This window comes from Collinsella sp. AM31-2AC, assembly GCF_003469285.1.
GTDB classification, from domain to species: Bacteria; Actinomycetota; Coriobacteriia; order Coriobacteriales; family Coriobacteriaceae; genus Collinsella; species Collinsella aerofaciens_AT.
The window spans coordinates 1-57,671 of sequence record NZ_QSJB01000014.1 but is presented as its reverse complement, the minus strand read 5'-3'; the positions used below and the strand labels follow the sequence as shown (position 1 = coordinate 57,671).

General features: G+C 59.9%; 45 protein-coding genes (1 of these 45 running past the window's edge). 30 read left to right on the top strand and 15 right to left on the bottom strand.

Annotated elements, in window-relative coordinates; all coding sequences use genetic code 11:
• From dnaE to DW796_RS07775, 9 genes are all read left to right on the top strand, one after another.
• A protein-coding gene (gene dnaE / locus DW796_RS07815) for a DNA polymerase III subunit alpha (protein WP_117637344.1) crosses the window boundary here: on the top strand, positions 1-2,570 show its 3' portion. The gene continues 1,234 nt to the left of window position 1, outside the view; 2,570 of the gene's 3,804 nt are visible here — the last part of the coding sequence; its start codon lies beyond the left edge, outside the window; it ends in the stop codon at positions 2,568-2,570.
• 28 nt (positions 2,571-2,598) lie between these two features.
• Positions 2,599-6,063, top strand: a complete 3,465-nt coding sequence (locus DW796_RS07810; RefSeq protein WP_118094766.1) for an SNF2-related protein — start codon at positions 2,599-2,601, stop codon at positions 6,061-6,063.
• Between the two features lie 150 nt (positions 6,064-6,213).
• Complete coding sequence (locus DW796_RS07805; RefSeq protein WP_089572163.1) at positions 6,214-6,576, top strand: desulfoferrodoxin family protein; 363 nt, start codon at positions 6,214-6,216, stop codon at positions 6,574-6,576.
• A 117-nt stretch (positions 6,577-6,693) separates the two neighbouring features.
• Positions 6,694-8,679: a hypothetical protein gene (locus DW796_RS07800; protein WP_117583972.1), complete on the top strand. Its 1,986-nt coding sequence runs from the start codon at positions 6,694-6,696 to the stop codon at positions 8,677-8,679.
• 295 nt (positions 8,680-8,974) lie between these two features.
• The gene (gene ruvC / locus DW796_RS07795) at positions 8,975-9,496 is read left to right on the top strand and encodes a crossover junction endodeoxyribonuclease RuvC (RefSeq protein ID WP_035137351.1); all 522 of its coding nucleotides are present in this window, start codon (positions 8,975-8,977) and stop codon (positions 9,494-9,496) included.
• Complete coding sequence (gene ruvA / locus DW796_RS07790; RefSeq protein WP_117806235.1) at positions 9,496-10,116, top strand: Holliday junction branch migration protein RuvA; 621 nt, start codon at positions 9,496-9,498, stop codon at positions 10,114-10,116. The genes ruvC and ruvA overlap by 1 nt, the downstream gene beginning before the upstream one ends.
• Positions 10,116-11,183: a Holliday junction branch migration DNA helicase RuvB gene (gene ruvB / locus DW796_RS07785; RefSeq protein WP_022095140.1), complete on the top strand. Its 1,068-nt coding sequence runs from the start codon at positions 10,116-10,118 to the stop codon at positions 11,181-11,183. Before ruvA ends, ruvB begins: the two co-directional genes overlap by 1 nt.
• Before the next feature lie 144 nt (positions 11,184-11,327).
• Positions 11,328-12,995: a formate--tetrahydrofolate ligase gene (locus tag DW796_RS07780; RefSeq protein WP_118094765.1), complete on the top strand. Its 1,668-nt coding sequence runs from the start codon at positions 11,328-11,330 to the stop codon at positions 12,993-12,995.
• Positions 12,996-13,174: 179 nt separating this feature from the next.
• Positions 13,175-14,092, top strand: a complete 918-nt coding sequence (locus DW796_RS07775) for a hypothetical protein (RefSeq protein WP_118094764.1) — start codon at positions 13,175-13,177, stop codon at positions 14,090-14,092.
• A gap of 12 nt (positions 14,093-14,104) precedes the next feature.
• On the opposite strand, the gene DW796_RS07770 is transcribed toward DW796_RS07775, so the two are convergent.
• Positions 14,105-15,286 carry a cation diffusion facilitator family transporter gene (locus DW796_RS07770; RefSeq protein WP_118094763.1) on the bottom strand — a complete coding sequence of 394 codons (1,182 nt, stop codon included), beginning with the start codon at positions 15,284-15,286 and terminating at the stop codon, positions 14,105-14,107.
• A gap of 218 nt (positions 15,287-15,504) precedes the next feature.
• Here DW796_RS07770 and DW796_RS07765 point away from each other — a divergent pair, with 218 nt between their 5' ends.
• The 3 genes from DW796_RS07765 (at position 15,505) to DW796_RS10810 (ending at position 17,427) form a co-directional block, all read left to right on the top strand.
• The gene (locus DW796_RS07765; protein ID WP_118094762.1) at positions 15,505-16,842 is read left to right on the top strand and encodes a hypothetical protein; all 1,338 of its coding nucleotides are present in this window, start codon (positions 15,505-15,507) and stop codon (positions 16,840-16,842) included.
• 116 nt (positions 16,843-16,958) lie between these two features.
• Positions 16,959-17,330 carry a DUF1499 domain-containing protein gene (locus DW796_RS10380; RefSeq protein WP_147338930.1) on the top strand — a complete coding sequence of 124 codons (372 nt, stop codon included), beginning with the start codon at positions 16,959-16,961 and terminating at the stop codon, positions 17,328-17,330.
• Positions 17,257-17,427 (top strand): SHOCT domain-containing protein, encoded by a 171-nt coding sequence (locus DW796_RS10810; protein ID WP_089572150.1) that lies wholly within the window; start codon positions 17,257-17,259, stop codon positions 17,425-17,427. The genes DW796_RS10380 and DW796_RS10810 overlap by 74 nt, the downstream gene beginning before the upstream one ends.
• A 509-nt stretch (positions 17,428-17,936) precedes the next feature.
• Here DW796_RS10810 and DW796_RS07755 read toward each other — a convergent pair.
• The 3 genes from DW796_RS07755 to DW796_RS07745 form a co-directional block, all read right to left on the bottom strand.
• Positions 17,937-18,158 (bottom strand): hypothetical protein, encoded by a 222-nt coding sequence (locus DW796_RS07755; protein ID WP_117758753.1) that lies wholly within the window; start codon positions 18,156-18,158, stop codon positions 17,937-17,939.
• Positions 18,159-18,190: 32 nt separating this feature from the next.
• Positions 18,191-18,979 carry an ADP-ribosylglycohydrolase family protein gene (locus DW796_RS07750; protein ID WP_118094761.1) on the bottom strand — a complete coding sequence of 263 codons (789 nt, stop codon included), beginning with the start codon at positions 18,977-18,979 and terminating at the stop codon, positions 18,191-18,193.
• 63 nt (positions 18,980-19,042) lie between these two features.
• Positions 19,043-20,092, bottom strand: a complete 1,050-nt coding sequence (locus DW796_RS07745; protein ID WP_117758755.1) for a YhcG family protein — start codon at positions 20,090-20,092, stop codon at positions 19,043-19,045.
• Positions 20,093-20,260: 168 nt separating this feature from the next.
• On the opposite strand from DW796_RS07745, the gene DW796_RS07740 reads away from it, so the two are divergent.
• A complete protein-coding gene (locus tag DW796_RS07740) occupies positions 20,261-20,530 on the top strand; it encodes a hypothetical protein (protein WP_117817513.1) in 270 nt (89 codons plus the stop codon).
• A gap of 92 nt (positions 20,531-20,622) precedes the next feature.
• On the opposite strand, the gene DW796_RS07735 is transcribed toward DW796_RS07740, so the two are convergent.
• From DW796_RS07735 to DW796_RS07725, 3 genes are all read right to left on the bottom strand, one after another.
• Complete coding sequence (locus DW796_RS07735; protein ID WP_118094760.1) at positions 20,623-23,103, bottom strand: phosphatidylinositol-specific phospholipase C; 2,481 nt, start codon at positions 23,101-23,103, stop codon at positions 20,623-20,625.
• A gap of 307 nt (positions 23,104-23,410) precedes the next feature.
• Complete coding sequence (locus DW796_RS07730) at positions 23,411-24,004, bottom strand: hypothetical protein (RefSeq protein WP_118094759.1); 594 nt, start codon at positions 24,002-24,004, stop codon at positions 23,411-23,413.
• 240 nt (positions 24,005-24,244) lie between these two features.
• Positions 24,245-24,844: a hypothetical protein gene (locus DW796_RS07725; protein ID WP_147351026.1), complete on the bottom strand. Its 600-nt coding sequence runs from the start codon at positions 24,842-24,844 to the stop codon at positions 24,245-24,247.
• A gap of 376 nt (positions 24,845-25,220) precedes the next feature.
• Here DW796_RS07725 and DW796_RS07720 point away from each other — a divergent pair, with 376 nt between their 5' ends.
• From DW796_RS07720 to DW796_RS07690, 7 genes are all read left to right on the top strand, one after another.
• Positions 25,221-25,853 carry a cyclodeaminase/cyclohydrolase family protein gene (locus tag DW796_RS07720; protein WP_118094757.1) on the top strand — a complete coding sequence of 211 codons (633 nt, stop codon included), beginning with the start codon at positions 25,221-25,223 and terminating at the stop codon, positions 25,851-25,853.
• A gap of 2 nt (positions 25,854-25,855) precedes the next feature.
• Positions 25,856-26,710: a bifunctional 5,10-methylenetetrahydrofolate dehydrogenase/5,10-methenyltetrahydrofolate cyclohydrolase gene (locus DW796_RS07715; protein WP_118094756.1), complete on the top strand. Its 855-nt coding sequence runs from the start codon at positions 25,856-25,858 to the stop codon at positions 26,708-26,710.
• A 354-nt stretch (positions 26,711-27,064) separates the two neighbouring features.
• Positions 27,065-28,588, top strand: a complete 1,524-nt coding sequence (locus DW796_RS07710; protein ID WP_118094755.1) for a C69 family dipeptidase — start codon at positions 27,065-27,067, stop codon at positions 28,586-28,588.
• Positions 28,589-28,687: 99 nt separating this feature from the next.
• The gene (locus DW796_RS07705) at positions 28,688-29,104 is read left to right on the top strand and encodes a hypothetical protein (protein WP_117773042.1); all 417 of its coding nucleotides are present in this window, start codon (positions 28,688-28,690) and stop codon (positions 29,102-29,104) included.
• Between the two features lie 8 nt (positions 29,105-29,112).
• Positions 29,113-30,876, top strand: a complete 1,764-nt coding sequence (locus tag DW796_RS07700) for an AarF/ABC1/UbiB kinase family protein (RefSeq protein WP_117773040.1) — start codon at positions 29,113-29,115, stop codon at positions 30,874-30,876.
• A 431-nt stretch (positions 30,877-31,307) separates the two neighbouring features.
• Positions 31,308-35,087 carry a DUF4430 domain-containing protein gene (locus DW796_RS07695; protein WP_158567712.1) on the top strand — a complete coding sequence of 1,260 codons (3,780 nt, stop codon included), beginning with the start codon at positions 31,308-31,310 and terminating at the stop codon, positions 35,085-35,087.
• A gap of 9 nt (positions 35,088-35,096) precedes the next feature.
• Positions 35,097-36,005 carry a DUF4430 domain-containing protein gene (locus DW796_RS07690; protein ID WP_233539706.1) on the top strand — a complete coding sequence of 303 codons (909 nt, stop codon included), beginning with the start codon at positions 35,097-35,099 and terminating at the stop codon, positions 36,003-36,005.
• 159 nt (positions 36,006-36,164) lie between these two features.
• Here the strand turns inward: DW796_RS07690 and DW796_RS07685 are convergent, their stop codons facing one another.
• From DW796_RS07685 to DW796_RS07675, 3 genes are all read right to left on the bottom strand, one after another.
• Positions 36,165-36,572, bottom strand: coding sequence for a GtrA family protein (locus tag DW796_RS07685; RefSeq protein ID WP_055250894.1), 408 nt, complete (start codon positions 36,570-36,572; stop codon positions 36,165-36,167).
• 218 nt (positions 36,573-36,790) lie between these two features.
• A complete protein-coding gene (locus tag DW796_RS07680; RefSeq protein ID WP_117776772.1) occupies positions 36,791-37,186 on the bottom strand; it encodes a GtrA family protein in 396 nt (131 codons plus the stop codon).
• A gap of 78 nt (positions 37,187-37,264) precedes the next feature.
• The gene (locus DW796_RS07675) at positions 37,265-39,181 is read right to left on the bottom strand and encodes a fructose-1,6-bisphosphatase (protein WP_118094753.1); all 1,917 of its coding nucleotides are present in this window, start codon (positions 39,179-39,181) and stop codon (positions 37,265-37,267) included.
• Between the two features lie 320 nt (positions 39,182-39,501).
• Between DW796_RS07675 and DW796_RS07670 the strand changes: the two genes are divergently transcribed.
• Entirely contained in the window at positions 39,502-40,392 is an 891-nt protein-coding gene (locus tag DW796_RS07670) for a DegV family protein (RefSeq protein WP_118094752.1), read from the top strand.
• A gap of 82 nt (positions 40,393-40,474) precedes the next feature.
• Here the strand turns inward: DW796_RS07670 and DW796_RS07665 are convergent, their stop codons facing one another.
• Positions 40,475-41,566, bottom strand: coding sequence for a hypothetical protein (locus tag DW796_RS07665; RefSeq protein WP_118094751.1), 1,092 nt, complete (start codon positions 41,564-41,566; stop codon positions 40,475-40,477).
• A gap of 191 nt (positions 41,567-41,757) precedes the next feature.
• On the opposite strand from DW796_RS07665, the gene DW796_RS10440 reads away from it, so the two are divergent.
• On the top strand, positions 41,758-41,928 hold the full coding sequence (locus DW796_RS10440; protein ID WP_158551274.1) for a hypothetical protein: 171 nt from the start codon (positions 41,758-41,760) through the stop codon (positions 41,926-41,928).
• Between the two features lie 24 nt (positions 41,929-41,952).
• Here DW796_RS10440 and DW796_RS07660 read toward each other — a convergent pair whose 3' ends face one another.
• Positions 41,953-43,056, bottom strand: a complete 1,104-nt coding sequence (locus tag DW796_RS07660) for an RsmB/NOP family class I SAM-dependent RNA methyltransferase (protein WP_118094750.1) — start codon at positions 43,054-43,056, stop codon at positions 41,953-41,955.
• Between the two features lie 36 nt (positions 43,057-43,092).
• Positions 43,093-45,243 carry a methionine--tRNA ligase gene (locus DW796_RS07655; RefSeq protein ID WP_118094749.1) on the bottom strand — a complete coding sequence of 717 codons (2,151 nt, stop codon included), beginning with the start codon at positions 45,241-45,243 and terminating at the stop codon, positions 43,093-43,095.
• 132 nt (positions 45,244-45,375) lie between these two features.
• Between DW796_RS07655 and DW796_RS07650 the strand changes: the two genes are divergently transcribed.
• From DW796_RS07650 to queA, 3 genes are all read left to right on the top strand, one after another.
• Positions 45,376-45,942 (top strand): DUF3267 domain-containing protein, encoded by a 567-nt coding sequence (locus DW796_RS07650; RefSeq protein ID WP_118094748.1) that lies wholly within the window; start codon positions 45,376-45,378, stop codon positions 45,940-45,942.
• Between the two features lie 10 nt (positions 45,943-45,952).
• Positions 45,953-46,528, top strand: coding sequence for an epoxyqueuosine reductase QueH (locus DW796_RS07645; protein WP_118094747.1), 576 nt, complete (start codon positions 45,953-45,955; stop codon positions 46,526-46,528).
• Between the two features lie 70 nt (positions 46,529-46,598).
• Positions 46,599-47,810, top strand: coding sequence for a tRNA preQ1(34) S-adenosylmethionine ribosyltransferase-isomerase QueA (gene queA / locus DW796_RS07640; RefSeq protein WP_118094746.1), 1,212 nt, complete (start codon positions 46,599-46,601; stop codon positions 47,808-47,810).
• A gap of 331 nt (positions 47,811-48,141) precedes the next feature.
• Here the strand turns inward: queA and DW796_RS07635 are convergent, their stop codons facing one another.
• On the bottom strand, positions 48,142-49,905 hold the full coding sequence (locus tag DW796_RS07635; protein ID WP_118094745.1) for a hypothetical protein: 1,764 nt from the start codon (positions 49,903-49,905) through the stop codon (positions 48,142-48,144).
• A 294-nt stretch (positions 49,906-50,199) separates the two neighbouring features.
• Here DW796_RS07635 and DW796_RS07630 point away from each other — a divergent pair, with 294 nt between their 5' ends.
• The 5 genes from DW796_RS07630 to DW796_RS07610 all read left to right on the top strand — a co-directional run bounded on the left by DW796_RS07630 (position 50,200) and on the right by DW796_RS07610 (position 54,271).
• Positions 50,200-51,000: an SDR family NAD(P)-dependent oxidoreductase gene (locus DW796_RS07630; RefSeq protein WP_117839732.1), complete on the top strand. Its 801-nt coding sequence runs from the start codon at positions 50,200-50,202 to the stop codon at positions 50,998-51,000.
• 436 nt (positions 51,001-51,436) lie between these two features.
• Positions 51,437-52,576 carry a tRNA guanosine(34) transglycosylase Tgt gene (tgt, locus tag DW796_RS07625; RefSeq protein ID WP_022093813.1) on the top strand — a complete coding sequence of 380 codons (1,140 nt, stop codon included), beginning with the start codon at positions 51,437-51,439 and terminating at the stop codon, positions 52,574-52,576.
• Between the two features lie 213 nt (positions 52,577-52,789).
• On the top strand, positions 52,790-53,548 hold the full coding sequence (locus DW796_RS07620) for a TIGR00730 family Rossman fold protein (protein WP_117770181.1): 759 nt from the start codon (positions 52,790-52,792) through the stop codon (positions 53,546-53,548).
• Between the two features lie 112 nt (positions 53,549-53,660).
• Positions 53,661-53,960: a type II toxin-antitoxin system RelB/DinJ family antitoxin gene (locus DW796_RS07615; protein WP_118094744.1), complete on the top strand. Its 300-nt coding sequence runs from the start codon at positions 53,661-53,663 to the stop codon at positions 53,958-53,960.
• 2 nt (positions 53,961-53,962) lie between these two features.
• The gene (locus DW796_RS07610; RefSeq protein ID WP_055250871.1) at positions 53,963-54,271 is read left to right on the top strand and encodes a type II toxin-antitoxin system YafQ family toxin; all 309 of its coding nucleotides are present in this window, start codon (positions 53,963-53,965) and stop codon (positions 54,269-54,271) included.
• Between the two features lie 64 nt (positions 54,272-54,335).
• Here the strand turns inward: DW796_RS07610 and DW796_RS07605 are convergent, their stop codons facing one another.
• Positions 54,336-57,320: a DEAD/DEAH box helicase family protein gene (locus DW796_RS07605; RefSeq protein WP_158567711.1), complete on the bottom strand. Its 2,985-nt coding sequence runs from the start codon at positions 57,318-57,320 to the stop codon at positions 54,336-54,338.
• Between the last annotated feature and the right edge of the window lie 351 nt (positions 57,321-57,671).

Here is a 57,671-nt window from a genome sequence, read left to right as displayed (position 1 = left end):
AGTACGTGCAATGGGCCAAGGACAACGGCATCGGCGTCGGCCCCGGTCGTGGCTCGGCCGCCGGCGCTATCGTCGCCTACGCCATGAACATCACCGCGTTCGACCCGCTCGAGAACGGCCTGATGTTCGAGAGGTTCCTGTCCCCGCAGCGTACCGAGATGCCCGATATCGATATGGACTTCGACGATGAGCGGCGCCTCGAGGTCGTGGAGCACGTTCGCCAGCTCTACGGCCCCGAGAAGGTCACCCACGTCATCACCTACTCGACCATTAAGGCCAAGCAGGCCATCAACGACGCCGCTCGCGTCCTGGACTACCCGGTCTACATGGGCCAGCGTCTGTCCAAGATGGTCTCGAGCGACCCCAAGGTCAAGCTCAAGCAGGTGCTCGAAAAGCAACCCGGCAAAGAGGACCTGTTTAACCCCGATTTTGCCGAGGCATATAAAAAGGACGACGACGCCCGCCGCATCATCGACACGGCGCTCTCAATCGAGGGCCTCACCCGTGGCGAGGGCGTGCACGCGTGCGCCGTTCTGATCTGCCGCGACCCCGTCAACGAGCACGTGCCCACCAAGCTCGACACCAAGGGCGGCGTCGAGATTACCCAGTACGAGGGCCATACCGTTGCCGACATGGGCCTGCTCAAGATGGACTTCTTGGGCCTGCGCACGCTGACTGTTATCTCCAAGGCAAAGGCAAACATCAAGAAGAACTTCGGCATCGACATCAAAGAGGAAGAGATTCCCTTTGACGACCCCGAGATCTTTAAGCTCATGGGTTCCGGCCACACCGCCGGCGTCTTTCAGGTCGAGTCCGCCGGCATGACGGCCACGATCAAGAACATGAAGCCCACCGAGTACAAGCACGTCGTGGCATTGATCGCCCTGTACCGCCCGGGCCCGCTGGGCGCCGGCATGGTCTCGTCCTACATCAACCGTATGAACGGCAAGGAACCGGCGGTTTCCTACGACGACCGCCTGGACGACATCCTGGGCGAAACCTACGGCACCATGGTCTACCAGGAGCAGGTTATGCTCATCTCCGTCGAGATGTGCGGCTTCTCCAAGGGCGAATCGGACTCGCGTATCCGTAAACCCGTGGCTAAGAAAAAGATCAAGCTGCTCACGTCGACGGTGCTGCACTGGGAGGATGGCTCGGACGAGACCACCTACGACCACTGGATGAACGGCGCTATCAAGAACAACTACACGCGCGAGGTCGCCCAGAAGATTTGGGACGATGTTCTCGAGTTCGCATCTTACGCCTTTAACAAGTCGCACTCCGCCGGCTACGCCATCCTGGTTATGCAGACGGCGTGGCTCAAGGCGCACTATCCGCACGAGTACATGGCGGCCGTTCTGACGTCCTACACGGGCAAGACCGACAAGATCGTTCATTACGTCTCGGCGTGCCGTCACGACGGCATCCCCGTGCTTTCGCCAGATGTCAATGAGTCCGGTACCGAGTTCACGGCTACCAAGGAGGGCGTGCGCTTTGGTCTGGCCGGCATCCGCGGCGTGGGCACCGGCGTGGCGCAGGCGATTATCGCCGAGCGCGAGGCGGGCGGTCCGTTTAAGACGCTGCACGATTTTGTCGAGCGCGTGGACTCGAGCCAGGCCAACCGCCGCGTGATCGAATCGCTCATCAAGGCAGGCGCCTTCGACTCCACGGGGTATCCGCGTCGCCAGATGATGCACTTTGTGGACAAGAACAACCCCGAGAACATCATCGATGCCGCGGTAAAGCGCCAGAAGGATCGCGCGAGCGGCCAGACGTCGTTCTTCGATATGTTTGGCGACGTTGAGGGCTCGGGCTTTGAGGTGAGCGTGCCCGATCCGGATGGCCAGGAATGGGACCGTCACCTTAAGTTGAGTCAGGAGAAGGAGGTTCTGGGCATCTATGTCTCGGACCACCCGCTGCGCCCGTTTGAGTATGCACTAGCCAAGGCGCGTGACTTCTCGTTCTCGCAGATCGACACCGGCTACGAAGTTCAGAATCCTACGGGCGGCACCATCAACCAGGAAATTCCCGAGGGCAAGGCGCTGTGGTGGGCCGGCATGGTCTCGAGCGTGTCCAAGCGCGTGACCAAAAACGGTGACCCCATGGGCATCGTGCAGCTCGAGGACATGGAAGGCGAGGCCACCGTCGTCGTGTTCCCCAAGACCTACAAGGAGGCCGAGGGGTACCTGTACGGCGAGGTCGATCCCGAGACCGGCGCGCAGCTGTCCGATGCCTTTGTGCGCATTAAGGGCAAGCTCGAGCGCTCGGACCGCGGCGACCAGATCATCGCGCAGGAGATCGTGCCGCTCGAGCTCAACGAGGAGAACAACAAGCCCAAGGTGTTTGAGGTCATGGTGCCCAACAGCCGCTTTAGCCAGGGCAATATGGCGCGCCTGGCCACGGTGCTCACCGCTAACCCGGGCGGCGACCGCGTGGAGATCTTTATCGAGCAGGTGGACGGGCGCGTGCTGCGTGCCGAGGTACCTGCCAAGGTCAACGCGCGTTCGATTCCGCTGCTGGCCGAGGCCAAGGCCATTGTGGGTAACCAGGGCCGCGTGACGGTGATCTAAGCTACCCCGGGTGAGATTGGAGGAAGTGATGGCGCAGGGGACGTTTGTGCAGGCGCTTCGCAAAGAGGCGGCGTTGAGCGGCACCTTTATGAAGGGCCGCTCGCTCATGCTCAACGGCGCCGTGCTGTCGATTGAGGACAGCGGCTCGCGCTTCTCCAAAAACGTGACGGTTGAGGGCTCGGTGCGCGGCTCGCGCGGCGACCTGTACAAGACGCACGTGGCGCTCGATATGGACGAGCACGAGGTTATCGACTACGACTGCGACTGCCCCGCCGCATACCGCTATCCCGGTATGTGCAAGCACGCCATCGCCACAGCGCTGGCGTACCTGGACACCAGCGGCATTGAGCCTGTTGAGGGGCTGCGCACGCCGGTTCGCACGTTTACGGCGCAGCCGAAACAGCCCGCACGCGCCGCGTCCGCCGCGCCGGCCGTCAACCCCAACTTTCCCTTCCCGGCGCCCGTCCCCACGAGCCCGAGCCTTGTGGCGGCGCTTTCCGATCTTTCGGACGCGCGCATGGATGAGCTGGCGAGCATGCGCCGCAAACTTGCCGGTGCCGTTGATCCCGACGCCCCCAAAGCGGCGTTGGAGCCCTCGTTGGTGCCGTACTACAATCCGCTGTTCGCTGACCGCTTTAGCTGGGCGCTCGAGTTCCGCATTCGCTGTGGATCGGTCTCCTACGTGGTCAAGGACATCGACGGCATGGCCGATGCCTACGTGCGCGGCGGCACGTTCTCCTATGGCAAGAAGCTCACGTTTGTCCATTCACCTGAGGCCTTTGACGAAACATCGACAAAGCTGCTCAACCTTGTTGTGACGACAGTTGCCTATCTCGATGACATCACAAGCTCGCGTTCGGCGTCGTACGACTTTGCCCGCAGCGGTTTTGTTGCCGAGCGTCAGTTGCCGCTGTCCGAGCATAGCATCGTATATGTGCTGGACCTGCTGCGCGGCCAGACCATCTCCTTTGAGCCCGCCTGGTCGCGGGGGACGACGACGCGTCGCACCTACGACGTGGCGGTTGAGCTGTCTCCGCAAGGGGAGGACGAGGCGTCCGCTAAGCGCCCACCACTTCTTGCCGCCAAAATCGCGCCGGCGGCTGGTGGTAGCTATGACCTGCGCCTGCCCGCCGATATGTACTGCTTTGCGTCGGGCGATGCCGCCTACTTGGTTGACACGCGCCGCGCGCGCCGTACCGACGCTGCATTTGCTCAGCATGCCGCACCTTTTTTGTCGCGCTTGCTGCCGTGCCGCACGCCCGCCCATATTGCCGCCGAGCAGGTGGGTGAGTTCTGCCGTATGGCGCTGCCCATTTTGCGCGACTATACCGACCTCACCGCGCCCGCCGCGCTCGATACTGTGGCACCCGAGGCGAGCTTTGCCATGGCAATCGGCGTCGACGATGGTCTTGTGACCTGCAAAATTACGGTTACCTACGGCGATTGGTCGGCTGATCTCTTTAGTCTTGGTGCTCCGGGCAGTCCTTTCGAAGAGCAACGCCCCGGCGTTCCGCCCCGCGATACGCTGGCGGAGTTTCGCGTTATGGACACGGCTGCCATGTACTTCGATTTCTACGAGGGCGGCCTGGCGTTTGAGGAGCGCGATGACGAGAGCCTGTTCCACTTGCTGACCGAGGGCCTGTCTGCCCTGTCCGAGCTGGGCGAGGTCATGCTCAGCGACCGTCTGCGCCAGATTTCGGTCCGCCCTGCGCCCAAGCTCTCGGTGCGCGCGACCGTCAAGAGTAACCTGCTCGATGTCGAACTGGGCGCGAGCGGCCTTTCGGCGGCAGATCTTGCCATCTATCTGGACTCGTACAAGCGCCACCAGACGTTCGCGCGCCTGACGTCCGGCGACATCGTGCGCCTGGATGAGGGAGCGCGTGCCGCGTTTGGTCTTGCCGAGGACCTAGGCGTCGATGCCGTCGACCTGCTCGACGGCGTGTCGCTTCCCGCGTCGAGTACCCTTTTTGTCGATAGCATGCTCGCACGCACGCCGGCGCTCGAGGCCGATCGCGACGCTGCGTTCCGCCGCACCGTCGAGCGCCTGGACACGCTCGGCAAGATGGACTTTACGGTGCCGGCATCGCTCAAGGCAACGATGCGCGGCTACCAGGTCGACGGATACCAGTGGCTCGGCTCGCTCGAACACCTGGGCCTTGGCGGCATCTTGGCCGACGACATGGGCCTGGGCAAAACGCTCCAGATGATTGCGCATATTCTGGCGCGCGTGGAGGCGGGGGACACCAAGCCCACGCTCGTGGTATGCCCGGCCTCACTCGTGTACAACTGGACTGCCGAGCTGGAGCGCTTTGCCCCGTCGCTCGATGTGTGCGCCATTGTGGGCGCCGAGGCTCAACGCCGCGTGCAGATCGCCGGCGTGGCCGGGCATAGCGTGGTCGTGACGTCGTATGACCTTATGCGGCGCGATATCGACGAGTACGTCGAGCAGGATTTTGCCCGCGTGGTGCTCGATGAGGCACAGTACATTAAAAATCCGCTCACGCAGGTGGCGCGCGCCGCCAAGCGCCTGCCTGCCGGCGTGCGCTTTGCCCTGACGGGCACGCCCATCGAAAACCGCCTGTCCGAGCTCTGGAGCATCTTCGACTTTTTGATGCCGGGCCTTTTGGGGACACGCGAGTCGTTTGCCAAGCGCTTTGAGAGCCCCGTCGAGCATGCCGAGGGCGATAGCGCCGCTCGCCTGCAGGCGCTCGTGTCGCCGTTTGTGCTGCGCCGTGTTAAGGAAGACGTGGTGGCCGACCTGCCCGAGAAGATCGAAGACACCGTCATGGCACAGCTTACCGGCGAGCAACGCAAGCTCTACCTGGCCAACCAGGACCGCATCGCCCAGCAGGTGCAGCACCGCGAGGCTGGGGAGTTTAAGAAAGACAAGCTCAAGGTGCTCGCCGAGCTCACCAAGCTGCGCCAGATCTGCTGCGACCCGCGTCTACACTACGAGGATTACAAGGCGGGGAGCGCCAAGCTCGATACGTGTATGGAGCTCGTGCACGGCGCACTCGACGGCGGGCATCGCATCCTGTTGTTCAGCCAGTTTACGGGTATGCTCGATATCATCGGTAAGCGCTTGGCCAAGGAGGACATCGCCTTCCTTAAGCTCACGGGCGCTTCGTCTAAGGAGAGCCGCGCCAAGATGGTCGCGCAGTTCCAAGCGGGCGAGGTTCCGGTCTTTTTGATTTCGCTCAAGGCGGGCGGCGTGGGCCTTAACCTGACGGCGGCCGACGTGGTCATCCACTACGACCCGTGGTGGAACGTGGCAGCGCAGGACCAGGCGACCGACCGCGCGCACCGTATTGGCCAGCAACATACCGTGACCGTGTACAAGCTCATCGCCAAGGACACGATCGAGGAGCGCATTATGCAGATGCAGGAGTCCAAGCGCGACCTGGTCAACAGCGTGCTCGGCGGCGACGGCATCTCGTCGGCGCTGTTTACCCGCGAAGATGTTCTGGCGCTGCTGGGCGGCGACGGGCGCTAACCCGCTCGGGTGGGGCCGCCAGGGCGGATAGCGCACGCTGCCCCATCGTCCCCGCCCGTTATGTGTTCGTTTGCAATGCCGTGGATGGTTTGTCTGCCTTTGGGCATAAGAACCATCAAGAACATTGGCACGTCAGCAAAGGAGAACATCATGGCGAAATTCTTTAAGGACCCCGACGGTAAGCTCATTGCCGCCCTTGGCAACGACGTTGCAACCCCTGCCGGTTGCACGGAACTGACCGCAAACACTGAGGACGCGGCGCACGAGAAGCACGTGCCTGTTGTCGAGACCGAGCGCGACGGTCACGTGATTCGCGCACGCGTTGGCTCGGTCGAGCACCCCAGCCTGCCCGAGCACTATATCGAGTGGATCGCCCTTGAGGCCGAGGGCCGCTTAGAGGTCCATTACCTTGAGCCCGGCATGAAGCCCGCGACGTTTTTTGCCGGCGGTTCCAAGACCGGTACCGTCTATGCCTACTGCAACCTGCACGGGCTGTGGTCCGCGACGTTCTAGGAGCGCGCCCCCGCTCGGGGTATCATAGCTAGCATATGCACATGCGAGCGCCGACTGCATCATGCGGCCGGCGCTTTTACTACGATTTCGATGGTTTACGACGGAAAGGGCTGAGCCATGAAGCTCGCGCTTGCACAGATCGATATGCGCCTGGGTGATATTGAGGGCATTTGCGGCCGCATCGAGGACCAGGCTCGTCTGGCCCACGAGCGCGGGGCGCGCGTGCTGTGCGTTCCGGCTCCGCTCTTTATGGGCGCCATGCCCGGTGGCCTGGTGGGCGCTGCCGACTTTGAGCACGACATGCTTGCCGGCTTGACTGGTGTCGCCGAGCGCATCCAGGAGCTTGACATGATCTGCATCGTGCCCGCGGCGGTTTCGTTTGAGGGTCAGCCGCTGCTCGACTACATGATGCTCAAGGACGGTCATGTGGTGCCGGCGCGTTCGAGCATTGCCCTGCAGCGTGGCGAGAACAACGACACGCGTTGGGCGCCGCCGGTGTTCGACGTGGACGGCGTGCGCATCGCCGTGATTTTTGACTTGGACCGCGAACTCGAGATGTTGCCGACCGGTGTTGACCTCATTGCGTATTTCCAATTCAATGCGTTTGACATGACCGACCGCGAGACTGCCGCCATTGCCGCCGTTCGCAGCGGCGCCTACCGCAAGATCGCATCCAAGCGCAGCGTGTGGTTTGCCTGTATGGCGCCGGTCGGTGCCTATGACGAGTCGGTGTATACCGGCGGTTCGTTTGTGCTCGACGACTGCGGTCGCGTGGTGGCCCAAGCGCCGTGTTTTGAGGAGAGCCTGCTGGTTCAGGAGATTCAGCGCGGCGTGATGCTCGATGCCCTGGAAGATCACGAACTGCCCGAGTTCCGTTCCGAGGAGTGGCTGTGGCAGGCGCTGGTGCTCGCCGTGCGCGACAACGCCCGGGCCCACGGTGCGTCGCGCGCCGTGGTGGCACTCGAGGGCGACTTGCCGTCGTCCCTGCTGGCGGCGCTGGCCGTCGACGCTCTGGGCCCACGTAATGTGATTGGCCTGGTGCTGGGGCGCAACCGCATCTTTACGCCGGCGCAGGAGGAGGCCGAGGCTGCTCGCTGTGCCGCCGTTCGCGCCATTGCCGAGCGCCTGCATATTCGCACGGTTGAGCGCGATGCGCCGGATGCCGCGCGCGTGCTCGACCGCGATGTGTCGGCGGGCGACGCCGAGCGCCTGCGCTCTCGCACGCTGGGCCTCATGCTGGAGGATACGGCGCTCGAGCTGGGTGCGATGGCGTTGAGTCCGCTGTCCAAAACCGAGTACGCGCTGGCGGCGCCGGCGCTTTGCGGCGGCTACCAGGGCGATTACGCGCCCTTTGGCGATGTGTACCTGTCGACGCTTGAGTTTGTGGCGCGTGTGCGCAACCGCGCGTCTGCCGTGGTGCCCCAAGAGCTCGTGACGCTCAACGCGGTAGAGGATTGCATGGATCGCGTGCTGTCGCAGGCGCTCGCGACGCTCGCCGGCCCGGTTGATATGCTCGATCGCGCGGCGCAGCTGCTTGGCGGGCTTGAGCCGGGCGAGGTCGATGGTGCGCTCGAGTCGCACGTGGACCGCAACCGTCCCTTTGACGACATCCCGATGGCCGCTGCCAAGCCTGAGGCCTGCTCGCTGCTGCTGATGCTCGTTCGACAGGGTGAGGCTGCCCGCCGCATGTTGCCGACGGCGCCGATCGTTTCGTCCCGTTCGTTTGCCGAGCGCTCCTGGCCGTACATGCTCGCGTGGTCCGACCTGGGGCTTAACGGCAAGGAGCGTATGACGGTCGATTCGCTGGCGCGCGCCGAGGTGCGCCGTTTTGCTGACGAGGATACGAGTGAGCGCGTGCGAAACGAGATGATGGGCGTGCTGGGCGAGCTACTGGGTATTTCGCCCGAACAAATGGAGGAGTTGCGCTCTGAAGACGGTCAGCGTCGTTTACACGAGGGAATGAAAAAGTTCGAGGGCGAGGTTCAGGACGCCATCGATAAGATGATGGGCGGCCAGGGTGGCCCGCAGGGTGGGCCCCAGGGTGGCCCGATGCCGCATCCGCCGGTTGATCCCCGACAGTTCCCATTCTTCTCGCAGAACTAAACTGGGGATGGGGCCAAGGTTACGCGGTTTTGCCAAACCGCGTAACGAGTCGACGCTGCGCGAGCCCCTGTCGGGCAATCTGCCGCTCAAACCGTCGCTTGCGTACAGAAGTACGCGGCGCTCCTCTTTCGCGACACCTTGCCACGGCAGGGACTCGCTCGCTGACTTATGCTCAACCTATGGTTCAACCTTGCTTGTTAGATATAGTCGCTGTTGTGTTATTCTAGAACAGACGTTCGTGAATGATGCGCGGGGCCTTGCCTTGCGCTTGGTAAAAGACGAGGGGGAGGTTGGCTTGGTTATTTTGGGCATCGACCCCGGTTTGGCTCATACGGGTTGGGGGATTATCGAGGAGCGGCGTGGCGAGGTTCGCTGCCGTGCCTATGGCTGCATCGAGACCAGCGCAGGCAGTCCGCTCGCGGTGCGCCTGTCGCATATCGCCCGCGACCTCAAGGGTGTCGTGGAGCGTTATCGACCCGATACCGCTGCCATCGAGAGCATCTACTTTGGCGCTAATGTCCGCTCGGCAATCCCCACGGCACATGCCCGCGGTGCCGCGCTCGTGGCGCTTTCGGAGTGCGCGCTCGAGATCGGCGAGTACACGCCTATGCAGATCAAGCAGGCTGTGGTGGGTACCGGTGCCGCAGATAAGCGGCAGGTCGCCTACATGGTGCGCACGCTCACGCAGCTCGATCACGACCCGCATCCCGACCATGCCGCCGATGCCCTGGCCTGCGCCATCTGCCACGTTAACCTCAGCCGTACCCGGGCGCTTACCGGCGGCGAGTTCTATCAACAGAGAGGAACCGGATACTGATGATTTCCCAGCTCCACGGAACGCTTGTCGAGGCCACGATGAGCTCTGCTGTCGTTGACGTGTCGGGCGTTGGCTTTGAACTCGGCATTTCTGGCAGCACTGCGGCCACGCTGCCTACGCCCGGCGGTGAGGTGCGCCTCTATACCCGTATGCAGGTGCGCGAGGACGCTATGACACTTTTCGGTTTTTCCTCTAAGGATGAGCGCACGATGTTCGACCGGCTTGTGTCCGTCTCGGGCGTTGGCCCGCGCTTGGCGCTCGCCGTGCTTTCCACCTATACCGTGGGGCAGCTGTATTCGCTGGTGATGGCCGAGGACGACAAGGGCATGGCCAAGGTACCCGGTGTGGGTAAAAAGACCGCCCAGCGCCTCATCTTGGAGCTCAAGAGCACCTTTGCCAAGGATAAGGGCTTTGTGCCGGTCGACGTGATCCCGGGGCAGGTTGCGATGCCGGTCCCCGCCGCCGCTCCCTCGGCGATCGATGACGCCCGTGCGGCGCTCCTTTCCATGGGCTTTAGTCCGCAGGAGACCGATGTCGCTCTGAGCGGGTATGATGGGCAGGATATGCGTGTCGAGGATCTGCTCGGCGCGGCGCTTAAGCGACTCGGAATGGATGCGTGATGTGGGAAGCCGATGACTCTCAGGACCTGTGGGCGACGCCCGGCAACTCGCCGGCGGCATCCATGGCGCACGGCGAGCGCATGGTGGGCTCGGAGCTGACGGCCGAGGACCTCGATGTCGATCGCACTTTGCGCCCCCAGCGCCTGGACGATTACTGCGGCCAGGAGCATATCAAGCAGAGCCTGCGCGTGTTGATCGAAGCGGCGCAGAGCCGTGGCGAGACGCTCGACCACGTGATCTTCTCGGGCCCTCCGGGTCTGGGCAAGACCACGCTGGCTACGGTTATCGCCAACGAGCTGGGCGCTCAGATCAAGACCACGAGTGGCCCTGCCATCGCGCGCACCGGCGACCTGGCAGCCATCCTTACTAACTTGCAGCCGGGTGATGTGCTGTTTATCGACGAGATCCACCGCCTCAACCGTTCGGTCGAGGAGGTCCTGTACCCCGCGATGGAGGACTTTGCCCTCGATATCGTGATTGGCAAGGGTCCGGCGGCGCGCTCGATTCGCCTGGATATTCCCAAGTTTACGCTGGTGGCGGCAACGACCCGCTCAGGCATGTTGACCGGCCCGTTGCGCGACCGCTTTGGCATTTCATATCGCCTGGATTACTACACGGTCGAGGAACTCGCGCAGATTGTTACGCGCTCGGCGACTATCCTGGGCGTGACGATCGACCATCCCAGTGCACTCGAGATCGGCTCGCGTTCGCGCGGCACGCCACGTCTTGCCAACCGCCTGCTCAAGCGCGTGCGCGATTACGCACAGGTGCGCGGCAACGGTCCCATTGAGCTCGATATCTGCCGTCAGGCACTCGAGTTCTTTGAGATCGACGAGCTCGGTCTGGACTGGATGGATATTCGCATTTTGGAGACGCTCGCCAAGACGTTCTCCGGTCGTGCCGTGGGACTTACGACCCTTGCCAGCGCGGTGGGCGAGGACCCGGGCACGCTCGAGGATGTCTATGAGCCCTATCTGCTGCAGTGCGGGCTGATGATTCGTACACCGCAGGGCCGTCAGGCAACCCTTCGCACCTTTGAGCACCTGGGAATTGAACCTACCGTTTAGGGCGCTTTGTTTTGGCGGGCTGTTGGGCTATCGCTGGGCATCGGGTAAACATATCGCCGTTTGTCGGTTGCGGGTGTTTTACTATTGCACGCCCGTGCTATGCTGGATTGGTCTTTTTCTCATCCGGTAACGAAAGGACCGCCCATGCCTACTGACATCGAAATCGCACGTTCTGTTACGCCGCTGCCTATTACCGAGGTGGCCAAGAACGCCGGCGTCGACGTTAAGCACCTTATTCCGTACGGCTTCGACAAGGCTAAGGTCGACTATTCACTGCTCAACGAGCCGACTGATCACCAGGCCAAGCTCGTCCTCGTGACCGCTATCAACCCCACGCCCGCCGGCGAGGGTAAGACCACTACGACCATCGGTCTGGCCGATGGCCTGCGCCGTCGCGGTGTCAAGAGCGCCGTGGCCCTTCGTGAGCCTTCGCTCGGTCCCGTCTTCGGCGTCAAGGGCGGTGCCGCCGGCGGTGGCTGGGCGCAGGTCATCCCCATGGAGGACATCAACCTGCACTTTACTGGTGACTTCCATGCTATTGGTGCCGCCAACAACCTGCTGGCCGCCATGCTCGACAACCATATTCAGCAGGGCAACCAGCTCGGTATCGATGTTAAGCGCATCACCTGGAAGCGCGTTGTCGACATGAACGACCGTCAGCTGCGCCATGTCATCGACGGCATTGGCGGCAAGGCCCAGGGCGTGCCGCGCGAGGATGGCTTTGACATTACCGTTGCCTCCGAGGTCATGGCGATCCTGTGCCTGTCCACGAGCATCAACGATCTTAAGGAGCGCTTGGGCGAGATCGTTGTCGGCTACAGCTATGCCGGCGAGCCCGTCCGCGCACGCGACCTTAAGGCCCAGGGAGCTATGGCCGCACTGCTCAAGGATGCGCTCAAGCCCAATCTGGTGCAGACGCTTGAGGGTACGCCCGCGTTTGTCCACGGCGGTCCCTTCGCCAATATTGCCCACGGCTGCAACTCCATCATGGCCACGCGTATGGCTATGCGTTTTGGCGATGTCGCCATTACCGAGGCCGGCTTCGGTGCCGATCTGGGTGCCGAGAAATTCCTGGACATCAAGTGCCGCATGACGGGCGTTCGTCCCAACGCCGTCGTGGTCGTCGCGACCGCTCGCGCCCTTAAGTACAACGGCGGTGTTGCCAAGGCCGACCTCAACGAGGAGAACCTCGAGGCACTCAAGGCTGGCATGCCCAACCTGCTGCGTCATGTCGACAACATCCAGAACGTTTATGGTCTGCCCTGCGTGGTCGCCATCAACCGTTTCCCGACGGACACCGAGGCCGAGCTCGAGCTCATCGAGTCCGAGTGCCAGAAGCTGGGCGTCAACGTTAAGCTGTCCGAGGTCTGGGCCAAGGGCGGCGAGGGCGCACTCGAGCTGGCCGATGAGGTCATGCGTCTGATTGAGCAGCCGAGCGAGCTCAAGTTTGCCTATGAGGACGGCGCCGATGTCGCCGACGCTCTTGAGGCCATTGCCACCAAGGTCTACCGCGCCGATGGCGTTGACTTTACGCCGGCCGCCAAGCGCCAGCTCGCCGAGCTGCGCGAGAACGGCTTTGGCAACCTGCCGGTGTGCGTGGCCAAGACGCAGTACAGCTTTAGCGACAACGCCAAGGCCCTGGGCGCTCCCGAGAACTTCCGCATCACGGTGCGTGAGCTCAAGGTTTCCGCCGGTGCCCACTTTGTGGTCGCATTGACTGGCAGTGTTCTGACCATGCCGGGCTTGCCCAAGGTCCCCGCGGCTGAGAACATCGACGTCGACAGCGACGGCAACATCACCGGCCTGTTCTAAGCCTGTTGCCCCTAGCTGCCTGCCCGCCCCGCCGTGCCCCCAAGGCCCGGCGGGGCTTTTTTATCCTTAGGCCCGCGCATGTCTTGTAGATACCGACGGGCTCTGCCCATCATAGGCTTTTGCGCGGGTAGAATGCATGGATAACTTGATGCTCACGCGCGACGGAAAGGAATCGTTGCATGGATCAGGACAAGACAACCGTGATGGGCGGCTACGGTTCCGCGCAGGCTGGCGATAGCGCCGATGCGACCCGCGTTGTTCCCAACCTCGGTTATACCGACCCCGCCGCGACGCAGCCTTCTGCCGAGCCCACCCGGGTTATGGGCTATGGCGACACGGCGCAGGATTCTTATGCTGCCTCGACGCCGAATCCCTATGACAACCTGCCGCAGAATCCCATTCCGCAGCCTCAGCAGACGACGTATATGCCTCGCACGGCGCAGCCTCGCTACGAGTCGCGCGAGCCGTATCGCGAGTACCCCAAGTCAATTCCGCAATATGGCGAGGACGAGGAGAAGAAGCCGTCGCGTTCGTCGAGCGTGATCAAGAAGATCCTCATCGTACTGGCGATCTTCTTTGCGCTGTCGGTTGTGTTTGCCATCGTGTCGGGCATGCTTAACAAGCGAGGGAGTTCAACGGCCGATGCCACTGTTGAGCAAACCGAGTCCGCCTCGTCTAGCACCGTCGATCTGAGCGATATCCCGGGGCAGTACTGGTCCAACGCCAAGAAGATCCTCAAGTCGCGCGGCGCCGATCTTTCGAATGCCGTGGTCCTGACTGATGATGGCTCAACGCCCGTCGTCGATGCCAACTGGGTCGTTACTTCTGCCTACTATAACGACAACGGCAACCTCGAAATTCAACTCACGCACAAGAACAGCTCGGGCAACTCGTCCGGCGGCCAAAGCGGTACCGACAGCTCGAGCTCCAATACGCTGGAGGACTTGAGCAACAAGGCACAGGAGTTGGGAGACAAAGCGCAAGAGCTGGGCGGCACGGCGCAGAACCTGGGCGGCACCGCTCAGAACCTGGGTGATATGGCGACGGATGCCTGGAACGCACTGCAAAACGGCATCTCGGGCGCGCAGGGAAACTAGCTGTTAAGCGGGCTACAGTTGCTCGGCCGGACGCTCGGGCGAGCTAAAGCCCGAATCAAACGTGACGACGCACGAGACGTCGGGCCGGCGCTCGTGCACGATGCGCGTGACGAGCTCCAGCAGCTCCTCGTCGGATATGTCAAAGCCGTCGGGACGCACCAGGTCAAGCGAAACGAACCCGTCGTGCTCGTGCAGGTCGTGGATGGAGAGCGCGGGGTCGATCTGCATGACGCCGCGCTTGACCCAGCCGCGTAGGTCGTCGCCGGTGGTGGCGATGGGGTCGCAGTGCAGCGTGATACCGATGCCCATCTGCCGTTTGATATCGTGCTCGATGGTGTCCAAAATCTCGTGGTGCTCAAATGCGTCGCCCTCGCCGGGCATCTCCACGTGGGCGCTGGCAAACTGACGACCGGGGCCGTAGTCGTGCACCATGAGGTCGTGTGTGCCCAAGACCTGGGGGTACGACATAATCCTGTCGCGGATTTCCTGGACGAGCTTGGGGTCGGGCGCTTGTCCTAACAGCGGGCTGATGGCGTCGCGCACCAGGCCCAGGCCGCTGATGCAGATGAAGATGCCCACACCCAGGCCTGCCCAGCCATCGAGGTCAAAGCCGGTCGTCTGCGAAATAAGCGCCGCCACCAGGACCGAGCCCGAGGTGATGACGTCGTTTTTGGAGTCCTGTGCTGTGGCGATGAGCGTCTCTGAGTCGATGCGGTCGCCCAACGTGCGGTTGAACGCGGCCATCCAGAGCTTAACGAGCATGGACAAGACGAGGGCGGCTAAGGAGAGCACCGAATATGCAGTGGGGGAAGGCTTGATGATCTTAGTGACCGACTCGAGGATCAGGTTGATGCCGACGGCGCAAACCAGGACGGCGACGAACAGACCGGCTAGGTACTCGTAGCGACCGTGGCCATAGGGGTGGCCTTCGTCTGCCGGGCGGCTGGCAAGGCGGAACCCGAGCAGGCTCACGATGTTGCTCGAGGCGTCGGAGAGGTTGTTGAAGGCGTCGGCGATGAGCGAGACAGAGCCGGCGAGCAGGCCCGCGATGCCCTTGGCCAGGCACAGAGTGACGTTGAGGCCAATGCAGATGAGGCTTGCGGCGAAGCCCGCGTTGGTGCGGCAGGAGGTATCGACCGGCTCGCCCTCGCTGCCGGGAACAAGCGTATGTACCAGCCGATTTACAAATAGCATAGCGGTCGTCCTCACAATCATGTTTAAGGGGATAGTGTAGCTCGCGCGGAGGCGCTGTGCACCGATGCTCAGAAAATGCAGTAATGGTCTGCCGGTGCTAACGAGCGAGCCTTCTCGTCTGCCTGGGTGGTCCATTTTGGGCCACATGGGTATGGGCATGTGCCTGTTTGCTCGACATACTTAACGTCGATAGCCCCTGTGCAAAGGAGGACGTTTCCATGGACGAGATGTTTGCCATTAAATGTCAAAACTGCGGCGGCCCTATGTACTCGCACCAGGCTAAGCGCAGCTTTGAGTGCGCCTATTGCGGCGCGGTCATTCCGTGGCAGGCGGACGCCGGAGAGCCCAAGAGCGCTTTGGGCATTCGCCATACGCCGTTGACGGTGGTGGATGGACTGCTCAAGCTCACGCATGTGTCGCAACTCGAGCGCCCGGAGGACCCGGACTGGTATTTCTTCAATTCGCACTGGCGCAATCAGTCGGTCCTGGAACATCTGCTGTGGGAGGATCGCGGCACAGCGCAGGAGTTCCAAGAGGCCACGCATGTGAGCATTCCTTGCCCCTTCTGCGGAGCGTCCTTTGAGGGCGAGTCAACGCAGCGTGTGTTTGAGTGCCCGTCCTGCGGCAACAAGATCGGCATTGCCGACCTGCTCAAGCCCGGTACGTTTAGCAAACGTCTGACCATGGGCGTGGGTGCGGAGTATGTGCCGGAGCAGGGTATTCCCTGCGAAATTTCGCCGCAGCAGGCACGTGCCAACGCGCTGCAGCTGGTGCGCCAGTACCCGGATGCCTTTGCCGGGCACGACGTGGAAGACGCGATCCAAAACGACATGATGCTCTTCTATTTCCCCATGGCGCTGGCGGACCTGCGTATGATGGCGAGCTTCCCGGGCAAGGGCCTGAGCAAGGAAACCCTGGTGTACTACGAGGTGCTCGACTGGGCGTATCCGCGGGCAAACTATCTGGATGTTCGCCTTATGGGCATTTTGGAGCCGTGGGACTTTGCCAAGGTTGGGCCGTTTGACCCGGCCATGCAGGAAGGTGACTTTCGCGTTGTCTCCGTCGATGCGTCTACCAAGGACCAGGTGGTCATTGATAAGTTGGCGCTCGACATTGCCGGCAACGATGCCGAGGCGGTGCTGGGGCTCAATAAAAAGAGCATCCGCACTTGGGCGCGCAAGGCCCGCAAGCATAAGGACGGCCTGGTGATGGTGCCGGTTTACTTTGTCGACCGTCCGGCAACGGACAGCCGCGACGGCGAGCAGGTGCGCATCGCCGTAAACGGCCAGACGGGTCGTGCGGCCGCGGTGGTGTTTAGCGACAAGCGCGAAACGCATATCGTGGCGCCGCTCAACCCGAGCCTGCATCTGTCCGGCGAGAGCACCGTGCACGCCACGCCCATCGAGGTCAAATACGTTAAATCGCCCTTCCTATACCAGATCGTGCGCCGTGGAGGTGGCGAGCAACCGCGCCAGGTTGCAGTCGCCGTCGAGGGTTCCTACCGAGAGGAGAAGCCCAAACGCAAGGGCTTGTTCGCTGCGATCTTTGGGAAGTAGGGAAGTGGTGCCGGGGCGTCGGGCTGCATCGCAAGGTCATGAGACGAACTTAAGACTGCTGGGAACGTGCTACCATTGCCGATAGCCTTAATCTTGTAAGAAGCGGAGGCCAGATTATGGGTTTTGCGGATCAGCAGCTTCAGCTTCAGGTACCGTATTCTCCTGACGACACGTTTAATGCCTTGAAGGCAGCTATGGAAAAGCTGCCTAAAGTAAAAGTTGATAGTGCATCGCCCACAACAAGAACAGTTGCAGCCGAGATTGGTATGAGCCTTTGGTCTTGGGGCGAAAATATCAGTATTTCGGTTGTTCCAGTTGAAGGCGGATCTGGCGTTACTGTCAAGTCGTCATCTAAGGTCAGGGCAAACGTATTAAACGGGGGCAAAAATGCAAAGAATATTGCCGAGATAGTCGATGCCCTATCGAAGGAGCTTGAGCGGTATCCGCAGGTTTCACAGACTATTGAGACGCTGGCGGATAGTGATTGATGTAGTTGCAAGGCTTGAGAGGCTTGCAACGCTGCGTGATAGTGGAGTGCTTACCGAGGAAGAGTTTGCTGCAGAAAAGGCAAAAATCTTTTTGTAATCAGACACGGTGGTTGGATTTGCATTCTATTATTGAACTTGGTTATACCAGGCTGAAAATATCGTGTGTAATAAAGGTGCGTAGTAGTCTCGTCTTGATTGGCAGATGTAAATAAACGGTGGAACGGCTGTAAAAGAGCCTTGCCACTGGGTAAAATCAGGATGTGCCGCGGAACCCGCTCCTCAGTCGGTCAACTTTGGAAGCGCGGGCAACGCAGGTATTATCGTCTAAAGGGCCGGGTGCAACCGGCCCTTTGCATGACTCCCTTCGCTATCCGTTACTGCTTATATTCCCGCCAGATCGAGTAGAGGTTCCGGACGATGCCGGTTACATACATCGAGAGGCGCAGGATTTCAAGAAACAAGTTCATAGGCTTCACCCCAATCAGAGATTAGAGCGTTGCCCGCAGGCGGATTCCGCGGCAGGCATAATTCTACCTCACGGGCCGCGGTGGAGGATAGCCTGCCCCCTGGTTTTGAGCAGTGTCGATCTAACGGGCGATCAAACCTCTAGTACTCTTTGAATTGAGCAAGCATCTGTCCGAAGAAGCTTAGTTCGGATGGCTCATAAATGATCGAACCGCCGTCCGCGGTCCTGTAGACCCCGCAGGGGAGGTAACGCCCGTCGGGGAGGATATAGAGGCTGGCTTCTTCCTTCAGTCCTACTGGAAATAGCGGAATCCCGTTTTCGTCCACTTGGAACTCGTCTATATTTGCGACCTTCCTCTCCATGATGCCTCCTGCCTTATTTCTTGAATGGCGCCCTAAAACAGGCAGCTCTCAATCAACTCTTTACCGCGCAGGGTGTCGACCCACTCCTGCGGGATGGCCTCGATACCGTATACCGTGCCGGCGAGGGCGCCGGCGACGGCTGCGGTGGTGTCGGCGTCGTCGCCTAGGTTGACGGCGGCAAGCACGCATTCATCGTAGCTGTTGGTGTTCACAAAGCACCAGGTGGCAGCCTTAAGCGTGTCAAGCACGAAGCCGCCAGACCTGATTTCGTGCTCGGGCGCGCCTTTCAGGTGAAGCGCCCACGAGGGGAGCACGTCGTTCATCACGTCTCTTATCAGCTCGACAAATATGATACATGCGTCGGTTGACGTTCTGTGGGCATGCGTAATCGCGGAGACCTCGCTGATCTCTTCGTCTGTCGCATCGGTGAACGCCAGGGGCGCGATGCGCATGAGCGAGCCGTTGCCGTTGTCGCGCTCGCCGGAGCCTCCTTTGCCGGTGCGCAGGGCGCGAGCGGTCGTACCGCCGTAATCGAAAACGCCGTCGACCGTATACTCGCCACGGGCAATCCAGCTCACAAACTTGTCGCTCATGTCCGCGGTGTCGATATGCCCGAGCTTCCTAATCGAGTCGCAGGTAGCAAGCGTCATAGATGTGTCGTCGCTCCAGGTGCCGGCGGGCTGCCCATGCGTGCCGTAGCCGATCATGTCCGCGCATTCGAACGTGCCGCGGGGCCTGAACTCGTAGGGAACACCCAGCGCGTCGCCGACGGCAAGCCCATAGATGCAGTCGCGCAGTGTTGTTTTCGGTCTGCCTGTCATGGAGCGCTCCTCTTATGTCGGGGGATATGAAACTCCGTCGGGGGTATCGGTCGCAACGTGCTGCTACCCTTGCGCTTCGCCATTAGTCGCTTCGTTGATGGCGCGGTACTCGGCACTCAGCTCGCGCGCCAGCTCTTCCTTGCTTGGAAGATACGGCAGGTATTTGGCGGCAAAGACTTGGTCGTTGTCTTCGGGCAGCGTATACTCGACGATCGAATCGCTTTTGTCCGCGCAGAGCACGATGCCTATGGGCGGATTGTCGCCTTCGTTCATGAGCTCACGCGTGTAGTAGTTCACATACATTTGCATCTGGCCCAGGTCCTGATGCGTAAGGTCATCGGTCTTAAGGTCGATGAGCACGAAGCAGCGCATCAGATAGTTGTAAAAAACAAGGTCAATATAGAAATGGCGCCCATCAAAGGTGATGCGCTTTTGGCGCGCCTCGAAAGCGAAGCCACGGCCAAGCTCCAGCAGGAACTTCTGAAGATGTGTGATGAGCGCCTGCTCTAGATCGCTCTCGCGAAACGCAGTATCGTCCGAGAAACCTAAAAACTCCAGCACATATGGGTCGCGGATGATATCCTCGGGACGATGAGCCGGGGTGCTCTTTTGGATTTCCTGGGTGACGACCTCCTTGTCCTTGCTGGCAAGTAGGCGCTCTCGGAACATGGTGTTGATCTGGCGTTCGAGCTGACGCGTGCTCCAGCGAGAATCGGCGCATTCGTTCATGTACCATGTTCGAGTTTCGGGGTCAGGAATGCGTATTAACCTGCGGTAATGTGTCCAGCTCAATTCGGGACGCAGTGAGTCCCGAATTGGAAATGCAAGATGGAACTGACGCATTTTACGCAGCTCTCTTGCTTCAAAACCTTTACCAAAATCTTTGGTAAGTCTGATTGCGAGGGCCTTGAGCAGCGCCTCTCCATACTTGGCGCGCTCCTCTCCGCCCTGCTCATCAACAATACTCTTGCCGATCTCCCAATATGCCTCAACCATCGCAAAGTTAACGGCGGTATAGGCCTTGTCGCGAGCGGCGTTGAGGATCGAGGAAACCTGCTTGTAAAAAACTTCTGGCACGATTGTCGATTCCCCGCGGTTTACCAGTTCGCCCATCACTGTCGCCCCACTTTCCTCTTGTGGAATGCATCTATATCGCATCTAGTTTAAAGCCTCGCGCGGACACGAATTGCTGTGCTGTCTGGCACCTTCGCATGGGAGCCTTGCGGTGACTAAAATGTGGCAATAGAGACAGTTTTAGCGAACCCCACGGGAGTGACACGTATGGACAACAACACGCTGCTATTCCAGGACAAAGGTTCGGGTAGGTTTAAAGACGTTAAGATCTACCCCAATCGTATCGAGGTGCTCAAGAAGGGCACTTTCGGCGGCAAGCACACCGAGATTGTCTACCTTAAGGACATCACGGGGGTCAACAGGATCAAGGGTCGCGACGTTTTCCTGCGTAACAGGCTGTTGACCGCTTGCGTCTTTAGCCTGAGTAGCCGTGCGAAGGCCCAGGAATTTGTGAAAGCTCTGAACATGGTGATGTAGCCGATAGCGGCGTTCGGGCCAAGGTAAAAATCGGGGCGCAGAACGGTATTCTGCGCCCCGATTGAGTTAATGCGCCCAAAAGACTGGCTTGCCTATTCGTTAACGTCCTCGGTATTGTCGCGGTCACTGGCAAGCATTGCAGCGCCAGCGACCGTTGTCGCCACGGCGGCAGCGGCGAGCCCGGCGGCAATGCCGGAGCCGTCGCCCGTGTCGGCGAGTTTTCCGGCCGAGTTCTTGCCCTGGTCGCTCTTGTTGCCCTTGCCGTTCTTGTCGGCGCCGCCTGCGTTGGAACCCGTGCCGCTGCCGGTGCCGCCTGCACTGCCCGAGGCCGCTACGGTAAAGCTTGCGGCTCCATCGCTGGCGAGCGTGTAGTTCTGTGCCGCGTCGCCCAAAAGGCCTTTCGCGCGCACCCAGTACGTCCCTGCGGCAAATGTTTCGCCCTCGGCCATTGCCGTGCCCGGAGCGCCGTTCGCGTCGTGCACAAACTCGAGCTGGGCCGTGCAGGCATCGGTTTCGAGCTTGCCCTCGAGTGATGCCGCAATCTTGGCGCGCACGTCCTCGCCGGCCTTAAGGCCTTCGAGCCCCTCAAAGTGGGGTGTCAGCGCGCGTGGATCGATATCGATGGGCACGGAGCCCCGCAGCTCCGTAACGGTCTCGTTGCCCAAGGCGTCGACATCCACATATTCGATGGCAAACGCATGGCCCGAAGCCGTCACGTTGAGTACGTTGCTGCTGCCGACAAGGCGGAAATGGCCCTCGCCAACGGTCTTGCCATCCTGGAGCGAGGCATCGCTCAGCGAGTCGCCGTACGTCATGCGCATGCGGCTCGGGAGGTAGTACGAAGCTGTCTGCTTGTGCTGTGTATCGTAATCGTAATTGCGCTGGTAGATGCTCCGGGCCAGCGCCGCATCAACAAAGTCGGATGCGATGATGCCAATGTGCTTGAGGTAATCTGACTTTGTTTCCTCGTTGTCGCTGGGGTTGATGTACGGGCTCTTGTACAGATGCTCGTTGACTACTCGCGCTGCGGTAAATGGGTTGCTTCCTTGCTTGTGATTCGTGCAGCTGGTGTAGTTGATAGACCAGCAGCGCTCCAGGACTTGCTCCTTGGCCCCGTTATCGTCCTCGACATCTACCTCGTTGCGGGTGAGCTTAGCCGTCTCCTGCAGGGCCATATCGACCCAGCTGATCTTGTCGGTTCCGGTGCATTCGTAATGGTCCTGGGCATATACCTTGGTGCAATAGGCTTTTTTGTCGCCTGTTTCCCCTGCGGCTTCAAAGCCTTGCGCGTTTTGGACGAGACACATAGAGGAGCTGCTGGGGTGTGCTGCGATTTTGCTGTCCCATTCGGTTAGGTCGAGGCCCCACGTGTGGCCGCTTACGCTGTCGCCGGCGAGTCCAAATCGGCGCAGCAGGACGATCTTTCCGCGCACCTCGTTCAGTGTGGGAACGCGGCTCGACGTATAGAACAGTTTGGGGTTGTCGTCCAAAACCTTGGCGAAAGCCGTCGTAAGGCTCTCGTCAGTAGCCTCGTTGTTGCCTCGGGATACAAGCATGATGAGAGCTTCTGACGGATTTTCGTTCAAAAACTTTTTGAAGTAGCCAACGACATCGGAGAGATGCATGAAGTGCCCGTCTTTTTTGAGCAGGTAGCAACTTCCATGGTCGATGCCGGGGTCGTCGCCTTTTCCGAGTCGGATATCAAAATAGCGAATGCCTTCGAGCAACTGCGTGGGGATGTAGTCCTGCTGGCACTTTGCTTGCGAGGATTGGGGTTCGGTGTCGTTGTCCACGCTGCAAGTTCCCGAATCGTGCGTGCCCGGGATGCTCAGCTCGTCGAGGTACTTGTTGCCTTCGACGTGGCTCATCCAACATGGTCCGTCGACGTAGCTGCTATACGTGGTCCAGTCGATGCTGCTAACTGTGGCATTGGTCTTGTCCATGCTGTAGCCGACAAGCTCGAGCTCCCACGGAATGGAATATTTCTTTTGGCAAATCTTGTTGTTGTCTTGGTCTTTGCCTTTCGATTCTATGGCCAGGTAGTTAATACCGTTTTTCGTGTATATGCGGTCTCGAATAATATAAGTTCCGTCGAACTGGCGGTCGAACGTATAGGCGCGGCTGTCCTTATGGTCGTACTCGCCACTCCATACGTGGATGACCTTTCCATCTTTGTCCGAGTCGCCATCGACCGACCAAATGCTGTAGCCCGTCTTCTTGTGCTCTTCGAAATTGAGCAGGGTGCGGATGGCATACCAGTTTGTGCCGTCCGCATCGGTCCCTACGTGCTCAAGGATGAGCTTGCTGGACGTGCCGTCATTAAACAGGTGGCAGACGTTGCCGATGACGTTGCCGTCTTCGTTGACGCTCGCGGTGCGAAAATAGCCCGCGGGGCGAAGGCGAATGACGAAATTGTCGAGGGTGGCCGCTGACTCGGCCGTGCCGTCCGCAAAGGCTGTCCGCGGGCTAATGCCCAGCGTGGCGGTTTCGGGCAGGCTTGCAAGTGGCGACAACGCCGCGAGTCCAAGGCCCAGCGTAAACGCTCGGCGACTGATGGCATGATGTTCGGTCATAACTCCTCCATTCGCAGGGTGCGGTTATGCACTTATTTTGGTCACTTTACTGCCCGGATGTTTAAAGGTGTCGGCTCAATTGTCTGCGCGGCGCTATAAATCGGCGAGCGGACGTGCTGGGGTGCTTGTTCATGTTGTGCCGTTACCGCGCTGGGGGGGCGGTTTTGCCGCCCGGCATCTTCGCGTTCGTCGGCTGCCGGCATAAGAAAGGGAGGGTCGGTTTACCGGCCCTCCCTTAGTACGAAGCGCTGGGGTACCGTCGCTTGTTTGCGCTGCGCTCGTGTTTCCCGCTGCGCTCGCCAGTCGTTTAGCGCTTGATCTCGATATCCTCGAGCTTGACGTCCATGGCCTCGGTCTTTGCCTTGGCGATGTCGTCGGCAAATTCCAGAGACTTCATCATGGTCTCGACGGCGTCCTTGTGCTCCTCGACGTTGTCGATGCTCACGTAGACGCTGCCGCCGCCTGCTTCGGTGAAGTACTCAGTCGTCACGCCGCCCGAGTGTGTATAGGAAGCGTTGCGCCAAGTCTTGCCGTTGTACTTGACGGGGTCATTCTCGGTCCACTCAAAGTTGGCCTTCCATTTGGCCTCGTAGTCGAACAGCTCGTCGGCATTCTTATCGGGGTCGAAGACGGGGATGAAGCGGTCGCTGGCGTGCTCGCTCTCGGTGAACTTAAACTGGGCCCTATCGGCGGTGTCGCCTGCGACGTTGGTGATCTCGACGCCCTCGGGGACCTCGACCTTAAACCAAATGAAGTCGGTCCTCATATCCATGGCTGGTTTTTCTGCTCCGCCGCCACCGCCACTGCCGGTAGCGCTGCCGCTGCCACCGCAGCCCACCAGGGAGACTGCGGCAAAGAGACTCATGCAGAGGGTGAGAATCGCAAAGGCCTTCTTTTTCATGGTCGTGTCCTCCTCGATCTGTAACCGCCCATGGATTACCTGCCTTTACTGTACGCGCGAGCGGCTTGTTCGGGTGGGCCATGTGTCCCATTCTGGGTGCCGGATTTGCGCCGACAAGTGGCAATATGCGCGGGCACAAAAGAGGGGAGGGCCGATGCTGTCGGCCCTCCCCAAGTTGGGCGCCCGTTGTTTTAATGGGCGCATGCGCGCTGGTGCGCGTAGGCGCGTGCGGGTGTCCCGTTACTTGATCTCGATGCTCGAAATCTCGACTTCGCGTGCCTCGGAAACTGCCTCTGCCATGTCATCGGGGAATTCGATGGAGTTGAGGAGCGCCTCGGCTTCTTTCTTGTGCTGGTCGAAGTTCGAGATGAGGACGTAGACGCTTCCCGGCTCAACGTCGGTAAAGAGGAGGGTTGTGATGCCACTGTTGTCCTCGTACGTTCCGACGAGCCACGTCCTGCCGTTATACTCGACGGACCCGCCATCCTTCCACTGGAACGTATCCCCCTTCTTTTCCGCCTGGTCGGCGTGGGATTCCTCGGCAGTCAGCGCTTTTTTCCAAACGGGGATAAAACGATCGGCCGAGGCGTTCTCGTCTTCGGGGAAGGTGAGCTGGACCCTGTCGGCATTCTTGCCGGCGGAGTCGCTTACGCCGACGCCCTCGGGCATCTCGACCTTAAACCAGATAAAGTCGGTCTTCTTGGCGACGGGGGTCTTTTCCTTGCTCTCGCTCTTGGAGGCGCTGCTGCCGCCCGATGCGCTCCCGCCGCAGCCGACAAGGGCAAACGCGGCAAAGAGGGCGATGCAAAGGGAAAGGATCGATAGGGTCTTTTTCTTCATGGTGGCGTCCTCCTTGTCTGCCAGGGACATCGTGTGCCGCGGATCGCTGGGGCGGCGGTTGCGCGTGCACATGATGACTTTGTTTGCTGTGCGGTGATTCCTCCATTCGTCGTCCGGTGCCGTGATGAGCGTTGCCCCAACATGGGGCTCCTTACCTATATGTATGCCCTAGTTGCCGCTGCCCGGGAGTCTCGAAACGTGGCCATGTGTCCCATGTTTGCGTTGGCATGGCCTATCGTTCGTCATAGAAATCCGCGATGGCCAGGTGTGCTGACGCCCATGTGCTTATGGGCTAGACTTAGCACCATTACGTGTTCGATGCGGTTGGTCGGCGGTTGCCGCCTGGCCGATGTATATGACTTGAAGGTGCGTGCGTATGAGCCAAGAGATGATGGATAAAACCTGTCGAGAGTTTGCCGAGGCACTTGCCGCACGCGAGCCGGTTCCCGGCGGTGGCAGCGCGAGCGCCTTTGTGGGCGCGCTGGGCGCCTCGCTGTGCGGAATGGTTGCCCGCTACGGTGCGACCAATCCCGCGCTTGCTGATCGTGCGGATGACCTGACGCGTGCGTTTGCCCATGCTGATGAGCTGGCCCAGGAGCTTGTCGAGTTGGTTGCCGAGGACGTTCGTGCCTATGGGCAGGTGTCCGCGGCATACGGTATTCCGCGTGACGATCCGGCTCGAGCGACCGCGATTCAGGATGCGCTGCATGTGGCCGCTATGCCGCCGTATCGCATTATGGATGCCTGCGGGCGCGCGCTGGCACTGCTCGAGGACATGGCCGACAAGGGTTCGCGTCAGCTGCTGTCCGATGTGGCGTGCGGCGCCGTGTTCTGCCGTTCCGCTATGCAGGGCGCGAGCTTGACGCTCTTTGCGAACACCACGTCTATGAAGGATCGCGCTCGTGCTGAGGAGCTCGAGACGGCGTGTGATGAGTTGCTCGACATGTGGTTGCCGCGCGCCGATGCGCTGGCGCGCCGCGCCGCCGACGCCGCAAGGAAGAGGGGATAGCCATGGCTGAACTGCTGAAGGGTGCCCCCGTTGCTCGCGCTTTGACTGAGGAACTTGCTGCTCGCTGCGTGGCTTTGCGCGAGCGCGGCGTTGTGCCGACGCTGGCTATCGTGCGCGTGGGTGAACGCGAGGACGACCTATCCTACGAGCGCGGTGCGCTCAAGCGCTGCGAAAAGGTTGGCATTGAGGCTCGCCGCGTTTTGCTTCCCGCCGATGTTTCGCAGGACGAGCTGTTGGCGGCCATCGAGGACATCAATACTGATTCGTCTGTTCATGGCTGCCTGATGTTCCGCCCGCTGCCCGCCGGCCTTGACGAGGATGCGGTTGCCGCGGCACTCGATCCTGCCAAGGACGTTGACTCCATGACGCCGGTTTCGCTGCTCACCACGCTTTCGGGGCGCGGCGAGGGTTTTGCCCCCTGCACAGCCGAAGCCGTGCTTGCTTTGCTGGATCATTACGGCGTTGAGCTGGATGGAGCTAAGGTTGCTGTGGTCGGGCGCTCGCTGGTGATCGGGCGTCCTGTTGCCGCCATGCTTACGGCGCGCAATGCGACCGTGACGACGTGCAATACGCATACGCGCGACCTTGCTGCCGAGTGCCGTGCTGCCGACATTGTGGTTGCCGCCGTTGGACGCGCGCGTACGATTGGCGTGGATGCGGTTCGCGAGGGCCAGACGATCATCGATGTTGGCATTAATTGGGACGAGGCCGCTGGCAAGCTGGTGGGTGACGTCGATTCTGATGCTGCGGAGCCGGTCGTTAACGCCATCACGCCCGTGCCGGGCGGCGTGGGCGCTGTGACGACGGCGATCCTCGCTAAACACGTGATCGAAGCGGCCGAGCGCGCATCGAAATAGGCGTTTTGGGCTGTTTGAGGGGTTAGCTCTATACCCCGTGGACAGAAAATGCCAAATATGAGTACTGTTGCCAAGATAGTCACATATATTTTAGGTCAAATAGGCTTTCTAACGATATTTATTATCGATAGAGAGCCTATTTTATTGGACCTATGAGGAATTACATCATCTAATTTTTGAACAAATGTAGACTTTCGACACCCATACGTAGCAAAATTGCTGTTACTAAATTGGTGACAGTACTCATATTTGGCATTTTTTGCCCACCGGGTTTGCCGGGGCCGTGGTTTCGCCCTTTCTGCGCCGAAGCGATACACTGTTATCGTTTGATTTCTTCGCTCAAGGAGGATGCGCATGCCGTGCACAACGATTCTGGTTGGTAAGAATGCGAGCTACGACGGGTCGACGCTTGTCGCCCGCAACGAGGATTCGTCCAACGGGGTGTTTGAGCCCAAGCGTATGCGTGTGGTGCATCCCGACGAGCAGCCGCGCGTCTATACGAGCGTCCTGAGTCACCTGACCGTTGAACTGCCCGATAACCCCATGCGCTACACGAGCGTCCCCGATGTTGTCCCGGGCCACGGCATCTGGGCCGAGGCCGGTTTCAACGAGCTCAATGTGGGCATGTCCGCAACCGAGACGCTCACCACCAACGAGCGCGTTCGCGGCGCCGACCCGCTCGTCGACTACGTGCCCGCCAAGGGCAACGAGGACGAGGACGGCTATGTTCCGGCGCAGCCCGGCGGTCTGGGCGAGGAGGACATGGTGACCCTGGTGCTGCCATATGCCAAATCCGCCCGCGACGGCGTACGCATTCTGGGTGACCTGCTCGAGCGTTATGGCACCTACGAGAACAACGGCATCGCCTTTAGCGACGTGGACGAGATCTGGTGGCTCGAGACCATCGGCGGTCACCACTGGATCGCCAAGCGCGTGCCCGATGACGCCTATGTGACCATGCCCAACCAGCTGGGTATCGACAGCTTTGACCTGGATGACGCCGAGGGCGCCCAGGCCGATCACATGTGCTCCGCCGACCTGCGCGCTTGGATGGCCGAGTGGCATCTGGACCTGACGCTGGGCGTCGAGGGCGACGGTCCGGCCGCGGTCTTCAACCCGCGCGAGGCCTTTGGCTCGCACAGCGACAGCGACCACGTCTACAACACGCCGCGCGCCTGGTATATGCAGCGCTGCCTTAACCCCAGCGATGTGTGGGACGGTCCCGAGGCCGACTACACGCCCGAGAGCGACGATATTCCCTGGAGCCGCGTGCCCGAGCGCAAGGTGACCATCGAGGACATCAAGTACGTGCTTTCGAGCCACTACCAGGGCACGGAGTATGACTGCTACGGCAGCAAGGGCACGCCCGCCACGCGCGGCGCCTATCGCCCCATCGGCATCAACCGCAACAGCCAGCTCGCCGTGCTGCAGCTGCGCCCCTATGCGCAGCCGGCGTATCGCGCCGTGCAGTGGATGGCCTTTGGCTCCAACTCGTTTAATGCGCTCGTGCCGCTGTACGCTAACGTGGAGACCATGCCCGAGTACTATGCCGACACGCAGGCTCGCGTGACGTCCGAGAATTTCTATTGGGCCAACCGCCTGATCGGTGCCCTGGCCGATGTTCGCTTCCATGAGTGCGGTCGCGCTGTGGAGGACTATCAGGAGAAGGTCGGTGGCATGGGCCACAAGCAGATCCATGACGTCGATGCTGCCGTAGCCGCTCTGCCCGAGGCCGAGGTACCTGCCGAGCTTGCACGCGCCAATGAGACCTTTGCCGAGCGTGTTCGCGTAGAGACCGATGCTCTACTGGGTAAGGTGCTCTACACCACGAGCTGCGCCATGAAGAACTCTTTCGCGATGAACGACAACGTGAGGTAGGGATTTCCCGTCGATCGAATAGCGCTAAAACGCTTTGTCGCTTTCACTCAATCTTGGGTACAAGAACGCCAATGCAGTTGTTTGTGATTGGAGACAACCATGGTTATGAAACTCGATCAGCTTGTTAACGGTGCCATCAACGTGGGCTTCGGCGCCGCCGCCGTTGCCGTCGAGGGCGGCAAGAAGGTTCTCGACGACCTTAATACCAAGGGCGAGCAGGTTCGCAAGGATGCCGGCACCCCCGATATCGCCCGCAGCGTGTCCGATATGTTCGAGCAGGCGGGTGGCACCATCTCCGACCTGACCGAGCGCCTGGGCATGCAGGGCGAGACTGCGGCACAGCGCGTGCTCGATGAGCTCATCCTGGCTCGCGTCCGCGTTATGACCGCCCCCGAGCGCACGGCCTTTTTGGCCCATGTGCGCGACATCGTCGATTCGGTCGAGGATAACGTGACCTCGGTGCCCGTCGAGTCCGTTGAGCCCGACGATGCAGAGGACACCGAAGAGGCTGAGTAACAGCGCAGATGGCAGATTCCACCACCGATTACAACAATCTAGATCCCTTGGGTGACGAGGCGGCGGTTGTCGATGAGGTCGATGCTGCCGTCTCGGGCGCTCGCAAGAAGCCGCGTGCTGTCGATATGGTCCCCGAAGAGCCCGACGCAATGGCGCCGGACGAGGAATACCAGCTCACGCCGGCAGGTCGTCGTGAGCGCATTGGGCAGATCGTTCGCCTGATCAAAAAGTACCGCGTATGGGATAACCTCACGCCGGTGCGTCTGCGTCGTCTGCTCGAAGAGCTCGGCCCCATGTTCGTCAAGATGGGGCAGATTCTGGCTAACCGCTCCGAGATCTTGCCGCAGCGGTTTTGCGACGAGCTGCGTCGCCTGCGCTCCGACGTAGAGCCGGTGCCGTATGAGGTAGTGCTCCGCTGTCTGGAAGAGGAGTACGGCCAGCGCCTGGGGCAGATGTTCGACGCGATCGACCCCAACCCGCTCGGCAGCGCGTCGCTCGCGCAGGTGCACCGCGCCCGCCTGGTGACCGGCGAGGACGTGGCCGTTAAGGTGCAGCGCCCCGGCGCGCAGCAGGTGATGGCGCAGGACATCGACATCATTCGCTCGGTGGTGCGTATCGTTTCCAAGTTCGTCAACACCGATCAATTCGTTGACCTGCACGGCGTAGTCGAGGAGTTGTGGACCTCGTTTCGCGAGGAGACCAACTTTTTGGCCGAGGCCAAAAACCTCAACGACTTCTACGAGTTCCATAAGAGCGTTCATGGCGTGACGTGCCCTAAATCCTATCTGGACTTGTGCACCGAGCACGTGGTGGTTATGGACTACGTCGACGGCATTTCGATCGCCGATCCTGAACGCTTGGTGGCCGCGGGCTATGACTTGGAAATGATCGGTGCCGCGATTGTCGAGGACTACTCGACGCAGGTGCTCGACGACGGCTTTTTCCATGCCGACCCGCATGCGGGAAACATTATTCTCAAGGACGGCATCGTTTACTTTATCGACTTGGGCATGGTCGGACGCATGTCGAGTCACGATCGCGGTATCGTCAAGGACATGATTTTCGCCGTGGCTGAGGGTGACGTGCCCAAGCTCAAGGATTCGCTCATGCGCTTCGCCGTGACGCGTGGCGACTCGGCTGAGCTCGATCATTCGGCCTTTTTGTCCGATCTTGACTTTATCGTGGCTGACTTTGCGGGCCTTGACCTTAAGGACCTAGATATCGGCGAGTTTTTGACCTCGCTGTTAAACCTCGCGCGTAAGAATGACGTTGAGCTGCCGAGCGTGGTGACGATGTTCGCGCGCGGCATGGTGACGCTCGAGGGTTTGCTGACCGAGTACATGCCCAACGTCAACATGATCCAGATCATCCAAACCCACATTAAAAACGAGAAAAGCACCTATGCGCGCGTGCGCGACATGGGGCGCGATCTTGCCGCGAGCAGCTATCGCGCGGCAAAAGGCTCGCTCGAGGCGGCCGAGTATTTGGGCTTGGCTTCGCGTATGCTCACGCGCGGCCAGCTTAAGGTGAACACGCAGATCATGAGCAGCGATAAGACGCTGCGACAGCTGGGCGGAATTATCGACCGCATGTCGATGGCTATCGTGATCGCCGGTCTGTTTATCGGTTCGTCGGTGGTGTACTACGCGCGCATCGAGCCGGTTGTCCTCGGCATTCCGGTCATCGGCTTCTTTGGCTACGTGAGCGCGCTGGTGCTGGCGCTTATGCTGGGTCGCAATATCTGGCTCAACAGCCACGGCGGCAAGCACTAGAGGCTGCGGCCGTCACCGCATTCTCCTATCGCAAACAATAGCTTTTACCTTGGGCTTCGCCTGCGTGCGAGGCCCTTTTGCGTGATACCATACTGACGGTAATAATCGATGGCCTAGATGGTGGTGCGGAGACGCACGAATGCGCGGTTTTCCTGCGCGTTTGGGAGAATCGGGGTGCAAGTCCCCGGCTGTACCAGTAACCGTAATTCCTCTTGGCTCGGGATGTTCGCGTCGCAGATCGGACGGCGCCCCTGAGCCGTTAAGGTTAAGTCGGATCGCCTCCCATCTTGCATGCGGCTGCGGCGTATGCTGCCGGTGTGCATAGGGCTCTGGAGGGAAGAGAGATCCCGATGGGGGAACTCGAGCGCAACATGCGCGATGACGTGGGGCAGCCTCAAGGCAACGCTTCAAGTACAGACAATGGGGGACAAATGGATATGTTTGAGGACGAGCGCGAGCGCGCCTCGTTGCATCGCCGTGGCGCGATTGCACGCGGTGTAGCCAAGCGCGGCCTGGTGGCATTCCTGGCCTTCGCGATGGCCTTTGGCACCACGCCGGCTCAGCTGTGGGCCGAGGGCGCCGAGGGTATTGCCGAGGCCGTGACGCAGGCTGCAACGGGCGAGGACGCAGCGCTTGCGGGCGGTACCGCTGAGCAGAGCGGCGCCGAGGTTTCGGATTCCGAGGGCGCGCCTGCGGCTAGTGCCGCCACAACAGAGGCAGCAACTGGCGACGAAGGCTCGGCGACGGGGGAGAGCCCTGCCACGAGCGAGCAGTCTTCGACGGCGCCCACTGGCCAAGCAGGATCTGCCGCCGCGGCTGCCGTCCAGACAGAGAACCCGACAGAAACCGGCGATGTCGCCAAGAAGCAAGTCGAGGTCTCGTTCTCGATTATCGGCACCGATGCCGACGGCAAGGCTCAGACCTGGGTGGCACCTACGCAGCTTAAGCTCGACGAGGGCTCGACGGCTGCGGACGCCTTCGTTAAGCTGCAGCAGAAGGTGGGCTTCAAGGCGAAATACGATCCGAACACGGCATACGGTTTCTACCTCGAAAGCATCACGTCCCCGAGCGATGGCCGCACGCTTGCCTTCGATCCGGCGACTTATGCCTACTGGCAGCTGTTTGTCGACGGCGCGTCTTCCTCGGTTGGCGCGAGCGGCGTCAAGCTCACCCAGGGGCAGAAGATTGAGTTTGCCTACACGGCTGGTAGCTCGTCCCCTGTCGTTAAGGACCAGGTTGCCGCAAATGTGACCGTCATTGGTCGCGATGCCCAGGGCAAGACTCAGACTTGGGTCGATAACGCGCAGTATGTGGTGACGTCCGGCTCGAACGCACTTGACCTTACAAAGGTCGCGCTTGAGGCGAATGACATCGATGCCGTTGTTGCGGGCTCCTTCATTCTGAGCCTTAAGTACAACGGTGTTGAGCTGGGTACGCCCCAAGATTATTCGACCTATTGGCAGCTGTTCATCAACGGCAAATCGAGCGACTACACGGCGGACAATGTCACCATCCATGCCGGCGATACCGTCACGTGGTTCTACAGTGGCTGGGGCGACCAGCTGCCGTCCGATTCCGTCCATGCTTCCGTTCAGGTCCTCGGTAAGGACAAGGACGGCAAGCAGCAGGTGTGGGCCTCGACGGGCCAGACGAGTCTCAAGGCGGGCTCTACTGCCAAGGATCTCCTTGAGCAGACTGGTCTTGATCTCGTTACTAGTGAAGAGTCTTGGGGCTGGTGCCTCAGCGGCATTAAATCGCCGCTCGACGGTAAGACCTATAAGTATGATCCTGCGACCAAAAGTTATTGGCAGTTCTATGTAAATGGCAAGTTCGCCCAGGTCGGGGCTGGCAACTACGAGCTCCAAGAGGGCGATGCCGTCACCTTTATGTATGGTGCTGACGCCGATGTCCTTCCTGGCCAGGTTCTTGGGTCTATCGATGTTATCGGCCCCGATGTCAACGGGAACGATACGCGTTGGGGCACGGCAAGCAATGTTTCTCTGCCCGAAGGCTCTACGGCTCAGGACCTTATCGAAGCGGTTCTGAAGGCTCAGTCTATCGATTACAAGGCCTCTCAGGGCGGCGCTTACTGGTTCCTGAATTCCATTACTTCGCCGTTCGATCACAAGCCGTATGGCTGGGATGGTGCGACCAAGAAATATTGGCGTCTGTTTATCAACGGAGAGCCCTCATCTCTCTGCGCCAACCAGGTCACGCTCAAGAGCGGCGACAAGGCTACGTTTGCCTACACCACCGATAAATCGCTCATGCCCGATCCCGACAAGATTGTCGTGGACCCGAGTGCGACGACTCCTGATTGGGATGCCGAGTGGGCCGGCTACGGTAACAGCGGCAACGGTACGTCCGTTACGGACGCCAAGACGCCTGCGCAGGCCGCCGGTCTTAAGTGGGCCTTCGATTGGAAGGCCGAGTCTGGTCAGCAGTATGCCAACTGCAGCGAGCCTGTCATTGCTAACGGTTTTGTGTACATCGCGACCGAGAACGAGCTCATTAAGATCGATTCGTCCACGGGCAAAAAGGTTGCCTCTGCGCCGCTTGCCTCCAAGGTGAGCTATACCTCTCGTCCGATCTATACCAATGGCCTTATCATCGTTCCGCTCAACGGCGGTGCGGTCCAGGCGATTACTGCTGACAAGCTGATCTGCAAGTGGCTAACGCCTGGTTTGACGGACTTGACGCAGAGCTCCTGCACCGTCGTTTCGGACGGCGAGTACGTCTATGTAGGCTCGGTCGATATTTCGTATGACGAGAATTACAACGCGACCTACGGCAACGGCTCCTTTGCGCGCATTAAGATTGCCACGGGCGAAGTTTCTTGGCAGAACATCGACCCTGCCGAGGGCTATTACTGGACTGGTGCGGCTTTGACGGATAAGTATGCCATCGTTCCTACGAGCGCGGGCACGCTTAAGTGCATTGATAAGACGACGGGCGATGTCGTTTCGACCATGAAGCTCGGCGCTGTCGCAAATGCCGATTGCATTGCCGATCCGTCCAATGGTTCGACCTTCTATCAGATGACGCACGACGGAATGCTCCATGTGATTTCGCTTTCGGCAAAGGGCGTGCTGAGTGAACAGAAGACGGTTGATCTGGGCCTTACGAATAATCTGAGCGCCCCTGCGGTGTCTGGTGACAATCTGATTGTCGGCGGACAGACGGCTACTGGCTCTGCTCTGGTTCTCTATAACCTGAAGACGGGTAAGACCACGATGGTCGCTGCTGCCGACGGCAAGGCGCTGCCGGCTGGCCTCAACGGTATTGCTGCTACTCCGCTGGTGAGTGTTCAGGGCGGCAAGACCTATGTGTACTTCACCGTTAACAGCGCGGATAGCAAGGATTACGTCAGCTACTCTGCTGGTGGTGGCGTGTATCGCTATACGCTCGGCGACGCAGAGGCGACGCAGATTTATGATGCGGCTGGCCATTACCAATACTGTGACTCTCCGGTCATTGCCGATGCTTCTGGCAACCTCTACTACATCAATGATTCGGGCACGCTGTTCAAGCTCGGGGCTGTTGAGTCTTGGACGGTTGCCTTTAATTCCAACGGCGGGTCTGCTTGCGACACTAAGTTTGTGGCTACGGCCGACGGCAAGCTGGTCAAGCCGGCCGATCCGACGCGCGATGGCTACACTTTCGGCGGTTGGTTCACCGATGAGACTTGCGCGCAGGCGTATGACTTCAGTATGCCGGTGACGGCCGATCTGACGCTGTATGCCAAGTGGACCAAGAATGCCACCAACCCTGGCGGCAATGGCGGTTCTGGCACTAATGGTGGCAACGGTGGCGCTGGCAACGGTTCCGGTGCTGGCACGGGTTCCGGCTCCGGCACGAAGGGCCAGCAGGCCGGCGGCGCTATCGCCCCGGGTCATAAGCCGACGACCAAGACGACGGTGTCGACCAAGACCGAGACCAAGGACAACAAGTCCGACAAGAAGGACACCGATAAGTCCGATAAGAAGGACGAGAAGAAGTCTGACAAGAAGTCTGACAAGAAGGACAACAAGTCCGACAAGAAGTCCGATTCCAAGTCCGATACGGGTGCTGCTTCCACGACCACTGCTAAGAAGTCCTCTAGTGCCTCCGAGCAGGAGACTGGCACCAACCCGCTCGCCATTGTTGGCGTTGCCGCCGGCGTCATCGGTCTCGCCATCGTTGGCGTGTTCGTGTTCACCAAACGTCGGTAGGTGAGGGCTGTGTCCAATAAATCCAAGGACGCTGACCCCAAGCAACCAGATTCCTCGTTCATTCAGTTCGACGATGCAAAGCAACAGGGCGCCGCTTCGGCGGCGTCCGCCCCTCGTCGCAAGACGCTCCTCGGCGTCCTGACTGCCGCGTGCACCATTCTGATCGTCGTCTCGCTGGGTTTCGTCCATCCTTCCGAGAGCGGTGCCTGGTCCATCGACTGGATCATTCAGACCGTGACGGGGGAGAGCGTCGTAACCAAGGACACCAAGGTGTCTGGCTCGACTACGACTTCGGGCGAGGCCAGTTCCAAGGATTCTAAGTCATCGAATGACTCAAAAGACGAGTCCAAGCATTCTGATGAGTCCAAGTCCAAGGACGATTCCGAGTCTTCAAACAAGGAATCGGACAAGAACTCGGATAGCAAGAAGTCCGAGGACCAGGACGGCAAGAAGTCTGGCGACAAATCCGCTGCCCAAAATACGGGAGCCGGTGATACTTCCAATGCGTCTGGCGGTGCTTCTTCGGGCGGTGGCCAGTCGTCTGATGGAGCCTCATCCTCTAATGGTGGAAACGCCTCCTCGGGCAGCCAGAGCGGCTCGCAGGAGTCCAGCTACGTAACAGTGACGGTTTCGGTTACATCGAGCGCTGTGGGCAATCCTGTGTCTTCTGGTGGCACCTTTACCTTTAACGAAGGCGCTACCGTCTACGATGCCCTGTGCGCGCTGGGCCTTTCTGTCAACGCACATGGCTCGTCGTACGGCACGTATGTTTCTGCGATTGGTGGTTTGGCCGAGAAACAGTACGGCGGCACGAGCGGCTGGATGTACTCCGTCAACGGCACAACGCCTATGACGGCCTGCAGCAACTACATTCTCTCCAACGGCGACAACGTGGTCTGGTATTACGTTACAGGCTAGAGGCTTCGACATAGCGCGCCAGACGGGCGGTTCCGACAGACATCCGGGCCGCCCGTTTTTCATGCGAATGGGATTGGGTCGCCGGGTCTCTCGGCAAACAAAAAACCGGTTGGAATGGGAATTCCAACCGGTTATACATTCAAGCAAATAGCGAATCGACTACGACCGTGCGCCCTCGAGGAAGAAGCGGCGGCTGAAGTAGTTGTACCAGGTGACGAGGAACGTGGCGATGGCCTTCATGGCCTGGTAGCCGATGCTCAAAAACGTGACGCCCACAAACATGTACAGGTCGTTGAGGCCCAGGCCGATCACCGACAGGATGGTGAAGATCGTGAACTCGCGCTTGCGGCTCATGCCCTCGCGATGGTCGAACACGTACTTCATGCTGAGCCAGTAGTTGACCACGACGGACGTGGTAAACGAGACCGTGGTGCTCATCAAAAAGTCGAGGTGAAACAGCTCGACGAGCGCAATGAGCATACCCCAGTCGATGCCAAAGGAGATAAGACCCACGACAGCGAACTTGAGGAACTGCTTGGTATGAGGTTGTGCCAGTGCCTTGCGCACGTAATCACATCCAATGCGTTGATGAATCGAGCAGAGGATACTTTAGAGCTTTTGCAAGGGAAACGTAAGGTCCTTGCCAAGAACTATACGAACTCGCCAAATTTTCAAGAGCTAATCCGCAAACGTTGAAAATTTGCCCGTATACGAGCAAAGCCCACGAACGACACAGCGCTCGACGTGCGTCATCCGTGGGCATCGTAAAGCTGTAAGGTTGCGAGTTACTTGGTCTCGTCGCCTTCCAGGAAGATCTTTCGGGTCACAAAGTTGTAGACCATGACAAGCGCGGTGGCGCAGATCTTGGCGATATTGGCCTCGAGTCCCAGACCGGCGTTGAGTGTCAACACGATAGCGTCGTTGAGTACCAGGCCGATCACGGACAGCACGACAAAGATAATGAACTCGCGGCGGCGGCTCATGCCCTCCTTGTGCGCAAACACGTACTTCATGCTGGCGAGGTAGTTAAAGATGAGTGAGATGATAAAGCCGCTGGTGTTGGCGATTAGGATGTTGAGGCCCAGACCGTAGTGGAGCAGATTCATAATGCCAAAGTCGATGACCGTGGCAATGACACCGACGACGCCAAATTTCATGATCTGCGCAAGGAGCTTTTGCATGGTACCTGCCTTAAGCTGGCGCCGAAGCGCCGCGGGGATGACAAACTTAGCAAGTTTAGCCAATCCCCACGGGTGGAGCTAGGCGCGCTCCTCGATAGCACCGTTTCTATATGCATCGAGCAGCTGGCGCAGGTCCTGGATCTGGCTGCGGATCTTGACACCGGAATCGGTGTCGCTCACCATGCGGCGACGGTCTGCTTGGTCAAAACGATTGGTCTCGCTCTCGATGTCCACGTTGCGTGTGAGTGCCTCGGCAACCGTCGTAAAGGCCCGGTGCGACTTGAGGCGGCAGCCGCGCGAGCTCGAGATGAGCGTATAGCCGGCGATACCCGTCTTGGGATGGTAAGCGCGGCAGAAGCCGCCATCGATGACCAGCAGCTTGCCCTTGGCGCGGATGGGCTGCTCGCCCTTGGTGGTTTTAACGGGCGTGTGGCCGTTGATGATGTGACCGGTCGGTGAGCATGCCATGGGCGCGACGCCAAACTCGCGCATGATGTCATCGCAGACCGAGGGCGACTTGGTAAGCGTAAAGTACGGGTCCATCGGCTCGACCCAGGTGCTCTTATCGGCGATATAGGCGCGCTCAAAGGTACGCACCAGGCGTCCGCTGGCGGGTGAGTTAAAGCCAATCCACAGGTACCACATCCAGTCGAGGGCGTCGCGGTCGCCCACGCGCCAAGCGCGGCGGGCGATGTGGTCGCAAAAATCGAGATAATCGCGGCCAGCGTGCCAGGTGCCCAGGCAGTTCATGCTGCTAAAAGTGCCGTCTTCGTTGAGCGGCACGCAGCCATGGAACAGCAGGTTGCCGTTGGCGACCTTGTACATCGAGCCGTGGGAATAGAGGAAATCGATATGGCGATGCAGGTGATCGGCGGTGACAAACTCGGACACGAGCTTGTCGATGATGTGCTGCTCCTCGGGCGTGAGCGTATAGGGGTCCGCCGGGTCGACGGTGGGGAAGTCGTTGGTCGTGAGCGGCCACACGCTGCCGTCGGCGAGCGTGACCGTGCCGGTGTCGTGTTCGATCTTGTCGAGTAACAGGCGGTCGGTCATGTCGAACTCGGGATGGCGCTGGATAATCTGGCCCTCGAGCTTAAAGAGCAGCACGTTGATGGCCTTGATCAGCGGGGTGATGGACTCACCGGCGGTGTAGGTGGCATCTGCAAAGGCGACAAGCTCACGCAGCGAGATGCCGTAGTCGTTCTCCAGGATCTCGTAATTGTCGTAGCGTAGGTTGTTGCGCAGCACCGTGGCGATGCAGGCGGGCTCACCGGCCGCAGCGCCCATCCACAGCAGGTCGTGGTTGCCCCACTGGATGTCGAGTGAATGGTAGGTGAGCAGACGGTCCATAATCTTGGCCGCGCCGCCGCCGCGGTCGAAGATGTCGCCCACCAGGTGCAGGTGGTCGACGGCCAGGCGCTTGATGAGCGAGGCGAGCGACTCGATAAAGTCGTCGGCGCTTGCGGTCTCCAGGATGGACTCCACGATGCGCTCGTGATAGCGCACGCGATAGTTGTTCTCATCCGGATGCGTGTGTAGCAGCTCGTCGATGATGTAGGCGTAATCGCGTGGGATGGCCTTACGAACCTTGGAGCGGGTGTAGCGGCTTGAAAGCGAACGAGCGACCATGATGAGCTGGTCAAGCATCGTTTTGTACCAGGTGGGCGAGTCCTCGCGCTGGCTGCGGACCAGCTCGATCTTCTCGTGCGGGTAGTAGATGAGCGTGCACAGCTCGCCCTTTTCGTCAAAGGTGAGCGTGTCGCCAAAAATCTCGTCGACATGCTCGCGCACGACGCCCGAGCAGTTGTTGAGGATGTGCATAAAGGCTTCGTACTCGCCATGCACGTCGCTCATAAAATGCTCGGTGCCCTTTGGCAGGTTGAGGATGGCCGAGAGATTGATGATCTCGGTAAACGCGGATTGCTCGGTGGGAAATTGTTTCGACAGCAGACGCAGATACTTGAAGTCTTGCGGATTGCGATCGAATGCGACCATGAAACACCTTCCGATGGGGTTGGTAAAACTGATAAACAGCGTCAAACGTTTATCAGTATGCGCCGCTTTTGTTTCGATTGGGGGTGGGAGGTCGAATTGTTGGCCGAACGGTTTGGTAAATCGATTTAGTTGAGGTAGATATGGCGGTTGGGTGGAGACGACAGAAGGTGTTTTCTCAGATATTTATGCGTGGGGTCGGTGGAGACGATGGTGGTAAAGATGTTCGCTATTATTGGTTCGATTTGGTAAATAGTGGACATATGTACCGTATATAGGCTCACTGTGCGATAATTTGCGCAGCAATGAGTAAGGAGCCTCATATGAGTGATTTTGTCCTGACCTGTGAATCCGCCGCCGATCGAACTCGGGAGTTCTTTGAATCGCGCAATATCCCTGTCGTGTGTTTTCATTACGAGATCGACGATGTTGTCTATACGGACGATCTGTATCAGTCGATTACGCCGGACGAGTTTTTTGCCCAGATATCCGCGGGCGCCATGCCCAAGACGTCTCAGGTGAGCGTGGGTGAGTACGAGGAGTTTTGGGAGCCGCTTGTTGCCGAGGGTAAAGACGTGCTGCACCTGACGTTGTCGTCGGGTATTTCGGGTACGTATGGCTCGGCTTGCGTTGCGGCGCAGATGCTCGCCGATCGCTATCCCCAGGGCGGCAAGGTGCGCGTCATCGATTCGCTGGCGGCGTCTTCGGGCTTTGGCCTGCTGGCGGAATGTGCCGCCGACGTGCGCGATAGCGGGGCTTCACTCGACGAGACGGCTGCCTGGATCGAGGAGCACAAGCTCAACCTGCACCACTGGTTCTTCTCGACCGATCTGTCGAGCTACCTGCGCGGCGGTCGCATTTCGGCTGCGAGCGCGATCATCGGCACGGCGCTTAAGATTTGCCCGCTTATGACGGTCGATTGCGAAGGTGGGCTGTCGCCACGTGAGAAGATTCGCACTAAGAAGCGCGCGATTTCCGAGATGGCTAAGACCATGTTGGCACACGTGCAGGACGGTGCGGATTATTCGGGTAAGTGCATCATGTCGCACTCGGCGTGCCGCGAGGATGCCGAAGCAGTTGCGGCGCTGATCGAGGAACAGATTCCGCAGCTTAAAGGCAAGATTGAGATCAATAACATCGGTACTCTGATTGGCTCGCATACCGGACCTGGTACGGTGGCGCTCTTCTTTATGGGCGACAAGCGCGTGGATTAGTTTGCCCCATCACATCGCTGCATGATTGCTCAAACGAAAACGGCCCGCCTCACGTTTGTGTGGGGCGGGCCAGGATGTTTTGCTAGCGTTTCTTTCCGCGGAAGAAGAAGCCGTGCAGTGACGGCTTGAGGCCGCGGTTGGCGCGATGCTCCTCGACGCGCTCGTGGATCGAAGCGACGCGCTCGATGACTTCGTCGGGAATCGGCACGTCGGGATTCATGTTCTCGACCTGGCTGACCTCGGCGGCGGAGACCTGGTCGATAATGGGCACATCGTCGTGCGAGATGACAGGTGTGGCGTCTTCCTTCATCTTGCGATAACGCTGCATCATGTCGGTCTGTAGCTGCTGGGCCGAAGGCGGCGTCCAGATGATGGCGTTGGCGCCGGCGGCGATGGTTTCACGGATGCTCTCTGGCGTTTTGCCGCCCGGCGCGATGAGCGGCAGGTTGGGATAGTGCTCGCGCAGCTCGCGCAGGACCTGGGGCGTGTTCTTGCCGGCCGCGATGTTGAGGATCTTGGCTCCGGCGCGCACTTTGGCGTGAGCATCGTCGTCGCAACGTACGACCGTGGCGATGACGGGGATGTCGGCGATGTTGGTGATGTGCTCGATCATTTCGGCAGTGGCAGGGGAGTTGACCACACAGCCCGCCGCGCCCTGCATCTCGGAGACGGCTGCCATCTGTACGGAGCGCTTACCGGTCGTAGTTCCGCCGCCCACGCCTACAAAGACCGGGCACTCGGCAACGGTCAACAGCGCCTGCGTAATGGCCGGCTGTGGCGTGAAGGGGTAAACGGCAAAGACGGCATCGGCGTTGGAGTTGCGGATGACCGCGACGTCGGTGGTGTAGATAAGCGACTTGATGCGACGACCGAAGAGCGTAAAGCCGCTGGCCTCCTCGATCTCATCGGGCATGCGGAGAGCCGCCTTGCGCAGACGCCCGTCGATGGGCAGCGGCTCCATGGGCAAAAGGCCGTTGGGAGTTACGGCCACCTGGGGCTCGGTAAATTCGTCTGCAAGTTCTACCTCGGAGAAGTCGACCGAGGCGACAATGTCCTCGTGAACCTCGGCGGGAACATCGATGGGGGCTTGGTCGTTTGCCGTGACTGACGTGTCGAAGGAGCTGGTGCCGACAAAGGCGTCGACGCGCTCGTTTAGGTCGTTGAGGGTATCCATGGAGGCTCGATTCTATGTGATGACGGCCGGCAGGGTGCCGGCAGCATTGTACTTGCTAAATCGTTTGACGAGTTGATTTTTCCCCGCCGTGCCATCCGTTAGACCGAAGGGCCGGCGAACGTGAAGGAGCTGTGGTGGCGGGGATCGAGGTGCTATCTTGAAAGTCCCGTTTAAAAGAGAGGTGACGCGGTATGGAATTGACAGCAATGTTTGGCTCGATTGGCCTGTGTGTGGGCGCAATTGTTGCCGCCGCGGTCATCTACTTTGTGGTCACGGCCATTAAGGGCAAAAGGGCCGAACGCAAGGAGCGCACGATGCTTAAACAGCATCGCGACCAGCAGGGCAAACGCGCACGGAGATAGCTTGTTGAGTTTTGGATCCGTGCGCTAACTGCGTTTTCGGATCAGGGCAATGTAGAAGCCCTCAAAGTCGCGGCTGGGCGGAATGGTGAGCGTGCCGGGCAGGCCGTTGGCGATGGCCGATACCTGACCCGCGGCAATGGCTTCGGTCAGGGCGTTGGACTCGATGCGCGGCTCCTCACCAGCTTCCTGGGCGCGGCGTGCCTCACTTTCGCTCGGCGTGCCATCGAGGGGGATAAGCTCGCAGTCCATGTGCTTGTCGAGGGCCTCTTGCAGGGCGTCCTCGTTTTCCTGCGGCATAATCGAACAAGTCGAATAGACGAGCGTGCCGCCCGGTTTGAGGGCTCCCATGGCGCGGTCCAGAAGTGCTCGCTGCGAGCGGGCGCACCTGCTCAGCAACTGCTCGGTGAGGCCGCGCAGGCTCTTCTCGTTGCCGCTGACGACTGTGCCCGTGCCGGTGCAGGGAGCGTCGAGCAGGATACGGTCAAAGCGGAAGAACTCGTCGAGCTCGCGTGCGTCGATGCGCATGACGGGCACGTTTTTTGCGCCTTGGCGGTGGAGGTTGGCTTCGAGCTTCTCGGCGCGGGGAATGCTCATCTCGCAGGCGGTGAGGTGTGCCTGGCCCTGGGTGAGGGCGGCGATCTGCGTCGTCTTGCCGCCGGGGGCCGCGCACATGTCCAGGATGTCCTCGCCGGCCTGGGCGCCCAAGACCAACGGCGGCATCATGGACGACAGACTTTGCAAGTAGATCTTGCCGTCGCGGTAGATGTCGAGGTCCCACAGGTCGGAAACCTGGGCCTCGGGCAGGATGGAAGCGTCCGGGTACCATGCGACGGGGCGGTGGGCGATGCCGGCGGCATCGAGCGCCGCGGCGATGTCCTCGGCGGTTGCCTTGAGCGTGTTGGCGCGCAGCGTGACCGGGCGTGTGGCCGCGGCGCCGAAGCCCTCGATCATAAGCTCGGCATCGGCGGGCGCATAGGCGCCGGCGACCGTGTCGACCATAAAGCGCGGCAGGTCGGCGGCGCAGGGAAGGGCGGCAAGCTGGTCGGAAAGCTCGGTGGCGGCAAACTGCCTGAGCTTGAGCTCGGCCTTGACCTGCTTTTTCTGCTTACGACGACGCGGCTTGGACATCCGTCTTTCCTTCCCATTCCATTACATGTCGAGTGTTTAGTACTGGCTCTCGTGCTTGCTAAAGAAGTCGAAGCGCGGGGGCAGCGGCTTCACGCGGTGCTCGCCGGGCTTCTCGCCCAGGATCTCCACGAACTCGTCCGTGGAGGCAAAGATGTTATCCCAGCTAAAGAAAGCGACCGGGTCGACGTCGAAGTACTCGCAGATGAGCTCGCAGCCGGCCGGCACAATACCGTGCATCAGGACGGTCGCCACGCGCAGCTCGGTAAAGGCGTCGACAAGGGCCTGCGTCATCGCGGCGTTTGCTGGCTTGCCTTCGAGCTTGTTGGCGGCCTTGGAAGCGTCGCTCCAGCGCTTGTTGGCGGCGCGCAGGTAGTCGTCGCACACGGCAAGCGCGCGGTGCGTCTCGAACTTGTACATGGCCTGCTCAAAGGCGAGGGCTGCCTGCTGGGCGGCTTCGACCACGGTGTCAGAAGCGGCACCGGCGGGGATGCAGCCGTTGCGGTAGGGGCTCTCGTCGCCTTCCTTGACGGCGACGCCGTAGAAGCAGCTGCGGGCCAGACGGTTGAACACGCCGGTCAGCAGCGCGCTCTCCTTAAGGGCCGGGTCGATAACGCGCTTGTCGTCGCAGGCGCGTACCTCGTTGCCGTCCTTGTCCTTGCCGGTCACACGCGTGTCGTATGCCTTGGGGCTAAAGCTCACCGGCTTTTCGGATAGGCCGAGCGACAGCCAGTGCGCGCGCATCTGCTCGCAGGTGTAGTGGTTGAGCAGGTCGTCTGCCGGCGGGGGAGGCGTCTGCGAGGACGAGCTGGCCTTTTTGCCCATGTAGAGCAGGTGGTAGCAGGCGCTGACGGTGCTCTGCGTGAGGTCCCAGCCCAGGGCCTCCCACATGGCGGTCTGCGCGATGCAGTAGAAATAGATGTTGTCCTGACCGATGAACTGATAGATCTGCGCGTCGTCAGAGCACCACCAGTCGCGCCAATCGAGCGAGCTGTGCTGGTAGGTGGGTGCGGGGACCTGCGTGGAATCGGCGGCGGGCTTGCCCATGAGGGCGGCGTCCTGGGCGGCGACACCCTCGGTCACGCCGGCGGCGCGGGCGTCGCGGGCGAGTACGGTGCGGGTGTAGCTGATGGGCGCCCACAGGCTCTCGGGCCAGCACCAGCAGGTGACGTCGGAGACGCCATCGACCTCGGGCACCGGAACGCCCCAGTCGATGTTGCCGGTGATGCGGAAGGGCACGAGCGCCTTGCCGCTGCGGAAGCGCACGCCGCCGTTGGCGAGCACCGCGTGGGCGTCGTCGCGCTCTTTCCAGCTGGGGAAGGTGACGGTAAAGCTGCTCTTGTTGCCCTCGGGCTCCAGCACGGTGTGCTCGGGGAGCTGGTCCTCGACGGCATCGAAGGCCTCGCGGAACTTGTTCTGGATGTAGAGCTGAGCCGGCAGCAGCCACTCCTCCATGGTCTTGGAGACCACGGAGCGAACCTGCGGGTTCTGGGCGAGCTTGGCGGTGTAGGTTTTCATGAAGTCGAGGTAGGCCGGCAGGTCAAAGTAGAGATTGTCGACCGGACGCAACTCGGGCACCTCGCCGGTGAGCTGGCTTTTGGGCGCGATGAGCTCCTCGGGCTCAAACTGGTGGCCCAGATCGCACTCGTCGGCATAAGCCTTCTCGGACTTGCAGCCCTGGATGGGGCAGCGGCCGATGACCTGGCGGCCGTTGAGGAATGTGCCGGCCTTGGCGTCGTAGAACTGCAGCGTGGAGCGCTTGGAGATGGTGCCCTGCTCGTGCAGGCGCTCGATAATCTCGGCAGTCACCTCGTTGTGGATCTGGGCCGCCGGCTCAAGGCCCGAGCCGCCGTAGATATCGCAGCTGATGTTGTAGTTGTTGAGGGTCGCGGCCTGGCGGGAGTGATTGGACTCGACATACTCGCCGATGGACTTATCGTAGCCTTCGTTCTCCTTGAGCTTGCGGTAGCTCTCCATGATGGGCGAGCCGTAGCAGTCGGTGCCCGAGGTGAAGATGACGTTTTCGCGGCCCAGGCGGTCGCGCAGGAAGCGGGCGAAGAAGTCGGCCGGGACAAAGACGCCGCCAACGTGGCCAAAGTGAAGGCCCTTGTTGCCGTAGGGCTCGCCGGCGGTAACGATGGCGCGGCGAGGCCAGCTGGGACGGTCGTTCATGGAGTATTTGGATGCCATGGGACTCCTTCGCATATTGTAAGAGCGCAGCCGGGCACGGGGTTCGGCGGCGCGGTGGTCAATTCGTGCATATCGTTCGACATTATCGCACATGCGGACGGGTACGTGGCAGGGGCGCTATCCTAAGATGCTATGAATGAGATTTCCAACATACATGCGTTTGAGGACGAGGATTTTCTGCACGCCTGCTTTGTGTGGGGGATGGTCGTAGTCGGCGTGTTTGCCGTGTGCCTGGTGCCGGTGTTTATGCTGCTGGGCGGGCCTGCAGACTTGGATGCGGCTGACGCGGGCGGCTGGACGGCGGTCTTGGGCTGGATAGTCGGCTTGGCTGCGGTCTCAATGGCGTCGTTTGCCGTGCACGAGCTGGTGCATGCGGTGTTTTTTAAGCTGCTGGCGCCTGCGGGCGCGCATGTGACCTTTGGCGCGAATCGTGAGACGGCGATGATCTATGCCTGCGCCGAGGGCGTTGTGTATTCGCGCCGGCGGTATATGGCGGTTTGCCTGGCGCCGACGGTTGTTGTGACGGCGGCGTTTGCCCTGGGATTTGCGTTTTCTGGGTATCCGCTGCTGTGCTACCTGGCGGCTGGTTTGCACCTTTCGGGATGCACGGGCGACTGGTATTACGTGCGGACGATCCTGCGCGACCGCCGCATTGCCGCCTGCGAGGACACGTCCTTTGGCGTGCGCTTTTTTGGGTGAGGAGATGTCGATGAAGTCGTTGTTGCTGCATGCGTGCTGTGCACCATGCTCGCTTGAGCCGGTTCGCCTGCTGCGCGAGGAGGGGTTTGAACCCACGATCTGCTGGACCAACCCCAATATTCAGCCGCGCGATGAATGGCAGCGCCGCCTGGACGAGCTGCGCCGGTGGTGTGCCGACGGCGGCATCGAGCTCATTGAGGCCGGGGAGGACCGCGAGCGTTGGGAGACCGGCGTGGCCCCGCTGGGCGCCGATCGACCCCGTCGTTGTCGCGCGTGCTATGCCCTGCGCCTGGCCGAGGCGTGCCGCGTGGCCCAGGAGCACGGGTTTGAGTTTGTGGGTACGACGCTCGCCGTCTCGCCGTATCAGCTGTTCGATACCTGTAATGACGTGCTTGAGCGCTTGGCAGCGGCACATGGGCTCACCCCGGTCATTCGCGATTTTCGCCCGTATTACCCCGAGGCCACGCGTCGTTCGCGCGAGCTTGGCATGTATCGGCAGAACTACTGTGGTTGCCGCTTCTCGGCCGTCGAGGCGGCCATGGACCGCGCCCGCATCCGCGATGAGCGTAAAGCCGCCAAAAAGTAGTTCATTTGGGGCGTTAGCCTGCTAGGATGTAGAGCGGACTTTAGCTATATAAGGAGAATCCGACGTGTCTATGCGTACCGATGATTTTGACTATAACCTTCCTGAGGAACTGATTGCCCAGGCTCCTGCCGAGCCGCGTGACTCCTGCCGCCTGCTGGTGGTGGATCGCAAAGGCTCCCAGGCAGGAACGCCGCTGGAGCATGGCGGCACCGTCGAGCACCGCATCTTCCGCGACATCATCGACTATATCGAGCCGGGCGACGTGCTCGTCATCAACAAGACGCGCGTGATGCCGGCCCGCCTGATCGGTCGCAAATCGGGCTCGGGTGGCGTGGTCGAGACGCTGCTGCTCAAGCGCCGCGAGGATGTTGACCCGCTGGGCCATGTTTGGGAGTGCTTGGTCAAGCCGGGCAAGCGCCTGAAGCCCGGTGCCCAGATTGAGTATCGCGCCGGTGGCGCCCATGCGCCCGAGGGGGCTCCCGTGGTGCTGATGGCCGAGGTCATCGACTTTGTCACCGATAGCCGCGGCGGTCGTCTGGTGCGTTTTGAGCCGGCCGGTTGCAATGCCGCCGGTGACCCGCGCACGCTCGACGAGGCCATCCATGCTGCCGGCCACGTGCCGCTGCCGCCTTACATTACCGATTACGAGGGCGATCCCGAGAAGTACCAGACCGTCTACGCCATGAAGGAGGAGCACTCGGCTGCCGCTCCTACGGCGGGTCTGCATTTTACGCCCGAGCTTATGGCCGCTATCGAGGCCAAGGGTGCGAAGTTTGCCGCCGTCGAGCTCGAGGTGGGCATCGATACCTTCCGCTTGGTGGAGGAGGACGACCCTACGCAGCACGTCATGCACACCGAGCGCTACCACGTGTCGCAGGAGGTTGTCGACGCCGTGCATAAGGCGAAGGCCGAGGGACACCGCGTGATCGCCGTCGGCACCACCGCCGTTCGTTCGCTCGAAAGCGCCTTTGACGCGGACGCGCCGGTGTCCGATCCGGCCGTGACGGCGCGCTATTTTGAGGGTCGTGAGGACGGCGCCGACACGCTCGGCCGCGGTGACATCGTGGTGCGCGAGAACGCGACGACGCAGCTCTACCTCATGCCCGGCTCGACCTATCACGTGGTCGACGCGCTGATCACGAATTTTCACGTGCCGCGCTCTACGCTCATGATGCTCGTGAGCGCGCTTGCCTCCCGCGACCAGATCATGGATGCCTACGCCGCCGCCATAGAGGAGCGCTACCGCTTCTTCAGCTTTGGCGACGCAATGCTCATTTGTTAGTTACGCGGTTCTACGAACCGCGTAACCAGTTGACGCTGCAAACGCCCCTAAGCGGCAATCTGACGTTCAATCGTCGGGCATGACCAGAAGGTCAATGCCCTCCTCTTTCACGTCACCTTGCTCGCTTAGGGGTGTTTTCGCTGACTTTGCCAAAGCATCGGCAGGTACTCATTGGGGACGTACTTAAATGAGTGCCTGCAGAATGAGAGTGGATAATCTCCCGTTTTTGGCCTGCTTGGGGGCTCAAAGTGGGAGATTATCCACTCTCGTCATTGGGCTAGTCGTTGGGGACGTTCTTGTTTGACTAGTCGTTTAAGAACGTCCCCAATGACTACTTGCTTGCGAACAGCCAGACTAGGATGATCGCCAGGATTGCGGCGACGATGCAGACGATGGCGCCGGTGAATTTGATGCGTGAGTCGCGGGTGCGCTCTCGTACGTCATCCTCGGTAGCCTCGAGCTGGGCCACTTCGCGCTCGGTTTCGGCGTGTTCGGCTTTGTCTCGGGCCAAGGATCCTGCAAGCGACTCAGTGATCTCTGGGTGGTCGTGCACCTCGGTCGCCTGTTCGATGATCGACTGTGCATGTGCGGCATCTGCTTGGGCGTTGGCGATGGTCTGCTCCTGGTCGCGGCGTGCCTTGTCCTCCGCGGCGATCTTCTCGCGCAGTTCGCGCTGACGAGTCGCGGCGGCAGTCTTCGCCGTCTGCAACTCGTCGCGCGCGGCATCGGCTTCGGTCGTCACGGCTTGGTGCGCGCGTTTTGCGTCGGCGATAGGGGCTTGAGCCTGCTCGACGGCCTGCTCGGCTGCGGCAAGTGAATGCTCAAGGTCGGCGGTGATGCGCGGGACATCTTCTTCGGCTTTACGCAGGGCATCTGCCGTGTCGGAAATCTGCATCGAGAGCTCGCTGGTGCGCACCGTATAGTTGGCGGGATTTGCCGAGGGATTGCGTTGCAGCTCGGCATACTCATGACGCAGTGTCTCGAGCTGGGCGCGCGTGGCGTCGACGGTTTGTTGTGCGGCGGCAATGCCGGTGTCTCGCTCTGCCTTCACCTTGTCGCGGATGCGCTTGGAATCCTCAAGACGTCGAACGAGGCGGTTGCCGGTCTCGCGCGAGCTCGCCTCGCGGGCCTCCACGGCATCGAGCGTGGCCTTCAGACGGAGCTCAGTCGCGTCATCCTCTGTCTTCATTTGTTCGAGCTGACCCTTGAGCTTTGTCGCTTTGGAGGCGTGGGCATCACGGTCAATCTCGGCGGCCGCTGCAGTCTTTTGGGCCGTGGCAATCGCCTGGCGCTGGTCGGCGACGATCTGGTCGTAGCGGCCTGCGATATCCTGGCGCGTCTCGAGTTCCTCGGCCTGATCGGCAATGCGCTGCTCAAGTTCGGCCAGGTGGGCGCGGGCATCGGCAAGTGCCTTTTTCGCGGCGTTCATCTCGCGCATGGCCGAGGCGCCCTGGGCGATAAAGGTGCCCACGGCGTTCGCAGTGTTCGAGACAGCGGTCCCCAGATCGCGGCTCGCGGCGGAGGAGTGCGGGGCGGTCGGGCGAGCGGTGTCGGCAGCGTCCGCATCGGCAGCCTGCGGCACGACGATATTGCCGGTACCGCCCTCGATCACAGAAAAGCCTGCTGCGTGCGGGTCGACCGCATCGGCGCCAATCGTGGGATGCTCGAGCTGCAGAAACGAGGGCATGGTGCTGCCCTGGTCGGCAACCGGAGTCTCGCCGGGTACGAAGGTCGAGGCTGCCTCGGCGGCCTCCTCTTCCTCGGCGTCAACGTCAGCGTCGGCCACGGCGTCTTTCATCGCTTTGACGGCATCCATCATGGAGTCCATGACGGCGTCGAGCTCTTCTTCCGAAGAAACCTCGATGGGGCCCGCAGCTTGCGGAGCGGCATCCTGTACGGGGTCGTCGTCCTGAGCGGGCGCATCGTCGTTTTGCTCGTCTGCATCTTCGGCGCCAGGGGTTTCCGCCGTAGCGCTTTCGTCCAAGATGGGGTCGTCGAGGTCAATATCATCGCAGGTCACAGCGTCGGCATCTGCAGTGACGTCTGCGGAATCATCAATATGCTGTTGAGTCTGGGGGTCCAGCTCGTCTGTCATAGGTATGTGCTCCTCATCGTTGTTTGTCACCCTATGATAAAGTCTCGCGCCGACTTCCCGCGCGCCGCAGCAAAGTTTCAAAACGTGTTCGATGGCTCGCGTCGATAGCAAAAACTCGCCCACTTTATCCAGTTTTAACTTGACAATCCCTTCGCCGAAAGACGTTGCGCCGTTCGCCTGCCATGGGCTTTATTTTTCACTTGAACCCGCTAAAGTTGCATTTCAGCTTTTGGCGCGTGAAGTTGGATGCGCGCAGTCGACGGGCAGGCCCGTCGCGATTTGAAAGGACTTTATATGGGACTTTTCACTGGTAAGACCGTGATCGTCACCGGCGGTGGCAAGGCCACGCTCAAGGACGGCTCCGCTGGCTCCATCGGCTACGGTATCGATATCGCTTTTGCCAAGGAGGGCGCAAACCTCGTCATTACCGGTCGCAACGTTGCCAAGCTCGAGGCCGCCAAGGAATCCCTCGAGGCCGAGTACGGTGTCAAGGTTCTGCCTGTTCAGGCCGATGTTTCGGCTAGTCAGGACAACGAGGCTGTCGTCCAGAACGTCATCGACAAGGCCATTGAGGAGTTCGGCCGCATCGACGCCGTAGTCAACAACGCTCAGGCCAGCGCCTCGGGCGTGACGATCGCCGATCACACCATGGACCAGTTCAACCTCGCCATTTACTCCGGTCTGTATGCCACCTACCTGTACATGCAGAAGGCCTACCCGCACCTGAAGGAGACCAAGGGCTCCGTGGTCAACTTTGCTTCGGGCGCCGGCCTGTTTGGCAACTATGGCCAGTGCAGCTACGCCGCTGCCAAGGAGGGCATCCGCGGTCTGACCCGCGTCGCTGCCAACGAGTGGGGCAAGGACGGCATCAACGTTAATATCGTTTGCCCGCTTGCTTGGACCGCTGCGCTCGAGAACTTCCAGGATGCCTATCCTGAGGCGTTCAAGGCCAACGTCCACATGCCGCCGGCTGGCCACTACGGCGACGTCGAGAAGGAAATCGGCCGCGTTGTCGTTCAGCTCTGCGGTCCCGACTTTAAGTATATGAACGGCGAGACCGTCACCCTCGAGGGTGGCATGGGCCAGCGTCCTTAGGGGTTCCGCCGTTCTACCGAACGGCGGACCGGCCGACGCTGTGCGGGCCGCATTTGGACAATCTGCCGTTCAATTTCAAGGGCGCGACCAGAAGGTCAGCGCCCTTTCATTTCACGGCACCTTGTCTCAAATGCGACCCGCTCGCTGACGTTGCCAAAATATCGGCGTTGCCGTGGCTGGTAAATAGCTCCACTCATCGGGGACGTACTTAAATGAGTGCCCGCAGAATGAAAGTGGATAATCTCCCGTTTTTGGGCTGTGCTTTGGGCAAAAGTGGGAGATTATCCACGCTCATCCGGTAAGCGTCCAAAAATCCACGCTCATTTGCCGTGTCCCTGCCGTATCCTCCTCGCACCAGTTTCTGTCGAGTCGGTGCTTCTTGCGGGTTGCCCGTATAATGGTTTGCGTATGAACCGCAACCAAGGAGTTCCAGTTTATGGACCAGAACCTTTTTAAATTCGACCTGATCGCCGAGGACCCGACCACGCACGCGCGCGCCGGCGTGCTGCATACCCCGCACGGCGACATCGAGACGCCGATCTTTATGCCCGTGGGCACCAAGGCAAACGTCAAGGGTATTCCCACCGAGACCGTCAAGCAGCTCGGTGCCCAGATCGTGCTTGCCAATACCTATCACCTGTCCATGCGTCCCGGCGAGGACACCATCGCCGAGCTGGGCGGACTGCACAAGTTCATGAACTGGCACGGCCCCATCCTCACCGACTCGGGCGGTTTCCAGGTCTTCAGCCACAACGACGCCGTCAAGCTCACCGACGAGGGCGTGCGCTTTATCGTCAACGATTACGACGGCCGCCACGTGTTCTGGACGCCCGAGGACAACATGGAAATCGCCATGAAGCTCGGCTCCGACATCTGCATGCAGCTCGACCAATGCCCCGGCTATCCTGCCACGCGTGCCTATGTCGAGCGCGCCGTGGAGCTGTCGAGTATGTGGGCCGAGCGCTGCTACAAGGCTCATACCCGTGATGACCAGGCACTTTTTGGCATCGTTCAGGGTGGCATGCATCTGGATCTGCGCCTGCGATCGCTGCGCCACCTGGAGGAGTGCGGCGACTTCCCCGGCTACGGCATCGGCGGCTACTCGGTGGGCGAGGACCATGAGACCATGTTCGAGACGCTGGCGCCGCTGGTTTCCGAGTACATGCCTAAGCACAAGCCGCGCTACCTCATGGGCGTCGGCAACCCTACCACGCTCGTGCGCGGCGTTGGCGTGGGCATCGACATGTTCGACTGCGTGCTGCCGACGCGCACTGGCCGCATGGGTACCGCGTTTTCGAGCGAGGGTCGCCTCAACTTCCGCAACGCGCGCTTTGCGCACGACGACGGTCCCATCGATCCCACCTGCACCTGCCCGGTGTGCACGGGCGGTTACAGCCGTGCGCTCATCCGTCACATGGTCACGCAGAAGGAGATGCTCGGCGGCATTCTGCTGTCGATGCACAACATCTACTACCTGCTCAACCTTATGCAGCGGGCCCGCCAGGCCATTATCGAGGGCCGTTACGGAGCGTTCGTGAGCGACTGGATGAACAGCCCCGCGGCGGTGGACTACTAAGAGCGGCGCGGGCGCTTGCAGAGCGCAGGCAACGGCAAGGGGCGAGCGCCGGCCGGTCATCACGTTCGCTAACACCGTCTGCGCGACCGATGACCGATAGCTTGCAAGCACTTGATGCATCGTGGGTACCATACCGAATAGTTGATGTTCGGGCGGGTGTTTGGCGCATGGCGTCGACCCCGCCCGTTTTTCTTTTTCTCGATAGGAGTACCCATGATTAAGAACGAGAATGTCGAGGGCGAGCCTGCCTACGACGAGACGTACCGCCGCGGCCCCGTGGTCATGCGCGGCCCCATGATTCCTAAGGACAACACCTACGCCAACCTGCTGGCGCCCGAAGATTCGACCGATTGGCTGCACGCCGACCCCTGGCGTGTGCTGCGCATTCAGGCAGAGTTTGTCGATGGCTTTGGTGCACTTGCCGAGCTCGGCCCTGCGGTGACCATCTTTGGCAGCGCCCGTACGCCCAAGACCGATCCGCTCTACAAGGCGGCGCGTACCGTCGGGCGCAAGATCGCGCAACGTGGCGTGGCGGTCATCACCGGTGGCGGCCCCGGCATCATGGAAGCGGCCAACAGGGGAGCGGCGAGTGTCAACGGCAAGTCAGTTGGCCTAGGCATTGAATTGCCGCACGAGCAGGGGCTCAATAAATACGTGAACCTCGGCATGGACTTCCGCTACTTCTTTGTGCGCAAAACCATGTTCGTTAAGTACAGCTCGGGCGCCATCGTATTTCCCGGCGGCTTTGGCACGCTCGACGAGATGTTCGAGGTTCTCACGCTGGTGCAGACGCACAAGGTCAAGCGCATGCCGCTCGTGCTGGTGGGCACCGAGTACTGGCAGGGCCTATTCGACTGGCTCAACGGCCCGGTGATGGATGCCGGCATGATCAGCCCGCTCGATCCGGAGCTTGTGCACATCACCGACGACCTCAACGAGGCCGTCGACATTGCCCTGAGCGGGCTGATGTAGGGTGCTGTGACTGTTGTTATAGTAATGTGAACGGCATACTGATGCTATTTAACATCAGTATGCCATCTAAACTGGGTATACTGATGCAAAAGACGAGGCGAGGAGGTCGCGTATGTCTACTGCAACGGTTAAGCCTACGACGGTTCGCATCGAAGAGGGGCTCAAGGAACAGGCGACTGAGTTCTTGGATACGGTTGGTCTGAGTCTCAATTCGTATCTCAACCTTGCTGTTCGGCAGCTGGTAAATCAGCGAAAGATTCCTTTTGAGATTGTAGGAAGGGCGGAGGTGCCCAACGAGGTGACGAGGCGCGCCATGGTGATCGCCGAGGCTCATGAGCTGGGGATTTTGCCGGACGATAGCCTGTCATTCAATAACGCTGATGAGCTTATGTCATTCCTCGATGAGGAATAGCGATGTTCGAGATTAAAGTCGAGGCTCAATTTAAGGTGGACTACAAACGAACGATGCGCATGCATCCGCAGCTAAAAAGTGAGTTTAAAGCGGCGGTTGCAGAGCTTGTGGCTCATGGGTCACTTCCGGCGGAGTATGGCGCCCACGAGCTCTCAAACCCGGGCGGAAACTACAACGGCCACATCGATTTCCACCTATCCGATGGCTTGGTCGATGTGGTCGTTCTTTATCTTCCCCATAAGACTAACCCAGTGATTAGGCTGGTGAGAATGGGCACTCATCAGGAACTGTTTCAGGGTCCGCTGGGCTGATCGCCGATTTCTAAGTTGCGGTGGAATAGGGATTGATTGGCGGCTAATAAGCCAAAAACAGTCCCTATTTAACCGCAACTGCTGGGGGTACCCCGTTCGTCGCCGCGGCCTCCGGTTCCACTTTTCGCTGAATTTCGCTCAAAAGCTCGGCTGCGACTTCGCTGCTTTTGAAACGAATGCTGCAGTCTTCTTTCTTTGGGAAAGCCAGCAACGGAATAGCTCCGTACCAGACAGTTTCCTCGTCAATCACTGATGCGCACAGGCGTCCTTCGGCTTTGATGAGATAGTTGACGTTCATCTCGGCAAAAATCGCTTTCACGTCATCGCGTGGAGTTGAAGCAATAGAAATCTCAAGGGCAATTCCACGGGTAGCGGCATCCGCGAGTGCAGCGGCGAGCTTTTCAAGGCATGCGGCGGACGCGTAGGGTGCGGCAATAAAAATGCTTTTCGATGCGTTCTCGATGTCATTCGCTAAAGCCTCCACGGCTCTTGCCGACCTAACGAGGATATTTCGATCGTCCTGTCTGTTGTCGTTTGCCGCAAAGACTTTATATCCCAGCTTGGCGTAGGTCTTGAGCCTCTTTTGGTACATGCGCGCGAACATGGGTATCGACAGGTCAACATAGTCGAATATCTCAACCCGCTGTTTGCCCTCGTGGCTTCTGTGTAGCCTACCTGCCTGCTGCGTTATGCTGCCGTCCCAAGATATTGGAGTGGCAATGAGCAAAGTGTCAAGGTAAGACAGGTCGAAGCCCTCGCCCAGAAGACTTTCAGTTGCGACGATGATTCGATGCTCATGCTCAAAGCTGGGAAGACTCTTCAGTATTGCTTTTCTTTCTTTGGCGTCGATTTCTCCGGTTAAGAGTATGGGTTCGTGTCCACGGCTTTGAAGTAGCCTGCATAGCTCTTCGGCATGTTTTTTCCTTTTGGATAGCACAAGCGGATGTCGACCGTTTGACGCGGTCTCGAGGGCATCGTCGACAATTGCTTCGTTTCTCGCTGTGTGCGCACACAGGAGATCGAGAACTTGATTAAAGGACGCCCCTGGTTCGTAGGCGGGTAGTCGAACTCCGGTAAAACGCGGCCTAACAACGCGCTGAATTCCCTGTTGGATTGCTTGCGTTTTTGGATCAATGACATGGCGAAGCGGGCCGCAGAGCATTGAGAGTGCTCGCGTGAGTCCGTCCGAGCGTTCGGGCGTCGCGGAAAGGCCGTATACATATTTGGCTGGAGCGGATTTGAGGACGAGCTCAAGCTGTGGCGCGGCTGCATGGTGACATTCATCACAGATGATGAGGCCGTAATCACGAACGAACTCCTTGGCTATTGGTTCTCCGGTCTGGGGGTCCTTGCTGGACAAAGACTGGAATGAAGCAATGTCGATGAGATGGCTTATGGCGGTTTTGCCTCCTCCGATTTGGCCAATGAGCGGAGGCTGCCTTTTACTGATTCGTCCTTTTGGGGTTCGAACTGGCTTTCTGTTATCCGTAATGTCGATAAACCGTTCGAGCTGGGATTTCCATTGGGCAATGAGCGCAGTCTTGGGAACGATGACAAGCGTTGGAAGACCGATGGCAGCAATAAGATAGGCTCCAATGACGGTTTTCCCGAAACCCGTCGGCGCGGACATGATCCCGTCTTCATAGTTGAGCATCTGTTCGGCGGCAATTTGCTGTTCAGGGCGAAGAGCCCCTTTAAATGTCATCACAATAGGATTGCCCGACATGCGCTTGTCTGAATAGTGAGCAGAAGCGCCGGCTTCTTGAAGCAGCCGCTCGAGTTGAGCTTTACAGCCTCTGGGAATCGCAACGCAGCCATCTCTAAGTTCGCTGAGGTCTATGTACCGCGGTTTGCCAAATACTGATTGGTGCATTGATTGGGCACGGAAGAATTCCGGGTTGGCAAATGTTGCAAGCCTGCGAACCTCCATCTGGGTGGCCGGGCTCAGAGATTTTTCGGTTATGTAGAGCATATCGGCTTGCGTGACGGGTAGCGATGACGGGAAGTCCTGCGGCGTGAGCGGAAGCCGCTTTCGCGGCCTCTGAGAATGTGGCGCGGCGGTGTTTCCCGCCACTGCAGCTGATATTCCATGCGGTTTATTGTCGATGCTTTCGATCAGATTTTGCACCGTTGCATGTGGAATCAGCTGTATTTGCGAAAGGTAAAGCCATTGATCGGGAAAGGGCTCAAATTGCTCGTCAACAAATACACTGTTCCCTTTTCGCTGCGCTTTTCCTTGAAAAGGCAGTGCTATGAGATTTCCGAAGCCGCCCTCAGGAATGGTGGACTGCGCGGGCAGCATCCGGTCAAAAGCTTCAAAGGTGATTGTCTTGTTGAGCGCCGCCGCTTCGGTGATAAGGCTGCTTCCAAATTCTCGTGCGATCTTTGCGCTGGTGAGCTCTAGGAAGAAAAACCAGACATGTGCGCCGTTGCCTGATCTCGATCGCTCGACTGCAGCATCGATTCCATGGTTTTTTGCGACAAGCCGAATGGCGTTTGTCGCTTCTTTCCAATCGGCTCCGTCAAAGTCGATGACCAGGACTTTTGTGTTGCTGTCACTATCGAGAACGTATTGACCTATGACGTCTCGGAGCCTGTCGTCGTTGCCTTTGAAATGGGCGATGATCGCGGCATCGCTCAGCTCGGGGAAGATACGGTTGCCGCATTCCGCGCATTTGGTTTTCTGACGATTTACTTTGGGGCAAATGCCTGCCTTCCACTCATTTGCGCAGGCGGGTGTATAGCCGATTCCCCCGTCTTTTCTGCGGTACCCATGAGCGTAAACATCTTTGCGGCCAGTAAAGAGATTGCGAAAGAGTTCCAGTTTGTCGCGCGCTGGGCTCGCACTGGTGACGATTCCCTCGACCTGTGCCCGTCTATCGAAAGATTCGCCAGCTTTCTCCCATTCTTCCGGTGTTGCGTAACGGATGTCTGGACCGTTGCCGCAGATGACGATTTGGCTGTGCGGCTCCGATACATGGGCGACGGTTTTCTTGAATTGGAATAGCGTACCCCCGATGAGGGCGTATTGATGCGTGACGGTGCTCATGTAAATGCCGTTCTTGTCGGAGTTCATTGAAATGAGGGTACGTTATTTTGATTTTTAAGGGACTCGACTCTGATTTTGGTTCGGCGATAGCGGAGTACAGCTCCGTGAGTGGTGTTTGGCTGAGGTCAAAATGTGCGGTAGCTGTTGCTGAATGGGTTTTGGCGGCCATGAGGTGGGCTGGAGGCGCAGAAAACTATCCTCGAATAGACCCTGTGGGCAAAAAATGGCAAATATGAGTACTGTGGTTTGAGCAGTAACATATCATCTGGAAAGTATTTAAGACCAATCGATTCGGATTGGGTAGCGTGCAGAGATGTGGTGTAAGAGGCGGGGCATGCCCCGCCTCCGCCC

Excerpts from the sequence above, each read along its gene's own strand:
- DW796_RS07645 (WP_118094747.1), top strand. The coding sequence starts at position 45,953 with ATGAAGTCGTTGTTGCTGCATGCGTGCTGTGCACCATGCTCGCTTGAG.
- DW796_RS07775 (WP_118094764.1), top strand. The coding sequence starts at position 13,175 with ATGGATCAGGACAAGACAACCGTGATGGGCGGCTACGGTTCCGCGCAG.
- DW796_RS07665 (WP_118094751.1), bottom strand. The coding sequence starts at position 41,566 with ATGGATACCCTCAACGACCTAAACGAGCGCGTCGACGCCTTTGTCGGC.
- DW796_RS07810 (WP_118094766.1), top strand. The coding sequence starts at position 2,599 with ATGGCGCAGGGGACGTTTGTGCAGGCGCTTCGCAAAGAGGCGGCGTTG.
- DW796_RS07605 (WP_158567711.1), bottom strand. The coding sequence starts at position 57,320 with ATGAGCACCGTCACGCATCAATACGCCCTCATCGGGGGTACGCTATTC.
- DW796_RS07780 (WP_118094765.1), top strand. The coding sequence starts at position 11,328 with ATGCCTACTGACATCGAAATCGCACGTTCTGTTACGCCGCTGCCTATT.
- DW796_RS07800 (WP_117583972.1), top strand. The coding sequence starts at position 6,694 with ATGAAGCTCGCGCTTGCACAGATCGATATGCGCCTGGGTGATATTGAG.
- DW796_RS10380 (WP_147338930.1), top strand. The coding sequence starts at position 16,959 with ATGGGTTTTGCGGATCAGCAGCTTCAGCTTCAGGTACCGTATTCTCCT.
- DW796_RS10440 (WP_158551274.1), top strand. The coding sequence starts at position 41,758 with ATGGAATTGACAGCAATGTTTGGCTCGATTGGCCTGTGTGTGGGCGCA.
- DW796_RS07745 (WP_117758755.1), bottom strand. The coding sequence starts at position 20,092 with ATGGGCGAACTGGTAAACCGCGGGGAATCGACAATCGTGCCAGAAGTT.
- ruvB (WP_022095140.1), top strand. The coding sequence starts at position 10,116 with ATGTGGGAAGCCGATGACTCTCAGGACCTGTGGGCGACGCCCGGCAAC.
- DW796_RS07705 (WP_117773042.1), top strand. The coding sequence starts at position 28,688 with ATGGTTATGAAACTCGATCAGCTTGTTAACGGTGCCATCAACGTGGGC.
- DW796_RS07750 (WP_118094761.1), bottom strand. The coding sequence starts at position 18,979 with ATGACAGGCAGACCGAAAACAACACTGCGCGACTGCATCTATGGGCTT.
- DW796_RS07720 (WP_118094757.1), top strand. The coding sequence starts at position 25,221 with ATGAGCCAAGAGATGATGGATAAAACCTGTCGAGAGTTTGCCGAGGCA.
- DW796_RS07740 (WP_117817513.1), top strand. The coding sequence starts at position 20,261 with ATGGACAACAACACGCTGCTATTCCAGGACAAAGGTTCGGGTAGGTTT.
- DW796_RS07670 (WP_118094752.1), top strand. The coding sequence starts at position 39,502 with ATGAGTGATTTTGTCCTGACCTGTGAATCCGCCGCCGATCGAACTCGG.
- DW796_RS07765 (WP_118094762.1), top strand. The coding sequence starts at position 15,505 with ATGGACGAGATGTTTGCCATTAAATGTCAAAACTGCGGCGGCCCTATG.
- queA (WP_118094746.1), top strand. The coding sequence starts at position 46,599 with ATGCGTACCGATGATTTTGACTATAACCTTCCTGAGGAACTGATTGCC.
- DW796_RS07660 (WP_118094750.1), bottom strand. The coding sequence starts at position 43,056 with ATGTCCAAGCCGCGTCGTCGTAAGCAGAAAAAGCAGGTCAAGGCCGAG.
- DW796_RS07630 (WP_117839732.1), top strand. The coding sequence starts at position 50,200 with ATGGGACTTTTCACTGGTAAGACCGTGATCGTCACCGGCGGTGGCAAG.
- DW796_RS07680 (WP_117776772.1), bottom strand. The coding sequence starts at position 37,186 with ATGCAAAAGCTCCTTGCGCAGATCATGAAATTTGGCGTCGTCGGTGTC.
- DW796_RS07805 (WP_089572163.1), top strand. The coding sequence starts at position 6,214 with ATGGCGAAATTCTTTAAGGACCCCGACGGTAAGCTCATTGCCGCCCTT.
- DW796_RS07735 (WP_118094760.1), bottom strand. The coding sequence starts at position 23,103 with ATGACCGAACATCATGCCATCAGTCGCCGAGCGTTTACGCTGGGCCTT.
- DW796_RS07695 (WP_158567712.1), top strand. The coding sequence starts at position 31,308 with ATGGATATGTTTGAGGACGAGCGCGAGCGCGCCTCGTTGCATCGCCGT.
- DW796_RS07725 (WP_147351026.1), bottom strand. The coding sequence starts at position 24,844 with ATGAAGAAAAAGACCCTATCGATCCTTTCCCTTTGCATCGCCCTCTTT.
- DW796_RS07730 (WP_118094759.1), bottom strand. The coding sequence starts at position 24,004 with ATGAAAAAGAAGGCCTTTGCGATTCTCACCCTCTGCATGAGTCTCTTT.
- DW796_RS07710 (WP_118094755.1), top strand. The coding sequence starts at position 27,065 with ATGCCGTGCACAACGATTCTGGTTGGTAAGAATGCGAGCTACGACGGG.
- DW796_RS07755 (WP_117758753.1), bottom strand. The coding sequence starts at position 18,158 with ATGGAGAGGAAGGTCGCAAATATAGACGAGTTCCAAGTGGACGAAAAC.
- DW796_RS07615 (WP_118094744.1), top strand. The coding sequence starts at position 53,661 with ATGTCTACTGCAACGGTTAAGCCTACGACGGTTCGCATCGAAGAGGGG.
- DW796_RS07610 (WP_055250871.1), top strand. The coding sequence starts at position 53,963 with ATGTTCGAGATTAAAGTCGAGGCTCAATTTAAGGTGGACTACAAACGA.
- DW796_RS07770 (WP_118094763.1), bottom strand. The coding sequence starts at position 15,286 with ATGCTATTTGTAAATCGGCTGGTACATACGCTTGTTCCCGGCAGCGAG.
- DW796_RS10810 (WP_089572150.1), top strand. The coding sequence starts at position 17,257 with ATGCCCTATCGAAGGAGCTTGAGCGGTATCCGCAGGTTTCACAGACTA.
- DW796_RS07620 (WP_117770181.1), top strand. The coding sequence starts at position 52,790 with ATGATTAAGAACGAGAATGTCGAGGGCGAGCCTGCCTACGACGAGACG.
- DW796_RS07655 (WP_118094749.1), bottom strand. The coding sequence starts at position 45,243 with ATGGCATCCAAATACTCCATGAACGACCGTCCCAGCTGGCCTCGCCGC.
- DW796_RS07635 (WP_118094745.1), bottom strand. The coding sequence starts at position 49,905 with ATGACAGACGAGCTGGACCCCCAGACTCAACAGCATATTGATGATTCC.
- DW796_RS07700 (WP_117773040.1), top strand. The coding sequence starts at position 29,113 with ATGGCAGATTCCACCACCGATTACAACAATCTAGATCCCTTGGGTGAC.
- tgt (WP_022093813.1), top strand. The coding sequence starts at position 51,437 with ATGGACCAGAACCTTTTTAAATTCGACCTGATCGCCGAGGACCCGACC.
- DW796_RS07650 (WP_118094748.1), top strand. The coding sequence starts at position 45,376 with ATGAATGAGATTTCCAACATACATGCGTTTGAGGACGAGGATTTTCTG.
- DW796_RS07715 (WP_118094756.1), top strand. The coding sequence starts at position 25,856 with ATGGCTGAACTGCTGAAGGGTGCCCCCGTTGCTCGCGCTTTGACTGAG.
- ruvA (WP_117806235.1), top strand. The coding sequence starts at position 9,496 with ATGATTTCCCAGCTCCACGGAACGCTTGTCGAGGCCACGATGAGCTCT.
- DW796_RS07675 (WP_118094753.1), bottom strand. The coding sequence starts at position 39,181 with ATGGTCGCATTCGATCGCAATCCGCAAGACTTCAAGTATCTGCGTCTG.